Origin of the sequence: Streptococcus sp. Marseille-P7376 (assembly GCF_902460385.1) — a bacterium.
In the GTDB taxonomy this organism is placed as follows: Bacteria; Bacillota; Bacilli; order Lactobacillales; family Streptococcaceae; genus Streptococcus; species Streptococcus sinensis.
The window spans coordinates 115344-173014 of record NZ_CABPTS010000002.1; the positions used below are offsets into that span (position 1 = coordinate 115344).

The following is a 57671-nucleotide window of genomic DNA, read 5'->3' on the forward strand; positions in this document are numbered from 1 at the left end:
GGCGTCGGTGCATAAGGGGCAAAAAGCCCCTGCGGGTCATCCAGCACCGTGAAATCTGCTTCACTATCCACCCACTCTTTGATGTGCTCTTTGGGGCAGAGGGTCAAATCGATCCGATTGCCATCTTCAAAGAGCATGAGATAGAGGCGGCGATGGTCAAGTAGGTTATGCTGCTCGATGATGCGCTTGCCAAACCTTTCCAACCAAGCAAGGTCGGCCGTCAGACCATCCAAATCCTCCACAATGTAGACCACATCATAGTCTTGGAACTCGTCCTTGGGGGCATTTGGGTTTGTCCGTGAGCCGGACATGGCGACAGCGTTGACTTGTAGCACTTTTGCAGTTTGCAAAATCACGTCAAACATCTCGGGTTCAGTTCTCATAAAGTCCAATTACTCCTCCTTCTCAAAGACGACACTGGCTGTTGTGCCAAGTAGCCCTTCTTTAGAGACTTGCTGGAAATACATCTTCCTGTCATTGACTTTTTCGATGATGAAATGAGTGCCGTCGGTGTCTGTCAGCTCAACGGTCTTTATATCCTTCTGCTTGAGCGTCGCACTTTCAGCTACCGCTTCATCACTGTTATAAATAGACCAGTGCTCCTTTGTTTCCTTAAAGGTATAAGTCACCTGCCAGTCCTTGCTATACCAGCGCCCCTTAAGCCAAGTCAGATCAGCCCTAGAACTACAAGCTACCAGAAGTACCATCAAGCAAGTCAACAAAATAATAAGACTACATTTTTTCATACGAGTATGCCTCCTAATATCAAAGTTCTTGGTATCTATAATAATCCCTTACAAAATAGAACTATTATATTAAACCTGAATAAAGAATGTGTTATGCTCTTTTAACTAGCCAAAAGTCTCTTTTATATTTTTATTTTCACGATAACCAACTACTAACTGAACAGTAGCGCTAATAAAAGAAAGGGGCAAGAACACACATATCCAGCCAGTGAATAAGGGTTCCAACATATCGGACCAATATTGAAGGAAGGTGGTTAAAAATAACATCATGATATTACAGATGGAAGCAATCATGAACAAGAGGGAATTGATCATCAGAATATTTGCTAGCTTTTCTGGGAAACATCTACGATGGAGAATACTCTTTATAAAAGCAGTGATTCCACAAAGGAGGTTTAAAGGGGAAAAAGTAAAAGAGAAGTAAAATATGAAGAGCAATCCCGCATACTCCCTACCTGCTAAGGGATTATCAAACAAAAAGATGCAAGCGGTAATAACCATTAAGACAAAGGAAAAAATAAAATGAGTTCGGTTAGGCCGCTTACTGTAATAGATTAAATAAATAACAGGCCCTGCAACGACAGGAATAATGATATAAGCATAGTATAAAAGATATCCAAACATACACACTTACCTCCAATGAGTGAAAATCAGCTTGTTAAATCAGAGCGGAGTTACTTCTTCTCCTCTCACAACTCCTCAGCTTTATATAGGCTATATCCTTCATAGTAGTAACTATGGTCAACGCCCTTCATGTAGAGGTTGCGGTTATGAATGTCCGTTGTGAGGGCTTGCTTGAGGACATGCTTGATTTCTGTGTCTCGAATGGGGCTGCGCTCCATAGCTAGGAGGTAATCTTCCTTGTCCACTTGAGACCAGTCCACAACTTGCCCCAGCTCAGCCTTGAGTAGGTGGTCCAGCCAAAGCCTCATGCTCCTACCATTCCCCTCGCGAAAAGGGTGGGCAATATTTAGCTCAACGTACTTTTCGACAATCTGCTCAAAGGTCTGCTGAGGCATGCGGTCGATATTTTCCAAGGAAGCTGCCAGATACATGACAGGCGCAAAGCGAAAATTCCCTTTGGCGAGATTGACTGTCCGAATCTGGCCAGCGAAGTCATAGATTTCTTCAAATAAGAACCTATGAATAAAGGCCAGAGTCGCATAGGTGCCAGCTGCTTTATCGTCCAGAAGCTGCTCTTCAAAAAGTTTTTTAGCTCGGGTTTTGCTGATTTTTTCTTCAATCTTAGCTAGTTCAAGTGAATCCGTCAGCCCCAGTTTATTGTCAAGCGTCATGGTTGGCTCCTTTCGTCAGAAGTTGCTAGTTCGCCTCCGCCACTTCTTCTTTCACCTTCTTGGCTGGTTTGCGTTTTTTGTAGCGGCTGCGGATAGTGTTGAGGTGGTCGCGGAGGTTGACCATGTGAGTTCTTTCGGGATAAGCGTAAGCACCGATGGCGGTGAAGTCCACAAGAAAATCATAAATTTCTTGTAGCTTGAGGCGGACGGTCTTATTCTGGCTTGGAGCCTTGCCCTTGAGCTCTGTCAGTCGCTCCTTGTAAACCTTGTCAAAGGCCTTCTGAGCCGCTGCCAGACTATCAACATGGGCTTCCAGATGCAACTTAGCTAGCGCTGTCTGGTAGGCTGACTTTTTCAGCTCTTGAAGTAGATGCTTTATGCCCTCGGTCTCCTTTTCAAAGCTAGTTCCAGCTAGGCCACTGTAGTTTTTCAGGAGCTGAGACAGGGTCTCGTAGGCCTCCTTGGTCGCTGCATCCTTGACCCGTGCAAAGGCCCGAACTAAAGACTGGAGCGTAGCCAAAGCATCGTCGCGCTCACGGTCAGCCTGATCCAGACTAGCCACTAGCTTGCTGGACTTGGTCTGATGAAGCCCGCCCTGTAGCTTAGCCAAAAGTTGCTCCATCTCCGTCAACTTAGCCGTGTAAATAGCGTCCACCTTGTTTTCCTTGATAAAAGCCGCAATTTCCTCCATGCTCTCAGACATGAGCTGGAAAAATTCGTTGTTTTCTAAAGATTTAACATCCAAACTGGTAGTTCCATAAATTTTTTTCATTTTTACAATCTCCTAATTTTTTATTTTAATGTGCTTTTTACTCCATCCGATTTTCGGAAAAAGTTTTTTGCTCTTGTAAGAGCTCGTCCGAAAAACAGAAGTTCGTCTTTTACTCCAAAAACGCTCGTCCGATTTTCGGACAAACAGAATTTACCAAGAAAGGCCTCGTCCGAAAATCGGACGGACTCATTCACGCTCTGGAGAGCTTATCCGAAAATCTGGTGAGGTGTTTGATGTATGCTATGGCAGCATTCATCACAGTGCTTACTATATTTTTGCGTTAGCAAAGGTTCTAGCAGCATAATATTTATCATAAATCAAATCGCTCTTTAAAGTATTGATTAGATCTTTATTATAATCAATATCATCATTTAAAGCATGATTCATTTTAAATAAGAATGTATAAAAATCACCATAAAAAGTCCCCCTTTCCTGTTTATACACAGGAACTCGAATATCTATAGAATATTTGTGTTTATCCTCTATTCTTTTCTTTCCACATTTAACAGCTACATTATATTTCAATTTACAACTTCTATCGACTAAAACGGTAAACTTAACATCATTAGAACCAGGAGTTAATCGTTGGAAGCAAGTAACAGATTTTTGTTTGGTGTCTTCAAGCAAATTAATCAATGGAACTTCACCCATAACAGAACCAGCAAAACCTAGTGGGCTATTGCGAAATCTCTTTTCATTTCTATCGTAAACTACAATTAACATTAGATTAGGTATTTCTTTTCCAGTATTATCAAAAATTGTAATTTTTAGAAATTGTAATTTGGTATTTTGTTCAAATTCAGAAACAAATTCATCAAATGGAAGTATAATTAAACTCTTAATATCTCCAGACTTTAAAATCAGGGGATTTTGTAGAACTTTCTGTGTTTCATAAATTTCCTTAAAAGTATCTTTCTCAAGCCTAGTAAACTTAACAATATACTGGTCTACCATCGACTCTTTAGTTCCATTGTTATATGTTAGAAGCACAAATTTCTGATTTCTATCGTAAAAGCCACCATCGTATTGAATATCTTGAAAATCGTTATTGTTTTTCCTGATATTATATAATTCAATTTCTGTTACTGATTGAATAGCACTTCTTTTGTTTTCTACAGTTAGAGTATTTAATAAAAAATTTGAATATAACTGTTGTCCAGAAGCTGCTGGTTCAGGAACTCCATTTCTGTTATTTATGTTTAAAATACTATTTCCAACTATATCTATCTTTTTTGCATTGTCAAATCTATTTTTTAAACTATGTACTATAATTGGTCCCAAAATCGTAGTTACTATCAGAGCTAATACTACCCACCACCACTGTTGTGATATTGGTAAATCATTTTGCTGAACATTTTGTATTGTTATAAACATGCTTTGCTATATCCCCCTAAAACACCATCTCCCCACTCTCCTCAAGAGTAAACTTGACGTTATCCTCAATCCACTTACGGCGTGGTTCGACCTTGTCGCCCATGAGGACATTGACACGGCGTTCGGCGCGGGCCAGGTCTTCAATGGTGACACGGATGAGGGTGCGGGTTTCGGGATTCATGGTCGTCTCCCAGAGCTGGTCAGCGTTCATTTCACCAAGCCCCTTGTAGCGCTGAAGCATGGCACCCTTGCCAAACTTGCGGCGCAGGTCATCTAGCTCTCCATCGGTCCAGGCATACTCGACGACTTCGCTCTTGCCCTTGCCCTTGGACATCTTGTAGAGAGGCGGCAGGGCGATATAGACGCGGCCGGCCTCTACCAACGGGCGCATATAGCGATAGAAAAAGGTCAGCAGCAAGGTTTGGATATGGGCACCGTCGGTGTCCGCATCGGTCATGATGATGATCTTGTCATAGTTGGCGTCCTCAAGGGTAAAGTCTGTCCCAACACCAGCACCGATGGTGTAAATCATGGTGTTGATTTCTTCGTTCTTGAGAATGTCAGCCATCTTAGCCTTAGCAGTATTGATAACCTTACCGCGCAGGGGCAGGATGGCTTGGAACTTACGGTCACGGCCTTGCTTGGCAGAGCCACCGGCAGAGTCTCCCTCGACCAGATAGAGTTCGTTCTTGGCTGGGTTCTTGGACTGGGCTGGAGTCAGCTTACCAGAGAGCAAGCCCTTGTCTTTCTTATTCTTCTTGCCATTGCGGCTTTCGTCACGCGCCTTGCGGGCCGCTTCCCTAGCATCTCTAGCCTTGATAGCCTTACGGATGAGATTGGACGCCAGCTCACCATTTTCCAAGAGGAAGAAAGTCAGCTTGTCAGAGACGATAGAGTCCACGGCCGGACGAGCTAGAGGACTGCCCAGCTTGTCCTTGGTCTGGCCTTCAAACTGCAGGTGCGCCTCAGGGACCAGGATGGACAGGACAGCAGCTAGACCCTCACGGTAGTCCGAGCCTTCCAGATTCTTGTCCTTGTCCTTGAGTAGGCCGGTCTTTCTGGCATAGTCGTTCATGGCCTTGGTAATGGCAGACTTGAGCCCTGTCTCATGGGTCCCGCCGTCCTTGGTGCGGACGTTATTGACAAAGGACAAGATATTATCTGAGTAGCCGTCGTTGTACTGGAGGGCCACCTGAACTTGGAAGCCGCTCTCCTCGCCCTCGAAATAGAGGACAGGAGTCAGGGTTTCCTTGTCTTCATTGAGGTAGCTGACAAAGTCCTCAACCCCGTTCTCATAGTGAAACTCTACTTCTTCGCCAATCCGTGCATCGGTCAACGACAGGCGAACATTCTTGAGCAGGAAGGCTGATTCCTTCAGCCGCTCCGCAATGGTGTTGTACTTGAAGTCTGTCGTTGAAAAAATCGTGTCATCCGGCATGAAGGTCACTTTGGTCCCAGACTTGGACTTAGGTGCCGTGCCGATTTTCTTGAGCGTAGTGACTGGTTTTCCGCCATTTTCAAAGCGCTGCTTGTAAACAGTGCCATCGCGCGTGATTTCCACTTCCAGCCAGCTAGACAGGGCATTGACGACAGAGGAGCCTACACCGTGGAGACCGCCTGAGGTCTTATATCCGCCTTGACCGAACTTACCACCAGCGTGAAGAACGGTGAAGATGACCTCAACTGTGGGAATCCCCATAGCGTGCTTGCCGACTGGCATCCCGCGTCCGTGGTCTGCGACGGTCAGACTGCCGTCCTTGTTGATGGTGACCTCGATTCGGTCACCGAAGCCTGACAAGGCTTCATCGACTGCATTGTCTACAATCTCCCAGACCAGATGGTGGAGTCCCGCTCCGTCAGTCGATCCGATATACATCCCCGGACGTTTGCGGACCGCATCCAACCCTTCTAATACCTGAATGGCATCGTCATTATAATTGTTAATATTGATTTCCTTTTTTGCCACAAGAACCTCCTGCATGATAGTCATCCTTATTATCTTACAGGTTTTTGGCAAATTTTGCAAAGTTTTTTCTAAAAAATAGCTCTGAAAAGGCTGATAAAGCCTAGATTTCCACTCAACTAGCTGAAATTCGCCTTAGCTGACAATCGTCAGACTAGACAATTCCTTGAAAATATTCTCAGAATAGTTCTTTGTCCAAACCCCAAATCATGGTATAATGAAATCATGATGAACACGATAATTGGATTAATACTAGCATACTTACTGGGCTCCATTCCGACAGGTTTGTGGATTGGGCAGATTTTCTTTAAAAAGAACCTCCGCGAATACGGCAGTGGCAATACTGGCACGACTAATACTTTCCGTATTTTGGGAAAGACGGCCGGCACCGCAACTTTTGTGATTGACTTTTTCAAAGGTACACTGGCAACCCTGCTGCCGCTTTTCCTGCATATTGAGGGGATTTCACCACTGATTTTCGGTCTCTTGGCTGTGATTGGTCATACCTTCCCTATCTTTGCGGGCTTTAAGGGGGGCAAGGCTGTAGCGACTAGTGCGGGAGTCGTTCTAGGCTTCTCACCAGCTTTCTTCATCTATCTAATACTTGTCTTTGTGACGACCCTTTATCTGGGAAGTATGATTTCCTTAGCCAGCGTGGTCTCCGCAATCGTGGGCATCCTGTCCGCTTTGCTTTTCCCTGCTTTTGGCTTTCTTTTACCTAGCTATGATCTCCTTTTTACCTTGATTATTATCCTATTGGCAGCTATTATCATCATTCGTCACCGTGATAATATCCAGCGGATTCGAAATAAAACTGAAAACCTAATCCCTTGGGGCATCAATCTCACCAAACAAAATCCAAAAAAATGAGAGTGGGACAGAAATCGGTAATTCGTTAGAATTCGATTTCGTCGTCCCACCTCCGCACAGTTGAGTAGGGCTGTAAAAGCTGATGAAATCAGCGTAGTAGAGCCCACTCAACCACTGCGTCTTGCTCGACAATCCAAAAACAATTGAGAGGCTAGGACTTTTGTCCCAGCCTCATTTTTCTTAGTCTTTTTGAGTTTTTTTCAGGCTTGCTACGCCGAACGTTCCCAGAACCAGTCCAAAGAGGGAAATAAGGAAAGGATTTTTGCTTCCTGTTTCCGGAAGAATTTCTTGCTTACTTACTGCTCCTGTAGGACGAACCTGTGCTGGAGCTTGATAGGTCGGCTGGCTCAGGTGAGATGGAACTACTGGATTGCTAGGAGTCGTTGGGGTAGTAGGGTTACTTTGTCCAGGCTTAGAAGCGGCATCGTTTGGATTGGTGCCTTGTTTGATTTCCTCGATGTCTGTGTAGCCATCACCATCTGTATCCTTGCTAGCAGACATAGAAATCGTGCGAGAATTAGGATTGATAACTGCATAAGCCGTCAAATCAGCACTTTCCAGATAGTCTGCAAATGCTACGTCCATAGATGGTCCTTCTTCACGTGCACCACCCAGCATGGTATAACCGTCACCACCGGCTGCTAAGAAGTCGTTGGTTGTCAGGTAATAGGTCTTAGCCAGTTCAAGAGCCTCATAAGCACCTGTTTCTTTATTCTTGATTTCGATGTGAAGAATACGTTTCTCTGCTGGCAGGGTTGTGTCATAGTAAACTTTAGCACCAGAGACTTGCAGGAAACCGCCGCTTGGCTCTAACAATGGTTGGCCGTTTTCATCCAAGACAGGTTTTCCATCTTTTTCTTGCAGGATTGAGCCCAAAGATTTGGCAAACATATCTGCGATATTCTGACCTGTTACCTTGATTTGAGAAATGGTGTTACCGAAAGGCAGAACAGCAATGACATTTCCCTTAGTAATTGGCTTGTCTTTGGAAATCGTTTCTCGTAAACCACCACCGTTGGTTACAGCCAAGTCTGTTTTATTGGCAAATCCTGTTTGTCCATATTGGTAAAGGGCATCTGCTACCACGTTCCCCAGATTGGTTTCTCGAACGCGGACATTTTCACGATCACCGTTAAGCTCCACAGGGCTGTTTGCCACGACCACCTTGGCATTTTCTGCATCGTATTTTTCCTTAATCTTCTTGACCATCTCTGCTACAACTGGATCTGGAGTGGCTTTTTTAGCTGTTTCAGCTGGGATTTGCTGAGGATTTCCCAAAAGTTGGTTGGCCTTAAAGGTAACTTTACCGATATTATGTAAGTAGCTGCCAGTCTGGTTGTAGGTCACATTTTCTCCGTAAGTAGTGGACTCAACTGTATGAGAGTGACCATCAATCACGGTAACACGTTTGCCTCTGAGTTTTTCATTTGCAGACAGGGCTGCCGCTAGAGTAGAGCCGCGCCATTCAAGTGGCGTCGTAGTATCAACACCTAAGTGAGCCAGAACAACATAGTTTTTGTAAGTCTTGCCTTCTGCAGCTGCACGTGCTTCGACCTCGTCAATCACCCGATTAACCTCTGTGATTGGATCCGCGAAGGTCACACCTTGAATGTTTTTAGGGTGGGTTTTCGTAGCTGTCTCAGGAGTGGTCACCCCAATCACAACAAACTCATCACCTTCTACATTCTTATCCTTGTCCACAATGGTTGAAGCTTGGAAAACACGTGCATTGTTAGCATAAGTATTGGAGCTGAGCAGTGGGAAATTGAGAATTTCTTTGTATTTTTTGGCTTCATCCAAACCAAAGTCAAATTCATGGTTTCCGACCGCCATTGCATCATAACCAATTTCATTCAGAATCTTCGCACGTTCTTCCCCTTTTGAACTGTTTGAAATTGGCAGACCTTGGAAAGCATCACCTGCATCCACAACGAGAGTTTGAGGATTTTTCGCACGTTCTTCTTTGATGACAGCTGCAAGCTTGGCATCTCCGATAACACCTTTTTCTTCCACGATACGGCCGTGTACATCATTTGTGTGAAGAATGGTTGCCTCAAGCAAATTTGCTTCAGGAGCCGCCGCACCTGATGCGTCCTGACCATTAGCAGCTATAGCTGCATTCACACTAGCTTCATCGGCAGATTCACCACTGGTCGGTGCTACTTCAGTTTCAGCTGGCTGTTGAACAGAGTTGCTAAGATTTGACACTGTCGTAGCTGGTTGAACATCATCCGCCGCAACTTGATGGGCCAAAAAGGCAGGCGCCAAAAGGATTGTGGATAAAACAGGTAAAATAAGATGCTTCTTTTTCATCAAAAAGCTCCAATCTATGTTTTTTGTAATATTATACCGTTTTTTTGTAAAAAGTGAATCTTATTTGGTCAGATTTTAACCAAGTCCTCTCTTTTCCTCCATAATAAGAAAAAACGCCCCAAATCTGAAAGGGACGTTGCTATTCTGCAAATTTAAACTTAGGCTTGGAAGACAATTTCTCCATCGCAGATGGTATATTTGACTTGACCTTTGAGTTCTTCACCAACAAAAGGTGAGTTGGCTGCTTTAGATGCAAAGTGATCGGAGACTAAGCGGTCAGCTTTAGGATCGAAAATAGTGATGTCAGCTGGACCTTCTTCGGCCAGAAAACCAGCATTAAAATCATAGAGACTAGCTGGATTGACCGTCATTTTCTCTAACAGTTGCATGAGGCTAAGGTGCCCTGCTTCCACCAGATAGGTCAGCCCCAGAGAAAGCGAGGTTTCAAGACCAGTCATACCAGATGGTGCCTTGGTAATATCCGCCACATTTTTCTCATCAGCATGGTGAGGTGCGTGGTCCGTTGCAATAACGGAAATGACACCCGATTTGAGCCCTTCAATGACACCCATACGGTCAGATTCCAACCGCAAAGGCGGATTCATCTTAGCACTGCTGCCCTTGGTCAACAGCAGAGACTCAGTCTTGGAGAAGTGCTGAGGTGCTGCTTCTGCCGTTACCTGAGCCCCCAGTTTTTGGGCAAACTCGACAACCTTGACACTTTCTGCCTTGGATAGATGCTGAATATGGACATGGGCTTTAGCATCGTAGGCAATCATGACATCGCGAGCAATCATACTATATTCGGCCACACCTGTCGCCCCGCAAAAATTAAAATGCTCTTTGGCGATATTTTCATTGAAGCCCAGAATACCGTTGAGTCCTGGATCTTCCTCATGCAGACAAATAAAGGTCTTGTTTTTTCTGGCTTCGATCAAGGCTTCTCGAAGAACCTTTGAACTTTCCAAAGGAATCCCGTCATCTGAGAAGCCAACGGCACCAGCAGCCAAGAGAGCTTTGAAATCTGTCAAATGCTGGCCATCGAAATTCTCAGTAATGGTCGCGACCGACTTGATATGAATATTTTCACGACTAGCTGACTCTAGCACTTCCTGCAGCGTTTCAACTGTAGAAATGGTCGGATTGGTATTGGCCATCATAACGACCGTTGTAAAGCCGCCTGCTGCCGCTGCCAAAGCTCCTGTGTGAATGTCTTCCTTATGAGTCTGACCCGGCTCCCGAAAATGAACGTGAATGTCAACCAGACCGGGGGCAACGACCAAACCACTGGCATCTAGAACTTGGGCATCAGTCGCTTCCAGATTTTGGCCGATTTTGACAATTTTCTTGCCCTCCACCAGCACATCACACACTTGATCTAGACCAGACTTAGGATCCATTACACGGCCATTCTTGATTAGTAGCATTTTTTATCTCCTTTATTCGTAAAAATCGACCTGCGTGTCGAGCAGTTTATCACCATCATAAACAAATTTGGCTGAAAAGAAGGGCTTATCCTCCAACAGCCATTCAACAAAGGTATGATCACCTTCCCAAGTTGGTTTTGAAAGAACCTGATCGTAAGGCACCCATTCCAGCGTCCCTTCATTGCAATCAATCAACTCTCCTTCAAACTCCGTTACCTTGAAAACATAGGTGTACCAGTCCAAGTCGGGAGTGAATTCTGGAAAAGTAATAACACCTTTTAGGACAGGCTTGGTCTTTAGACCTGTTTCCTCTAAAATTTCGCGAGCAGCGCATTCCTGCGGGGTTTCTCCCCGCTCTAGCTTGCCACCGACACCAATCCATTTCCCAGCATGGACATCGTTGGGCTTTTTGTTGCGGTGCAACATGAGAAAATCCCGACCATTATCAATATAACAAATCGTTGCTAACTGAACCATACTACCTCCTATGCTAACCAATTGATAGGCTCCAAGCCTTTAGTAACTAAAAACTCATTGGTGCGGGAAAAGGGTTTACTGCCAAAAAAGCCACGGTAAGCAGACAGCGGACTTGGATGAGCCGACTCAATAATCAAATGTTGGGAATTACTAATCAAAGCTTTTTTCTTACGGGCGTAAGAACCCCAGAGGATAAAGACAACCGGATCTGACTTTGCATTAACGACCTTAATAATGGCATCCGTAAAAGGCTCCCAGATTAAGCCGGCATGAGCATTGGCCTGGCCAGCAGGTACTGTCAGTCCAGCATTGAGCAAGAGAACTCCTTGCTGGGCCCATGAAGTCAAATCATGTGACTCTTTCACTCCGATATCATCAGCCAGTTCTTTGAGAATATTCTGCAAAGAAGGCGGTGCTGGAATGTCATCAGGGACCGAAAAACTCAAGCCCTGCGCCTGTCTCGGTCCGTGGTAGGGATCCTGCCCTAAAATAACCACCTTAACATCCGCCAAATCCGTCGTCTGAATGGCATTAAAAACCTTGTCGCGAGGTGGGTAAATGGTTCCTGAAGCATAAACTTCGTCTAAAAAATGATTGATTTTTGCAAAATAACCTTCTGGCAGCTGCTCCTTAATCAAAGCGTGCCAAGCTGAATGCTGCATCTTCTCTCCTTTTTATTTTACATTCTATGTTTACGAGCAAGGGATGACAATAGGTCTCCTTAGACCTCATTTTTTCCAAAACTTCATGCGATTCAAATCTAGCGGATACTGAGTCAAACCCACAGCAGATAAAATCAGAATCTGCGGCAAAAACTGAATCAGATAACGGGTCTTCCCTCCCTCAAAAATTTGCAAAAAGAGTAAACCTCCAAAGACTGCCAAAATTAAGAAATTCAAAGAGTCGTCTGGTCGGTATTTCCAAAGGGCAAAGACAAGCCCTAAAGCCATAATAATCCAAACCACCTGCTTAAGTAGCGAATAATAACGATAACTATCCTTATCTGAATTTAGGAAAAAATCACGGATAAACTGGGTAAATGCATTATCTTTTGTGCTTTCATAAAGCGGTGAAATATAGGGCGTTTTTTCATGTTCAACACTCCGATAGAGCCAGCCCAAGTTGCCTTCGGCAACCGTCAAAGATTGCTTATAATACAGATGTTGAAGAAAGGTTAACGGAGTGTATTCCTTCAGGCGACGCTTGATTTCCTTAATGACATTTTCGGTAGCAAACATTCCATTATTGTAGTCATCTCGCTTATCAGGATCAACATATTGCAACAGCCCTTCCTTCATATCCTCCTGATCGTGACCAATATTGGTTAAACCCAGATTGATGAAAAGTAGCGGTCCTTTGGCCAGTCCTTTCCCTTGGATAATCGGCACTTCTGTCTGATGAGCTAGGCCATAATGAAGCGGAAGATAGCTAGCAGAAAAACCAAGGCCGAATACCGTCGCAGTCAAGAAAAACTTTTTCCAGTTTTTCCTCAAAAACAGGACTCCAAAAACAGCAATCATCAGAATCATCACTGTCGGACGAATCAGAAAGGCAAGACTGGTCAGAATTCCTAGCAAGAAGCTGCTGCCAATGATTTGTCTGGTTTTTTCCTGATTTTTGAGTAAACCAAGAGCCAGAAAAATCTGTAAACTAATTAAAGGCAGAGGGGGAATATCAGTATACATGGACATGTAATAAGGTGAAAATCCGACCAGAGCCACATAGAGGGTAAATGTCACATCTGCTACAGTCTGAGAAAAATATCTCTGACAGCCTTTGTAGAGAATCCAAGCCGCAATATTGACATAAAAAAGATTGAGTCCCTGCATAATCCAGAGAGCTGCTTCTCCAAAAAGGTTGAAGAAAAAACGCTCATAGAGAAAGAGGGGCAGATTATTGGGATTGCGCGTCAGATAGCTGGAAATAGATGACTCCTTCAGGTACTTGAAAGCCCCTGTGAAAACTACCGCTGCATCCCGCCTAATCAAAAGCTCAGCCGATAAGAGCATGATGAGCTGAAAAAGAAGAGCTGCAAACGCTATGGCAAGCTTATGCCGCATTAGAAAATGATAAGACTTTTTGAGCTGAAGCCGATAGCGATCCGCTAGAAAGGCCAAGATGCCAAACAAAATCAGAGCCAGACTATTCAAATAAGCCAAATAGACACCGAAACCAATAGCTGTAAACAACCAATGAATGCTCAATACCAGCATAATTTTTTGCAGGATCGAAAAAGTGACATGATAAATCTTAGACATAGCTTCATTATAACAAAATCAAGGTTTTTTTGCTATTTTAAAAAGTGAACGACATCAAAAATCACCCCTAAAAAGGAGACAGGGACATCCTCATCCCGCCTCCTCGTACCTTCTTAATTTTGCCAATTTTCTTGATCGTCTTTGAACTTCTTCAATAAAGCCAATCCTTCTGCATTGATGTAGCCTTCTTGTTCGGCCAAGTGGATAAGCTCTGTATAGTTTGACAAGGTAACTAACTTCACGCCTGCATCCGCAAAGTTCTTATCCGCCTTGGGCAATTCATAGGTGAAGATTGCTGCAGCACCAATCACATCTGCCCCTTCACGCTTGGCTGCTGCAATAGCATCCAAGACAGACCCACCAGTGGAAATCAAATCTTCAATCACAACCATCTTTTGACCAGGAGCGACACGCCCTTCAATCTGATTACCCGCCCCGTGATCTTTTGGTTTGCTGCGGATATAAGCAAAAGGTAGATTCATCTTGTCGGCGATGATAGCCCCGTGAGGAATGCCTGCTGTTGCCGTACCCGCAATCACTTCCACATCAGGAAATTCCGCACGGATTTTTTCGACAAAGCCATTTTCAATCAAAGTCCGAGTTTCTGGGTAGGCCAAAGTCACTCGGTTATCCGTATAAATCGGTGATTTAATCCCAGAAGCCCAAGTAAAAGGCTCCTCTGGTTTCAAGTAAACCGCTTTGATTTTCAACAAGTCGCGTGCAATATCGTTGGCTAAAGTCATTTTGTACTCCTTATAAATCTGTTTTTTAAGCTATTCGTTTCGTTTGAAGGTTTCATTTGAAAGTCTTATTTTTGCTTAGCTGTTCCACTGTCTCTTAATTTCATGATAGGCATCCCAAGGATTTTCAGCCTGAATAATCGGCCGACCAACCACAATATAATTGCTGCCAATCTGATGAGCTTCCTGCGGCGTCATGACCCGTTTTTGGTCACCGATTTCAGCACCTGCTGGCCGGATACCCGGCGTCACACAAAGAAAATCGTCCGCCGTAGCTTCCTTGATCAGCTCAACTTCCAAGGCTGAACAAACAACCCCATCCAGCCCAGCTTCCTTGGCCTTGCGGGCATAATTGACAACGGATTCTTGCACGGTTGTTTGGATATTTTGGCAGTCGCGCATGTCTTCTTCGCTAGTTGAAGTCAACTGGGTTACCGCTACCAGCTTCGCATTGTCACCGAGAACTTTTTTGGCCTCCCGCATCATCTCAACGCCGCCAGCTGCATGAACTGTCACCATATCAATGCCGAATGTTCCCAAAACAGACATAGCTGAACGCACGGTATTAGGAATGTCGTGCAATTTCAAATCGAGGAAAATGCTATGTCCCAAACCTTTCAGATAATGCACAATTTCTGGACCAATGGCATAAAAGAATTCCATGCCGATTTTGACGTACAGTTTTTCATCTTCAGGAAAATGCTCCAGGAAGTTTTTGACATCATCAAAGGATGGAAAGTCTAGGGCGATAATGGGACGTTCTTCACGCATGAGGTAGGTTCTCCTTATTATTTACTAAAAATAGCAATGATTTAAAATCATAGAAAAAACCTTGCCCGAGAGCAAGGTTACACGAAAATTAGGCAGAATCTGCCATTTTAAACGTATGAGCCTTAGAGCCTCTCTGGACTTCTTTAAAGGTTTTATCCTAATCATTCTATAATTTACTGGGTAGTTTGTCAAGAGAAAATAGAGCTTAAAGTAAATTTTCTCTGACTTCTTTTCTCAAGCTTTCTAAGCTATCGATACCGTATTTATCCATGACCTGCGGCAACTTTTCTATGATGTTGGGGCAGGCATATGGATCGGTAAAATTCGCCGTTCCGACACCGATAGCTGATGCACCGGCGATAAACATCTCCAGCGCCGCCTCTGCCGAGTCAACTCCGCCCATGCCAATGATTGGCAGTTTGGTGAACTGAGCAACCTGACGAATCAACTTGAGCGCAACAGGAAAGACAGCTGGGCCAGACATACCACCCGTTCCATTGGCAATGATGGGCCGCTTCGTTTTTAAATCAAAACGCATTCCCACCAAGGTATTGATCATGGTCAGTCCGCTCGCGCCCGCATCTTCTGCCGCTTTGGCCACTTGGGTAATATCTGCTACGCTGGGGGTCAATTTGACATAGACTGGGACTTGGGAGGCAGCAACTGCTGCTTTTACTGCCTCATAGGCTAGCTCAGGAACTTGCCCGATTAAAAGCCCCGCATTGCCGTGGTCTACATTGGGGCAGGAAATATTGAGCTCAATCGCCTTGACATTGGGGGCTTGGGAGATTTTTCCAGATACATAAGCATATTCTTCATTGGAAAAACCGGCCACATTGGCAATAATCGGCAAGTCTGGATAGTGCTGAGCCAGCCAAGGAAGTTTTTCAGCCAAAACTGCATCTACACCTGGATTTTGGAGGCCGATAGCATTGAGCATACCAGCTGGCGTCTCAGCCACACGGGGCGTTGGATTGCCAAAGCGAGGATTTTGTGTCGTCGCTTTGATCATAATCGAGCCAAGCAAGTCCAAGTCATAATATTTGGCATATTCCTGACCAAAACCAAAACAGCCTGAAGCTGGGATGATTGGATTTTTCAGCTCTAGACCTGGCAGAGAAATTTTTAAACGATTTTCAGTCATTTCTTTATCCTCCTAAAGCACGATGCTTCCAGTCTCAAAAACTGGTCCGTCTTCGCAGACCCGCTTATTAACTGCTTCATCCTGACCTGCTACATGAACGACGCAGGCATAGCAGGCGCCCATGCCACAAGCCATCCGAGACTCCATTGATAGATAGGCATGGGGATGATCGTGAAATTTCCGATCCACATACTGAAGCATACCTGGCGCCCCACAAGAATAGACCGCAGCAAAATCCTCAGTCAGCTCGTCGACAATGGTTGATACATAGCCCTTTTGACCGTAAGTCCCATCATCTGTAGTGATGAACAGCTGACTACACTCACGAAATTCTTCTTCCAGAATAACCGCAGATTGATTGGCAAAGCCTAATACTGCAGTGACTTGAACCCCCTTAGCATGGAGTTCTTTCGCCGTTTGTAAGAGAGGAGGCACACCGATACCACCACCGATAATCAAGACCTTATCGCCCTTTTCTACAGGAGACAAATCAAAGCCATTCCCCTGAGGCCCCATGACATCAAGATAGCTGCCGACAGGGAGCTGAGAGAAGATTGCCGTACCGCCACCTTCAACTCGGTAAATGATCCGGCAGATTTGCTGCTCTCGATCAATCTCCGATATTGAAATGGGCCGTCGTAGCAGCTTACTATCATCTGGCACTCGGATGTGCAGGAATTGCCCGACCTGCATCTGGCTCACCATCTGGCCTCTCAGACGCATCGAAAAAATCTGAGGCGCAATTTCTACTTGATCCAGCAGCTCCATTTGCTCCAGCATAATCTTGCCAAATCTCTCTTTACAGCTTTCGCTAACCATGATACCCTCTTTCTCCTTATATGATAAAAACCTCGCCGCAGCAAGGTTTTACAAAAGAAAGGCATTTGAGCCTTCTGTTCTTTTTCCGTTTCCTTGCAGTCTCTCTGGACTTCCTTAAAGGTTGAATTTAAAATATTTTACAACTTAAACCGTGTTTTGTCAATGCTAATATGATAAAATAGACCTATGAGAATTCAACAATTACACTACATTATCAAAATCGTCGAGACAGGCAGCATGAATGAGGCTGCCAAGCAACTTTTTATTACCCAGCCTAGTCTATCCAACGCCGTGCGGGATCTAGAAAATGAAATGGGCATTGACATCTTCATTCGCAATCCCAAGGGCATTACCCTGACCAAGGACGGCATGGAGTTTCTTTCTTATGCCCGCCAAGTGGTAGAGCAGACCCAGCTTCTGGAGGAACGCTATAAGAACCCCGTCGCCAATCGCGAACTTTTCAGCGTTTCTTCCCAACACTATGCCTTTGTGGTCAACGCCTTTGTGTCACTCCTCAAAAAAAGCGACATGGAAAAATACGAGCTCTTCCTACGGGAGACTCGGACTTGGGAAATCATTGACGATGTGAAAAACTTCCGCAGCGAAATCGGTGTGCTCTTCCTCAACAGCTATAACCGCGATGTCTTGTCCAAAATGCTGGACGACAGCCATCTGATCGCGACCCATCTCTTCACAGCGCAGCCCCATATCTTTGTCAGCAAGTCCAACCCGCTGGCCAAGAAGAAGCTGGTACAACTGTCCGACTTAGAGGATTTCCCTTATCTCAGTTATGACCAAGGTACGCACAATTCCTTCTACTTTTCAGAAGAAATCCTTTCGCAGGAGCACCACAAAAAGTCTATCGTGGTCAGCGACCGCGCAACACTCTTTAACCTCTTGATTGGTCTGGATGGCTACACCATCGCCACCGGTATTCTCAACAGCAACCTTAACGGCGACAATATCGTCTCTATCCCACTGGACATCGATGACCCAATCGAGCTGGTCTACATCCAGCACGAAAAAGCCAGCCTGTCCAAGATGGGAGAGCGCTTTATCGAGTACCTGATTGAGGAAGTACAGTTTGATAAATAAAGTAAAACACCTAGAAGCAGGCAGCTTACTGCAGGCTCTAGGTGTTTTTTCTATTTTTGAGACTTGGTTTCCCTATAAAGATATCTGATTAACTCTTGATTCTTTGTGTCATAATAATCAAAATATTTCTGATATAAAGAGACATCTATATCAGAATATGCTGTAGTGACCAGCTCCTTCAAACCTTTCACTAATTCATCCAATTCCTCTTGCTCTACTGAGATTCCAGCCAGTCCATGAGCAACTTTATTTCTTTGAGAATTTACATCCTGAACTTTAGAAATTGAAGTTTCAAATTCAGAATATTCATCATAATGGTTGAGAATTTTAATCATATCAAAGATATTAATTCTCTTAATTTTTTTAATTACTTTTAAATCCGGATGCCTTCTCTCAATTACAGATTTCAAGATAAACTCCGCAAAGGATTTTGCCTTGACAAGCACATCAGTCACTTGACCTCTACGGTTTAGAATATCAATCATCAGATAATAGTTTAACACTTTTTGAAACTCGTCTGTGTCATTATATTTCAATTTAGCATCAGCTGCAAGCTCTTCAAGAACTCTCTGTTTTTGAAAAACACTAATCATGTTTTCTAATATATGTTTTGAATTTTCTTGATCTTGTCTATTAGAAATGATATCGGAATTTGCCTTTAATATATCTAACGCCGCTTTGTATTCATACTTCAAAATGAAATCTTTATAGGTCCGTTGTAGTAAATTATTTTTAAACTTCTCTCCTTTTTCAATCCCCAACTGACGATTGTCTTTATAATCTGAGGCTTGTTTTTCCAAAAAATATTTAAAGGTAGCAGTTTCAAACCAGGGAGCTCCTTGGTTTGATTGATTTGTCTTCTCACTTCTTGGAGAATTCACCCGAGCAAGCCTTGTGTCATAATCCTTGACAAAATTGATAGCATACATAGCAGCTTGACACTGAGGAGTGCCACTCGTCACATTTAAAACATAATTCCCTTGTGACATATCTTCTCTGTTAAGAATTTCTTCCACGAATTTATACATTGTATCAAATTCGTGAATCCCTTCTTTTACATGTTCATTCTGTATCACTGGAGCTTCTTTTCCATCGTAAACAGCTTGAACAGCTGCTTCAAAGTTTTCCTGTTTTACCTTCATCTCGTCACTATATATCACAATAATTTTGTCAGGTAATTCATTTTTTATAATAAAAAGAGCAGCACCGTCTGATATCCTTAGCTTATAGTCATCATTTTCATAGTTTTTTACTGAAGCTACAGTCAAGTCCTGTCCGAAGTTGGGTCTAAATCTTTTTTGAGGACCATCTACATTATCTTGTTTTGTATCCACAAATTCAACACCAATCGGGTCATACTGACTGATAAATGTAATCAACGTCTTCATCTTGTTACTCCTCCATAATCGTAAAACAGGTTTTGCCCATTTCATAGAAATTCTCTGCATTATTAATTAATTCTATTTCACCATCAACGGTTAAAAAAGGCGCCTTTGTCAATTTTAGAGCCCCTCGTCCAGACATTTTCTCATGTCGTTGTTGAACTTCGCCATCCGCCTGCCTAAAAACTGTTTTGGTCCAAGCACCACTTCCACCACCTAGATAGAGGGGATAGGGTTCATTGTTCTGAATTAAATGATTAGGAAATTTCTTTAGAAAGAAATCTTCGTAGCCTTCATAGGCTTCATCTTCTGTCACTCCAAAGTAAAATTTTTGTGCATATTCTCCAAGAGAAGCAACGAGCTCGCCGGCTCTTCCACCTTTAAAACCTGAAGCGGTAATGATTTCAAATTCCATCTTAGTTCCAGGTCTCAGAGCTTCACGATAGATACTTAGTGAATGCGGCTTTGTATCTTTATCTGGACTAAAATCCCACTTTTGAACAAGAATTAAATCATCATTTGTCAAAGGCTGACTATCTGAGACACGAATTTCATTAAAAATATCATCAAAAGGTTTTATTTTTTCATGTCTCTGTCGTCTAGTTGGTCCCCAAGGAATCGCTTTCTTATTTTCAACGATTTTGCCTTTTTTATTTTCCTGCTTAAAATTCGTTGAGTGCCAATGCGTATTCATCAAAATAGTGCGAATAGCACCTTTAAGAGAGCTGCCCGGGATATAAGGGTTACCGTAACAATCTCTCATAAATTGATGAACGCCATTGATTTCTCCTGGGTCTGTCGTTTCCTGATTTCGGATTGCATCATCTCCTTTAGGCTTTTCAAGTCCTGTTGCTTGAAGTCTATAACCTCCAAAATCACGTTTTGTTATGCCATGCTCAGCTAGAAAATCACTTATTCGATTGGTTTTATTATCAGAGTTAATTAAGAACTTTTGAAATTTTTCATCGATACCTTGTTTGATAAATTCGTCATAAAGCAGAGTCATATCTGGAAAGTAATATTCGTCCCCTTCAAGGATATACTCACGAGCGGTATGAAGCAGACCACTCCCGATATGCACTGGCGCTAAAGTCCACAGGGTCAACTTAAATTTCCTATATTTTGTTTTCATTTGGATTCCTCCAATATATAAAATAAAGGTTTAGCATAATGCCAGACTGGATGAGGAAACTCATTACTTGGCCTGACATCACAGATTTGACCATTATACGTTTTGGAAAAGGTTGAACCTGCCTTAAAAGTGTAAAGATTCTGCTTACGATAATTAGACTCTATTTTCTCACTAAATGCAAAGCCACTTCCCTTTTTCAGTAAGTAACGCCCCTCATTCATTGCTATTTCCAAATCACTATCTACCGGCAAGGAAGTTGTCAAAGTCATGACTTTGCCTGTATGGTTAACAGTTAATTTTTCCAAAAAATCCAGTGGCTGGGCAACAGTTTTATCCAGAGTAAAACCACCGTAACCACTGCTGCGCTTCCCTCCGATCCCACTGAACTGTAGACTTTCCAACAAACGATCCAACAAATCAGATTGATTGGCTATAAAATACAGACTGCTTTTATCAAAGTGAACTGAAGCAACTTGATAAAGATTTCCATCTTGGAAGGGCTGGTTTTTTGTGTTAACTGATTTTGTAGCCAGATATTCACCGATGATACTATTTCCAGATAGAAAACGGTCAAAATCCCCCAGCTTAATAAAAGCTAATTTTTTTGCTTTTTTTGCTTCTTCCCGCTGTTTGATAATATCTTCACTTCGGTTTACTTTATCTAATAATGGATAGCCGATTGGCTTAGGGAGATAAGGGGCTTCCATATAGGGGAAAGCATCAGTCAGCACAAAATCCTCTTGTCGAGATAAATTCTCAAACTCATCTAAGACCCCCGCCTTGATAGCTTCAAGCACTAAGGCAGAGTAAAGACGGGCTGCCGTGAAAGTCATGACCGAATCATCCAAATGACCTTCACCAAAATGAGCAGACTTAAAATCTAATTTATAGAGTTGATAGGCCATAGCAGATCTCCTTACTTAATTTCTGAATCTGGGGTCTCTGCACTTCCTCCACCATCGGACTCATCCTTAGTAAATGGTTTCAGGGCTTTTTTAATCCTATTCTCATTAAATTTACCAAAGACAGTCTTAACCTCAAAGTCTTTAAAACACACTTTACCATAGCCACGACTGCCAGAACCTCCTAAGTAATCCCATTCTAACAATTCAAAACCAGCTTTGAGAATTTCCATATCCTTTTCGACCTCAGTGAGTTCTTTCTCCTGAATAGAATAGATAATCTCAAAAGCAAATTGACTTTCACGGATCGCTCTCTCAACTTGTCGAGGAGTTGCTTCAGCAGTAATACGATTGATCGTATTTTCAAACTTAACTTCTGTGTAAGTAGATACTCTTTTACCTAGCTCTTCTTTGTTGTTTAGAAAGGCATCTCGAAAAACTAAGCGACCAATTTTACATTTTTTTGCATTCCCGAAGAGACGGCTGATTTCCAAGCTATCTTCGCTTAATTCAGCAGTTGTATTGTTATTGTAGTCTGTCCGATAAAGCAAGCTGCGCATTTTCCCCTTTAAAGTAGATCCAGGAATGAAGGGAAGATTCGTAAGGGGATCTTTGATAATAGGATTATTGGTAGCACCAATAGCTGCAAAGGCATTACTGGTTCCAATGTGAAGTCCGCTTTTCAGCTCAATAATTCCTGAAATTTTTACTTTTGAATAAGTCATTGATCTCTTCCTCCGTTGAATTTAAAATATGCAATCAAAGCTTCCATATACCGACAGAAGCGCTGCAAACTAGGTATATTTTGAATTTCTGTCAACGCTTCTAATAAACCTGCTTTTTTAACAAAATCTTCTACAGCTGGTTCTCTTCCAGATTGGTAAACAAACTGAATCCTCAAATAGGAAATTTTTTCTCTTAACTCTTCAATATCATTTTTGGTTTTACTTTCGTCAAAAAGATTACTGGTCAAAGCAGCTAAATTACGAATTTGTGTACTGGTTAATTTGAATTTCATCTTGCCCTTACTTGGTCCTTTTTCGTATTTCCCTGAATTATCCAACTTACGAATAACCTTCTCAGCCTTATCGACATAATCATCCGTCAAAATAGGCGGCTCAAGCTTGAAACATTTTTGTTCATTACTTTGATTACCATATCTATCTTGATTATGATTGTTTTGAAATTTCTTTCCACCGTTATTTCGGTTATTTTTATTTTTTTCGTACGGTGCCATCTTTTTATACCTTTCTAATCTCATATAGATAGTAGATGAGAGCTAACTCTGCTTCTCTCTGTGTTTTACTGCTACTCTTATACCAATTCCAAAAAGCATTTTTGAATTCTCTGAAATGTTCCTTCTCATCTTTGCTGGCTTCATCTTCCATTCGCGCCAGTAGGTAGGCTAAGCGGGCAACATTCATCCTTCTATCATCAGAAGAACCGTGTGACTTATACATTTCTTTATCATTGAGTTGCAAAAGTTCAACCAAGCGATAGAGAAAATTGATCCCCCTATCCTTCTGACTAGAGAAATATTTCCGAATATCCTTCAATTTCCCTTTGTAAATCTCATTAATAAAGTCATCAAACTTGAAAGTGTACCGTTCATTGAAAAGAGAAATACTATCTTTACCATTGTCCTTGGCGGCCTCTTCAAGTTGTCCAGCATCCAAAGCCATCAGATGAATCGGAGTTTTGTCTGGATAAAGCCCAACACCTGCAGATAAGGTCAGCTTCCCATTTGTAAAAGCAATAAATTTCTGCCTAATATCAACCGCAAAATCTATAACATCCTGCCAGCTGCCAATCGCAAATACATCATCACCACCTGCATAGATAATCGTCAAATTCTTATCCTTTGCAAATTGGTTAATGTGAAACTTAAAGAAAAGACTCATCTGCTGAGAAAATACAGCAGAGCGAGCAAGAGTATTATAGCTTCCACCTTCCTGCTTAGAAAATCCAGCCATAAAAGCTGCACCTAGATTGTCTACATCCAAACGCAAAACGGCCAGCCGCTTAATTCCCTTAGCTACTCCCTCAGTTCCTTCGATTTCTTTTTGAGATAGACCTGCATAGTCTTCAATATTTGCTGCCTGACGGTCTCCTATAAAGACGTGAATAGCAGCATTATTCGTAGAAAATTTATTTTTCACATATAAACGACCAGAGGTGGAAATATCATCTTCATCAACAGCCAGCAATACAGCTTCAGGGCCAATCGGCAGTCCTTCTTCTCCCTCTACAATTTGAAAATAATAATAGTCTTCCTTTTCAGTATCGTCAAAAGTATGAATTTTAGCAGCAAAACCTCTAAGCTCACGACAAATAGGACAGAGATTTTGCACATCCTCACCACCTATCCGCAGCATCTCAATCTCCCCAACTGCATGGCAAATTTCACACTCCCGTTCAGACTGTTTACCACCCTTATTGAGCTCTCGCAGGGTAGTTGCATCGTAGCGAGAGATTTTCTTTTCAGAAATTATCCGACTAGTTTCTTGGTAAATCTCGCGATAGTGTTGTAGATAGCTAGCAACCGAGCCACAACGGTATTTCATAATCTGCTCTGCGGCAAATGGTGCCCAACCAAAAGCAACATAAAGACCTGTCTGAAAATGCTTCAGTAGAAAACTGTTAAATTCTATTTCAAATTGCTCCAAAGCTGCCACTGTAGCTTCTGTATTGGGTAGAACGAAATAGGCATGGCCTCCACCGACATAAAGGGCATTGGCACGTGATAGCGCCAACTTCTCCAAGAGACTATCCACAATATTTTCACTCATAAATTCCAGATAAAGACTGCGAGCCTTGAGTTGCTTAGAAGCCCCTTTGCTGGCAATATTGTAGATAAAGTCCTGAATGCCAGACAAATCAAAACTAGCTAGTAAGAAAGCTGGCTCTCTATAAAATTTGGATTCATCATCTAGTAGAGTATATTGGTCTTGACTTTTCAAATAATCAAAAATCGCAGTAGCAAAAGCAACTGTTAATCGACTATGCTCTGCTAGAGAAAGATCTCCCAGCTCCTTGTCACCAGAAAGTAGAGGTACTTTCGAAAACAACCTCCGCCAAAGATTGAAAAAGAATGGCAAGCTTTCTTCCTCTAAGGGAAGTTGTTGCAGTTTTTCAGTCAAAATATTCAGTAGTTCCTTATAGCAGTCTTGACTAATATCAACTGCTTCGTGGCTGGCAATATTGAGTTCACTATCATCTGTCAGAACTTCAAATTTCTGATAACGAGAACCCTTGTCCTCTTTGAAAGCATTAAAAATATCTGCTTGAGGGTAGAAAAGTTTATCTGACATAACCTTTCTATCATCTGGTAAACCACTTGCAATACGATCTGCTAAGCTAACGATCTTTCCTGCTCTGCTATCTTCATACAAATCCAGCTGAGGAAGTTGTTCCTTTAACCATGCTTTTCCTAAGTCTATATCATCAGACTGGCCAAGTGAGCGACTGACAATACGGTCAAGATTCTGAAACAAGGCGCAGTAAATCAAATCAATCTTTTCTTTCTTCAATTCTCATCCCTCCCATTCCTAGGCTACACTTTGTGCCGACGCCGGCATATTCACCAAATTTTAGGAGCATCTGGGCATAAGCTTTGAGCGTGGATACTCCCTTTATCTGAATCGTTACCCTGCCTTCAAAGGCGGGGTATTTTCGTCCATGAATTGGAAAATAATGACTTTTTAGATGATAGCTGGTGATTTGGCTATGGTCTGCTAAAAACTGCAGGGTCTCCTCTTCGATTTCCGCTCTTCCTTCCACCAGTCGACTGTATTTTTGCATCAAACTTTGAAAGATCAGGCGCGTGTCTGGAAATAGCACAAACTGCCCCTGACGCTTAAAGGTCGTTGGCGTATAAAAATGGACGCGTATCAGGTGGGAAGCATCATCATCTTGGTAAATATCCAGCAAGGTCTGCTGGGACAAGGAGTGGATTTCCACCTTTTTGACAAGGATTTCCTCAGCATAGCTCTCTAGCTTGATGGTTTCCAAGTTTAATAAGGGAGCTAGCATTTGCTGTTCCGCCTCTTCTGAAAGCAAATTGACAACCCACACCGACTCATCGCGCGTGGAGGTCAGGTTCATCGAGTAGGGATTGGTCTCCTGCTCATGGAGAAAGGTCGCAAAGTCTGGCGAAATCTGCGCCATCAAAAAGCCCTGAAGCTTACTGACCAATTCTTCATCTTTTAGTCTTGTCTTTGATAAATGTAACTCTACTTTCTTCACACGCTCTCCTCTCTATACTGCAAAAGCGCCCGAAAAAGGCAAAAGTATGTTTCACCGATTTCATGGCGCCCTTTAGAACGATTATTATTTACTGAGCTTATTATATCAAGCTTTGAAAGCGTTGTCAATATTTTTAAAGCGTTTAAAAAAGCTTAAGCAGCCAACATCCTTCTTTCTTGGCAAAGCAAGAAGCTGAGAGAAAGTAAAAAAGCCCCCATCTACTCTGTCCCCTCTCGAGGATTAGGGGGGTTCTAACTGCAAGTAATCCTACTTCAACAACAAGTGAAATGAGTTTCCGTACCCTCGCGAGGATTATGGGGGTTCTAACAGTCGGCAGCAAACCAAAAATATTTACTTAATTAGTTTCCGTCCCCTCTCGAGGATTTGGGGGATTCTAACTGGGGTCGTCCTCAAAATGACGCTACAGATTATGAGTTTCCGTCCCCTCTCGAGGATTATGGGGGTTCTAACGAATACGGTGTAACAATGGCAAAAATATACTAAAGGTTTCCGTACCCTCGCGAGGATTAGGGGGATTCTAACACATTTTACCGGCTATCAACCGAAGAAGTGAGCAAGGTTTCCGTCCCCTCTCGAGGATTTTTGGGGGTCTAATTAGGTGTAATCATATTTTAGGAGGGTGTAAAAAATGAGTTTCCGTCCCCTCGCGAGGATTTTTTGGGGGGCTAACTGGTTTGATAACCATTCTGTTTAGCATGGTAGCAAAACGTTTCCGTACCCTCGCGAGGATTGGGGGGTTCTAACGCATGAGCCAACAACATCGTAAATGGATCGAACTTGGTTTCCGTCCCCTCGCGAGGATTTGGGGGGGTCTACCAAAGTTTACGAAGTCAGCGAACAAGAAGTTGAGGTTTCCGTACCCTCTCGAGGATTAGGGGGAATCTAACGGTAGTGGTTCTTCTAGTATGTGTCTTCTTGGCGTTGTTTCCGTCCCCTCTCGAGGATTTTGGGGGTTCTAACGGCGGCTTGGTATATTACAATGAAAAAGATTTTTTGTTTCCGTCCCCTCTCGAGGATGTGGGGGGGCTAACCTTTGTCGTTGATACCCTAACATAGATAGCCACTTTGTTTCCGTACCCTCGCGAGGATTGAGGGGGGTCTAACTCTGGTGGCGTCAAATCTTTTGGCTGGGTGCAGCTAAGTTTCCGTCCCCTCGCGAGGATTATGGGGGGCTAACAGAACAGCAAAAAAGAAAAAGAGGTGGACATTAGTTTCCGTACCCTCTCGAGGATTTTGGGGGTTCTAACAATATTGCTATTATTGGCAAGCCATTGAGCTTATTCCGTTTCCGTCCCCTCGCGAGGATTCTGGGGGTTCTAACTCGTCAAATTCTAGAACGTAAATCGTGGATTATTGAGTTTCCGTCCCCTCTCGAGGATTTTGGGGGTTCTAACAAAATTAGTGTAAATCCGCATCATTCACGTGATTTGTTTCCGTCCCCTCTCGAGGATTATGGGGGGGCTAACGACAAGGCTGGGGACTATTTCATCGAACTACTACTAGTTTCCGTCCCCTCTCGAGGATTAGGGGGGTCTAACTGAAGCTGATCATAAGAAAGTAACTGCTCATTTAGTTTCCGTCCCCTCTCGAGGATTAGGGGGGGCTAACAGAGACGAATAATGACATCATCAGAGAAAAGGAATGCGTTTCCGTACCCTCGCGAGGATTTTGGGGGTTCTAACTTAGATAGCTAGCAAACGCTAGTAGTAGTTTGAAAAAGTTTCCGTCCCCTCTCGAGGATTTTTGGGGGGCTAACTGGTTTGATAACCATTCTGTTTAGCATGGTAGCAAAACGTTTCCGTACCCTCGCGAGGATTAGGGGGGGCTAACCAAACACAAAACATCAACGATATGGCGTATTACTATCAGTTTCCGTACCCTCGCGAGGATTAGGGGGGGTCTAACGGACGAATCGACGGAAGAAAAAAGAGCGGAGTTAATGTTTCCGTCCCCTCTCGAGGATTATGGGGGTTCTAACTTAAAGGTTTGAAGTTTACTTTTCTTCATGAATTAGTTTCCGTCCCCTCGCGAGGATTAGGGGGGTCTAACATATACCTTCTCTTATGGGACTTACTGGGATGATACGTTTCCGTCCCCTCGCGAGGTATATGGAAGAGTCTAGCTCAAGTTCTTTAATTCGATGACAACCTATAAAACTTATGTTTCCGTACCCTCTCGAGGTTTAGGAGGTTCTAACAGGGGTATTTACCGTTTTTTGCTAGCGGATCTATAGGTTTCCGTACCCTCTCGAGGTTTAGGGGGGTCTAACAAAACAATCAGATCTCAAAGGAAATACTCAAGGTTTCCGTCCCCTCGCGAGGATTGTGGGGGTTCTAACAAAAAACTTATTCTGAAAATGGAGTTTCTCGTTGGGTTTCCGTCCCCTCGCGAGGATTGGGGGGGTTCTAACGACTTCGAGAAAGTTGTTAACAACATTGGCTGGCTGTTTCCGTCCCCTCGCGAGGATTGGGGGGGTTCTAACACACACTGCAGATGACTTCTGTCATTTATGCGGAACAGTTTCCGTCCCCTCGCGAGGATTGGGGGGGTTCTAACAAGAATATCATCAAGTCTATCGTGGAGAATCTTAAGTTTCCGTCCCCTCGCGAGGATTGGGGGGGTTCTAACCTAAAAACTGAATACCCGTCTATTCTAAAAGAAATGTTTCCGTCCCCTCGCGAGGATTGTGGGGGTTCTAACCTGAAAAAGATGTTCCTAATCCACAAGGTATGTATGTTTCCGTCCCCTCGCGAGGATTGGGGGGGTTCTAACAGCATATCTTGTATAAAGCCTCAGAAGACCCCTACCACATCTAGTACCCCTTAGAAACTAGCTAAAACCTAACTCCATTATACCATGTCTAGCCCAGAAATAACAGCTTAAAAGAACAAAATATCCTCTAGCAACTCCGCGCCATCATAGAGAGTGGGACAGAAATCGGTAATTCGTTAGAATTCGATTTCGTCGTCCCACCTCCGCACAGTTGAGTAGGGCTGTAAAAGCTGATGAAATCAGCGTAGTAGAGCCCACTCAACCACTGCGTCTTGCTCGACAATCCAAAGACAATTGAGAGGCTAGGACTTTTGTCCCAACCTCCTCTTCCTTATGCCCCAGATAGATAATGATATTATCCCCTTCTTCTGCCTGATAAAAAGCTCTCAGCTCTCTCACCAGGCAGTCAAAGTCCAGCTTCTCAAGGGCCAGCTCAAAGCAGGAGCGCTGAACCCTCACGCCATAGCCTTCCAAAAGCTTGGCCAGCTTCAAGCGCCGCTTATTGCTGACAATATCGTAAATAACCAGACAAAACTTCGTTTTCTTTCTGGCAAACTCTTTTTCATCATCATTAAGATTAAAGAAGACCATCTTTCCCTCCTCCAGTATAGCTAGACACATACTCAGCTGGATCCAAGGCTTCAAAGCTTCGGATCAAGGATTTGATTTGCTGATCCGCCGCATATAGAAAAGTGTAGCGATTCTTATCCAGCTCGACATAGTGATGAATCTCCAAGATCCTCTCCCTCATAGCCCGAGAAAAAATCTCGATTCCTTCAGGTGTCAAAAATATACCGTCTTCCTTCTCAATGAAATGCTCTTCAAGAATTTCCTGACGGTTGACCAGCCCCAGCACCGTATCATCTACGATTGCCAGCCGCCCTTCGATTCCCATAATTTCCGCGATGCTTCTCGCTTGCTCGAGATGTACCATCCCATCACTAAAGCGTTTGAAATCCTCCTGATCCAGCAGGTCATTTTCATTAAAAGCTTGTAGCAGATTGAGCTGATTTCCGATCTTAGCGGCAGCGATTTTCCGAGCGATGCCCAAGCAAAAGTCCGAGTCGAAAGAAGCCCGAGCCTGACTGCGCTGCTTTTCAAAATCCTCCTTCCTAAAGGAATCAAAGGAAAATAGAAACTCTCCCTTGCTTGAAAAATAGAAAACGAAAATGTCTCTATTGGCCAAGGCTTTCAGTAACTGAGTAGACAGTTGAGCATTGCCAAAGACCAAGATATTGTCAATCAGATTGAAGGAAATTTCCTTCAAAAGGATGTGCTCCTCATTTCGTACAAGCACACGCTGCTCCCTCACCGACAAGCTACAAGACGAATGTTGAATATATAAATCAGCCATAAAACCCTAAATATCTCTCACAAATAAACTTTCCCATTGAAAAACTCTTTTAGTCTCCCTGTCTCAACTGCGCAAACACTTCCCCAATCTTGCCTTCGATGACGAGGTCAGCTTGCTTATCCTGAGGAATACTGGTCTTGTTGATGACGACCAGATGCTTGCCAGCAAAGTACTGGATGAGACTAGCTGCGGGATAGACCACCAAGGAAGTCCCTCCGATGATCAACAGATCAGCTTGATGAATTGCCTGCGCGGCTTGCTGAAAAGTCTCCATATCCAAGGGCTCTTCATAGAGGGTCACATCAGGCTTGATCATGCCGCCGCAGTCAGGGCAGTAAGGCACTGTTCCAGGCAGAGCAAGAAAAGCCTCCAAATCATAAAAGCGCTGACAGCCTAAACAGAAATTTCTATCCGTACTTCCGTGCAACTTGAGGACAATTTTTGAGCCAGCCATTTCGTGCAGACTGTCAATATTTTGCGTCACCACAGCTTTGAGCTTACCTGTCTCCTCCAGATAAGCCAGATAGGCATGAGCCACATTGGGCTTGGCATCCGTATAGAGCAGGTATTTCTTGTAAAAGTCGAAAAACTCCTGCGGATAGCGCTCAAACATGGTATGCGAAACCAGCTGCTCTGCCGTAAAATGCCGCCCCAGCTTGACACTGTAAATCCCATCTGAACTGCGAAAGTCAGGGATATTAGACTCGGTCGAGACACCCGCCCCACCGAAAAAGACGATATTCTGACTTTGGTCAATCATGCCTTGCAACTGCTGTATTTTATCCATTTTCCTCTCCTGTCAATAAAGCTCTAACCAAGCGGTTTGCCTCATCAAAATAAAAATGTTCCCGATCGTAGACAATCCCTGTAAAGCGCGCCAAATCCACCAAAATCTCCATAAAATGCTGAGACGAAAAGCCAGTTGTTCGATACAATTCCGTCTCATCAAAAGGCTTAATCAAATGAGCCAGCGGATTTCGGACTGACTTTTCCAACTCCCGCAGCTGTCTGACCTCTTCTTTGACAGACTCTGGCAGATCTAAGCACAGAATCAGCTCTGTCAGACTGGATGAGTTGACCGTGCTTTCTGCATGAAAATCCTGCAAGACAGCATATTCTGACTCTCGCATACGTTCAAACTTCCAGCGGTCATAGCTGGCCTCACGGGAATTATGAATAAAATGCTCAATATCAGGAATTTCTAGCTTGATCAAGCGCATGAAAATCCGATAAATCGCTGGACTGACCGCTCGAATGAAGTCAATAATCTGCTCATTGCGCAGCTTGGCTTCCAAATCGTAGAGATAGTTGGCCAGCTGTTCATCAGCCAAATTGGTATGACAAAAAAGCTGAAAACCACTTTGCATCTGCAAAGCAGTCTTCAACTCATCATCCATGGCTGGCAGAATATTGAGCTCTCTGCGCTCTGCCAGAATATGCAACAATTTTGTCAAAAGGGATGAACCGTTTATCAACTGTTGCGCCAGCTTATAGGCATAAGCATAGTCATAACGGGAAATCGCAAAGAGAATTTCCTCTTTTAAATCTAGATTCATGCTTAATCAATCAAGGTTTCCAAACCAACCTTCATCATATCAGTGAAGGTATTTTGACGTTCCTCAGCCGTCGTATCCTCGTCTGGATTGACCAAACTATCAGAAATAGTCATGATGGCAAGCGCATCTACTTGGTGCTGAGCAGCCAGATAGTAAAGGGCTGCAGCTTCCATTTCGACCGCTTTCACACCCCATTTACCCAGCTCGATATTTTTTTCAAAATAGTTCGAATAGAAGACGTCTGATGACAAAACATTTCCGACATGGGTGGTCATGCCCAAGTCTTTGGCGATATGATAAGCCTTGTCCAGCAAGTCAAAGCTGGCAATTTGCGGAAAATCATATTGAGGCCAGTCATTGCGGATAATGTTTGAGTTGGTCGCAGCCGCTTGAGCTAAAACCAATTCACGAACGTGAACATCCGCATTCAGAGAACCAGCCGTTCCCACACGAATTAGCTTTTTCACACCGTAGTCCACAATCAGCTCACGCGCATAGATGGAAATAGACGGCATTCCCATGCCTGTTCCCATGACAGAAACCCGCTGACCCTTATAGGTACCAGTGTAGCCAAACATGTTCCGAACTTCATTGAAGCAGACTGGATCTTCTAGGAAATTCTCCGCAATAAATTTAGCCCGCAGCGGATCGCCTGGCAAAAGGATTTTATCAGCAATCTCGCCTTGTTTAGCAGCAATATGGATAGACATAAATTTTTCATTTAAGGGTCTAAAAAGCAAAGTAAAATTAGGAAGTTAGAAACAGTCAGATACAGACTGAAACACTCTTCTTTAGTTTTTACGAGCAGAAGCCCTAGACCCTATTCCTTTCTAATTTTTAAATCAAACCATCAGTTGGTTCTATTTATTAATAATAACATTTAATAAGCAAAAATGCTTCATATTTTTTAATAACGGCTATAGAAATTATTGTTTTCTCAACATTCTTTTTAGGAAAAACAAATCATTGGCCTGAGCCATCCGTTCTACCAAATAGTAAGCTAAATAGGCCGTTGCTAGTAGATAGGGCAATGAATTCAAAGCCTGACCTGTAAATACAAAAACCAGTCCAGTTGCAGATAAAGGAGCTCTCAAGGTGACAGATAAAAAACAAACCGAGCCTAGAAGCATAATCGCACTATTCCCATCAATTCCCAGTACCATCGTCAGAAGGAAGCCTCCAGTCATTCCCAAAGCAAAAGAAGGTGTTAAGGTCCCGCCATAAGCACCTACCCAGAGAGTAAAAAGAACAAAAAGAGCTTTTAGGAAGAATAAGAGGAGACCCATCTCCACAGTCGTTCCATTAAGAACTTCTTGGGCCATCATACGGCCATTCCCAAGCAAATGCGGAAAATAACTTGCCACAAGTGCAATGAAGAGGAAAGTCAAAGGAAGACTAAAAAGAATTCGGCGGTCCTTTATTCGATGAAGGGTCGCTTTCTTGGTCAACCAAGCAAATAATAGGGCTAGTGGCGCTATGCTGAGGACGATCATTGGCAGAAAGCACACTAGATCTATTGACCATGAAACGGTCGGTGTCCGATAGAGAGGAGGGGTAGAAACAACCAAACGAGCAATGTAAGCTGACACATAAGTCATAAGGCTAACTAAAACAAAGCGTTTTATCGAAAAAGCCAAGCCCAAGGTTTCAAAAACAAAGAAAACACTTGTCAAGGGAACCTGATAGACAGCTGCCAGACCAGCACCCGCTCCACTAGCAATTAGAAAAATCCGATCTCTGATTTTTAAATCAAAGAAATTAGCAAGTGGCGTTGCTAATAAGGCTCCGATTTCACGTGGCGCACCCTCTTTCCCAATGGGCGCTCCTCCACCAACGGCAACTATTTGCCAGACAGAGTGAAGCAACTGTTTGCTAAAACGACATTTCGAACGAACCACTGTGTCGGCTTCTTTCATCTGTCCCTTGATTGAAAGAATAGTATCTTTTCTCTGTAAACGAAACCAGATGAGGGCTGAGCTAAGACCAATCAAAAGTAAGGCTATTGTCATCCTAACAGGAGAAACCCCATCAGTCAGAAAACTAACATCATGCTCTGAATGTCCAAATGCTAACTTCTCAACAATTTCCAAAAGATAATGAAGAAAAATACCCGCTAAACCCGAAACTAGCCCTAGCAAAAAAATTGCTAGGACTAATCTTATGTTATAAGGGAATCGTTGAAGAAATCGAACCGATTTTCTCAAGGTAATTACAATTCAGCAAGTGTTTCTTTAAGCAGTCGTTTAAAATCACCTTTGACACGTTCTGTTACTTCAACCACTTCCTCATGATTAAGCTCTTCTTGGAACCCAGCAGCAAAGTTTGTAATGCATGAAATCCCAAGGACTTTCAAACCAGAATGTGCTGCTACAATAACTTCAGGAACAGTAGACATGCCGACTGCATCTGCTCCGAGCGTCTTATAAGCACGGATTTCTGCAGGCGTTTCGTAAGTTGGACCGGTAACACCAATATAGACACCGTCATCAAGCTTAATGCCAAGCTTATCAGCGACTTGATGAACAGTTGCACGATATTCTGGAGTGTAAGATTTAGACATATCAGGGAAACGTGGACCAAATTCATCCAAGTTTTCACCAATCAAAGGATTTTGACCAGTCATATTGATATGGTCAGTGATCGCCATAAGCGTACCAGGACCATAGCCGATACCGCCGGCAGCATTAGTAACAAGCACACCTTCACAACCCAAGACTTTCATGACACGCACTGGGAAAGTAACAACTTCTAATGGATTTCCTTCATAGAAGTGGAAGCGTCCTTGGAGCGCCAAGACTTTACGTCCTGCCAAGTCTCCATAGACTAATTTACCAGCGTGGCCAACAACAGTTGAGCGGCCCCAGTTTGGAATATCCGCATAGTCAAGACTAACGGCATTTTCGATCTCTTCAGCCAATTCTCCCAAACCAGATCCCAAGATCAGACCAAATTCAGGCTCTGTCATCCCTTTTTCTTTTAAGAAGGCTGCTGTTGCTTTGATTTTTTCTGATAAGCTTGTCATAAAACATTTTCCTCACTCTCTTATTATGCTTATACCAATTTGTCCAAGAAGCTTTCACCAATCATAGCCTTGTCGACACCGAAGTTGTCAGCAACGGTTGCTGAAATATCCGCAAAATGTCCGACAGGAATATGACCGTGACCCTTGAGGGATTTACCAAAGATCAAAAGCGGAATATATTCGCGCGTATGGTCTGTTCCGGCGTAAGTCGGATCATTTCCGTGGTCAGCGGTAATCATGAGCAAATCATCCTCACGCATGTTTTCAATGATTTCTGGCAAGCGAGCGTCAAACTCCTGCAGACAATCACGATAGCCATGCGGATCACGACGGTGGCCATAAAGAGCATCGAAGTCTACCAAGTTGGTAAATGAGAAGCCGTACTTGAAGTCCTCAGACTGGATAGCCTTAACCAAATTGTCTACGCCATGATTATTGGACTGGTTGTGTCCCATGTCGTGGTTGATACCTGCACCGTTGAAGATGTCATTAATCTTACCAACTGAATAAGTATCAATACCAGCTTCATTGAGCTTGTCCAAAACAGTTGGCTCAAATGGAGAAACTGCATAGTCATGGCGATTAGCTGTACGAGTGAAGTTGCCAGGCTCACCTACATAAGGGCGAGCAATGATGCGGCCTAGAAGCGCTGGCCGATCCAAAGTGATAGAGCGAGCGTATTCGCAGATACGATAAAGCTCGTCCAAAGGAATAATCTCCTCATGAGCTGCGATTTGAAGCACTGGATCTGCAGAAGTATAGATAATCAATTCGCCAGTTTCCATCTGACGAGGCCCGAAGTCGTCAATAACTGCCGTGCCAGAATAAGGTTTGTTAGCCTCACGAATAACTTTGCGCCCAGAAAATTCTTCAATCTTAGTCAAGATTTCCTCTGGGAAGCCATTCCAGAAAGTATCAAAAGGCTCAGTAATGTTCAGACCCATGATTTCCCAGTGGCCTGTCATCGTGTCTTTACCTAAAGAAACTTCTTCTAATTTAGTATAGTAACCACTTGGATTTTCCTCAGCTGGTACTGTTTTCAGCGCTTGCTCACGCTCGATATTACCCAAGCCCAGCTTAGCCATATTTGGCACATCTAGGCCGACTGCTTTGGAAATGTGTCCCAGAGTATCGGAAGCTCCATCTGGCACCCCTGCATTGACAAAGTTATTGGCATCTGGCGCAGCACCAATACCAACTGAGTCCATGACTACCAAGTGAATACGATTAAATTTTGACATATAAACCTCTTTTCTAGTTGTCTGTTTCTAAAACCTTTACGCCACTTTGTCCTGCGACGATGACCTTGTTGACCATTTGATTGAAAAGTCCATGCTCAACAACGCCCACGATGTGGTCTAATTCTCGACCAAATTCGATTGGATTTTCGATCACCCCCAAATCCAAATCGATAATGAAATTCTGCATATCCGTTATAAAATGTTGGCCATTTTTTTCACGGAAACTTGGCTTGTAGCCTGCCTCAGCAAAGCGACGGAAAACTTGCTCCGCACCATATTGCACTACTTCAACCGGCAGCTTGAAGGCACCTAGTTTTTGAACCAGCTTGCTTTCATCAACCACCCAGATGTAGTCCTTGGTAGGTGTCGCAACAACTTTCTCCATCAGCAGGGCTCCGCCACCGCCTTTGATCCCGTTAAACTGAGAATCCACTTCATCAGCTCCATCAACGGTCACATCAACCTGATCCACTTCATCAATGGATTTCAGCGGAATGCCCAAGCCTTCTGCTTGCTTAGTGGTCACGCTAGAAGTCGTGACTGCAGTAATCCGCAGCCCCTCTTCTTTGATGCGACGACCAATTTCTTCAACAAAATAATAGGTAGTCGAACCTGTTCCCAGACCGACCACCATCCCATCTTCGACAAATTCAGCAGCCTTGATGCCTGCTAGTTTCTTTAGAGTTTCCATAGCACCTCCTCAAATCAACTATTTTAATTATATCATGATTCTTCGGAATATGAAAATGTTTTCAGTTTTTAAAGGGGGTTACTCTTTGGGATTCATTCTTTTCATTAAAACGACTTAAAATCTTGCTCCCACTCCTTTTTTGCGTTACAATTAGAATAATTGATTCACTATTTATAGAAAATGCAGGAAATAAAAGATGATAACCAGAGAATTTGATACCATTGCTGCGATTTCGACACCTCTTGGAGAAGGAGCTATCGGCATCGTCAGACTAAGCGGAACAGATAGCTTTGCTATTGCCCAAAAAATCTTTAAAGGCAAAAATCTAAGCAAAGTGGACAGCCACACGCTCAACTATGGTCATATTGTTGATCCAGAAAAACAGGAAATCCTAGACGAGGTTATGGTCGGCGCCATGCGCTCGCCCAAGACCTTCACGCGCGAGGATATTATCGAAATCAACACCCACGGCGGAATTGCTGTCACCAATGAAATCCTGCAACTTGCCATCCGAGAAGGAGCTAGAATGGCAGAGCCAGGGGAATTCACCAAACGGGCCTTTCTCAATGGACGCATGGACCTGACTCAGGCTGAAGCTGTCATGGACATCATCCGAGCCAAGACTGATAAAGCCATGAATAATGCTGTCAAACAACTGGACGGCTCTCTCTCCGACCTTATCAATAGCACCCGCCAGGAAATCATCAACACATTGGCACAGGTTGAGGTCAATATCGACTATCCTGAGTACGACGATGTAGAAGAGATGACAACCCAACTCATGAGAGAAAAAACAGCTGAGTTCGAAGCATTGCTGAGCAGCCTTCTCAAAACTGCCCGCCGAGGAAAAATTCTCCGCGAAGGCATTTCTACAGCTATCATCGGTCGGCCAAATGTCGGTAAATCCAGCCTGCTCAATAATCTGCTTCAAGAGGACAAAGCTATTGTAACCGACATCGAGGGAACAACTCGTGATGTGATTGAGGAGTATGTCAATATCAACGGCGTACCGCTCAAGCTTATTGATACGGCAGGTATTCGCGAGACAGATGATCTGGTAGAGCAGATTGGTGTTGAACGCTCTAGAAAAGCACTGCAGGAAGCTGATCTAGTCCTCCTAGTTCTCAATGCTAGTGAACCCCTGACCGAGCAAGACCGCCAGTTGCTTGAAATCAGTAAAGACAGCAACCGCATTGTCCTACTTAACAAAACTGACCTCGAAGAAAAGATTGAGCTGGACCAACTACCTGCTGATGCTATCAAGATTTCTGTCCTCCACAATCAAAATATTGATAAAATAGAGGACCGTATTAATCAACTCTTCTTTGAGAATGCTGGCATTGTCGAGCAAGATGCTACCTACTTATCCAATGCCCGCCACATTTCCCTCATCGAAAAAGCTGTCGAAAGCCTACAAGCCGTCAACGAGGGGTTGGAATTGGGCATGCCAGTGGATCTTCTCCAAGTTGATTTGACTCGTACCTGGGAAATCCTAGGCGAAATCACAGGTGATGCCGCACCAGACGAACTCATCACCCAGCTCTTCAGCCAGTTTTGTTTAGGGAAATAATATGGGCATCACAGAATTTATCAAAGCAAAAAATCTAGGCGAATATCTAGAAAGTCGAAAGAATGAGCAAGTCAGAGATACCATCCAAAAACGCAGCTGGATGGAGGCCTTCCTAAACAAAGCCCGCACCACAAAAATAAATCCTGAAAATTACGAAAAAGCGAAGAAAAAGAAGCACGGTTCTTGATAGATAGAACCGTGTTTGTTTGTCTATTCAATCTAGCTGAGAATTCGCCTGATCATGAATCGTGGTACTCTCCTTGTCCCAAACTATTTTTCTGTTTGGGCACATCTTCATCGGACTTGAGTCAGCACTCCGTCTTGCATTTCATAGACCTTGTCAACCTCGTCCAGTAGGCGGGTATCATGGGTAATCATGACCACGCTCTTATTGAATTTCTGTGTTACTTCTTTGAGCAGATGAACCACGCGCTTAGCTCGCTCCGTATCCAGACTAGCTGTCGGCTCATCATCCAAGATAATATCTGGGCTATTGTAAAGCGCTCTGGCGATAGCAGCTCTCTGCCGTTCTCCGCCGGACAATTCTTTGGGATACTGCTTAAGCGTGTCTTTTAGATCTAGTAGCTCAATCAGACTGTCCAGATTTGTTCTTTCCTTTTTAGATAAGCGGTCAATCAGCTGAAACTGGTCTTCGATTTTCAGAAAAGGTATGAGATTGGAGGCCTGCAAAATAAAGCCGAAATCATTGAAACGCAGGGCTGCCCGTTCCTTTTCCTTGAGCTGGGAGGTATCTTTCCCATGCAGGAGAATCTGTCCTTTTGAAGGCGTTTGTAAATGGCCCAGCAAGGTCAGAAAGGTTGTTTTCCCCGATCCTGACGGCCCAATAATAGCTACAAACTGCCCTGCTTCCAGTTGGAAATCAGTTGGCTTCAGGGCTTGAACCAGCGTATGCCCCTGACCATATTCTTTCGTAACCCCTTTTAGTTCTATGATTGACATTTACTCACCTCCGATCGCTGTGATAGGGTCAATTTTCAGAACCCGATGAATAGACAAGAGCCCACCAGCTAGCGACATGAAAACAATCAGAACAATCAATCCAGCATAAGCTCGCCAGTCACTGTAAAAAGGAATAGAAGCCGGCAAGACTAGCTGGGTTCCCAAAAGAGCCAAAACAGCTAAGCTGATTCCCAGAGTGGACAGGATGAAAATCTGCCAAAAAATAGAAGCAATAATCTTCCCACTTGCAATTCCTTGGGCGCGCATAATACCGTAAAGGTGCGTCTTCTGGATGGTAATGATGTACATAAAAATCCCCAATACTAAAAAGGTAATCAGAACCATTGCCCCAATCATAAAGGAAAAAGTCAGTACCTGAGGCTGATAACCAGGGATATTTTCTATAAAATCACTCATAGAGAGCTGACTAAGTCCAGCTTCTTCAATCTTCTGACCATCCTTGACCACAAGTGCGCTGATATTCTTAACCTGACTAGAGCCGTACTTTAATTCCCTGAAATCTTCCAACGTCATGAAGAGAACTGGCTGAGTTAAGAAGCTGTTATTCTCTGTGAAACCAACAACCTGATAAAGACGCTCACTGCCATTGAGCTGAAGCTGGTCGCCTAGTTTTACACCCTTTTGCTGCAGGCGCTTATCCGCAATAACTTCATAAGCAGTCTCAGCAGGACGTCCCTCAATAATGTCAGGCGCTAGAAAACTATCCCAAGAGAGACCAAAAATTTGAGCGTTGAGTTTATCCGTCCCATCTTCATAATTGGCCACTGCCGCCGTCTGTCCCAAAGCAGCGATTGAGTCCCTTTGAAGCAGGTTACTATACTCCTCTTCCTTGAGAATCGAAGCTACCAGATTCTTATTGGCGTACTCCGACAAGACGATCGACTCAGCCTGCCATTGGTCCAAAGCCAAGCGATTGAGTCTAGCCAAGCCGACAGAAAGACTGGATAAAAAGAAAACCATATAGGTAATGAGAAAGACCACAGCAACCACTAAACGATAGCGTCCGCGGCTGTAGACAATCTCTTTAAAAGCTAAAAACAAAGCTGTCCTCCTTTGAGATATTTAAGACCATTATATCATAAAGAAGCAAGCTAGAAAAACATATGAGACTAATAGTGACTAGATTCAGGCGAAAATCACTCATTCACTAAGTCAGAAACATTCCGTGAAAGAAAATCGTAAAATAAAAAGAAACAAGCACGGACTTCAGTTCATCTACCGAAGCTTGCCTTGTTTCTTTTCTCTAGGTTTCGACCGCTATCTGACCCGCTCCTTCTCTTATCCAGAGCAGATTGAAAATCGGCTTATTGCTTGCTAAAGGTCAGAGTATCTGGATCATCATCCAGTTCATCCACAATCAGCTGATTGCCATTTTGACGATAGCTTTTGACATCGTCACCGACAATCAATCTTTGACTAGCCGTATCTACCTGTACCTGCTTGATTTCCTTACTGCCTTCGACCTCAGTCTCAGTCCAAGCGCCAGTCCTACCATTGATTTCTAGGACATGTTGGTCACCATCATGGTCGGTTGCTTGGTAGCGCCCGTCTATATTGCTGGTCTGACCTGCATTGGATGAAGCCTGCGATGTTTGGCTTTGGGTATTTTGTGATGAGTTGGTATTTCCTCCCTGATTAGTATTGCCTGAACAAGCAGTCAATAGAACTGCGACTGTTAATGATAAGATTCCAGTAAAGGCTTTTTTTGAAATAGTCATATCGCTTTCTCCATTTTCTACATTTGTAGTTCACATGTATATTCTACGCTTGTCTGTTTCGTTTGTCAATCATATAGCATTTTTTATTTAGAAATCAAAAATTCCCCAGCCCTATTGGACTGGAGATGTAGAATCTATTGCTTCTTCTAGAGAATTAACGCCAGTCATCTTCGATAGCCGAGCCTCACGCCTAATCACCAAATATCAACGTCGACTGCTGCAGGTAAGAATTGGGGTACTTTCGAAGCAAACCTTTTACATCTTCTACCAAAGCCTCCTGCTCCACCTGACCTGCTTGGTATCGCTCTAAAAGTAGCATAAATTCTTCTTTTTCAGCTGGGCTAGCTTTTCTCTTAAAATAGCCCCAAACATGCTGAAAGGCGTTGCAGACCTGACCGCGGTTTTCAGGCAGGGCTACCGCCTGAACAATCAAGTCTTGTACATGTGTTGCTTCCACCAAGTCTCTTTTCAGATATTGGCGGATTTCAAGATAGATCTTGCTGGAATGACTGAGCACTAGATACTTATTTCTAGCCCAAAGAGTCTGACATTGGGAGATTTGGTTTACATTTTCCATGATTACTTTTCCTTCTAATCTTCACTTTCGAATTCTTCCAGAACCATCTACAACATTGCTTGTTCCCAGTCATAAAGTTAGCAAGACAAAAAGCCATTTTATGAGACCAGTACCAAGCCCGTTTAGCTTTCTTCTGTTGTACAGTTACTTAAATCTTGAGAGTACAAAAACAGACAAGCTAAACGCGATTTAGACCGCTTTGTTGTACAGTTACTTAAATCTTGAGAGTACAAAAACTTCCGGCAAACAAACCACAAGTCCCTAAAGGTTGTACAGTTACTTAAATCTTGAGAGTACAAAAACTATTTATTAATATCACCACTACATCAAACAGTTGTACAGTTACTTAAATCTTGAGAGTACAAAAACGTCACAGAACCGGATTCAAAGTTTGCGGTTGTTGTACAGTTACTTAAATCTTGAGAGTACAAAAACAGATTGTACGCCGGAGTTCTACAAGGCAATGTTGTACAGTTACTTAAATCTTGAGAGTACAAAAACCGTTATTAAATGCTCTAATTGAAAACTTGCGTTGTACAGTTACTTAAATCTTGAGAGTACAAAAACACAGTCGGCTATCACGCCGGCATAGGTCTCGTTGTACAGTTACTTAAATCTTGAGAGTACAAAAACCCACAGAATATCCAGAACATCGATATCTGGTTGTACAGTTACTTAAATCTTGAGAGTACAAAAACTTCTAGATGTAGATTTTGGGAATTAGAAATGTTGTACAGTTACTTAAATCTTGAGAGTACAAAAACCCATCTGCTTCAAAGAGCGCAAGATTCGCTGTTGTACAGTTACTTAAATCTTGAGAGTACAAAAACCTCAAATTTAAAAATTTTGCTTTTTGTACTCACATACTGATTATAGATTCTCCCAAAAAGCTTGTCAAGTCTAACTTTTTAAAAAGCTCATTAACAATGGATTGGCCATCTGCACTTTAAAATCAATAATTTTATCATATTGGTATAAGTTATTCATAATTTTTAAAGTAACCATATCATAAATCGAAAGGCTCATATGTTCCACATCAGAACTAAATAAATAAGGAGAAATTTTTTGCAAGGAAATTAAAAATTCTTCTTCATTGGGAATCTCGTTGGAGGGATAACGCTGTACAAAACTTTCATACATAAACCGAAATTCATAGTAATGCTCTATAAAACCAGAAATAATATTGACAAATTCCATATTTTCTCTGTTGATATAAAGGTAGCCTTCATTTGAAGGAAAAGAGATTACATAAATATTAGGAAATTTTTCTGTCATCATTTGGAGGTGCTCACAACACTTTACAAAAGATTGATAAGTCAGATAATCATCCATACTTCTCAAAAGCAGAATTATTTTCTGATTAGTTTTTAAAAGTGTTTCTTGCAGCATTGCCAAGAATATTAAAAACTTGGTTTCATTTTCGACAAATTCAAAGGAAATATTTTTATCTCCCATTCCAAAATATGGAAGAAAATTTTTTAAAATCAGTTGTTCTACATTCAGATAGACACTTTCAGTATGATAATCAATATCGCCAATTTGAAAATTGAGTTGCTTATTTACCATAGCCGATATTTGATCTAGTTTATCATTAATAAAATCAATTTGTTCTATCACTTCTAGGTTATCCAGTTTAGACTTTAAAAAATCAAATGCAACTGTTCCCTTTTTGTAATCCATCTGCTCAATCAAATCCTGAATATTTGAAATTGAAACAATCTTATACTCACTTCTTTTTATGATCATCTCTTCTGTACAAATTTCTGGCTCGCTTTGCTCAAATAGTGTTAAGTCCTCTGTGTTGTATTTTTTACCACCAAAATACCAGACTAATAATTGCCAAATATAATACTTCAACTGTTGGTCTTCACCAACAACCTGCGTAAATTTTCCAAAATTAATGGATAGGTTTTCCTTATAAGGGTGCTTAAAATATAGTTTCATATGACTACCAACTTATTATCACTGACTACTTCTTCTTGCTTGGTCTTACCACCAATAATCAGAACCATTTCAGAAAACTGTTTTTCCGTCACAGCCAGCAATCGAACATTTCCACTAGGTAAATTACTTTGTTTTAATTTCTTGTGGAATTTACCAGCAAAGCTACGATTAGGGCAAGTTCGATAATATACAGAAAACTGGAGCATTTCAAAACCATTTGCAATTAATTCTTTACGAAAATTACGGTAGGTTCGCTTTTCCTGATTAGTTTCCATAGGAAGATCAAAAAAACAAATCAATCTCATCGCTTCATACCTCATCTTATTTACTCCATTCCAAACTTGAGATGATCGGACAGTACAATTTTGTTGTATCTTTGTCCGCAATACATTTGATAAATCCCTTCACATATTTATCCATCGCTCCAGTCACAGTGCAATTTTCCTTGCCATAACGAATCTTTGCATTTAATAAATCCGTTAAAGCTAATCGGAATTCATATTTCAAATAGTCTTCTTCTCTTAAATGATGATAAACCCATACATCAATAATCTGCCTGAAAGGTTCCATCAGATCGTCTACTAGGTTAAATTGATTGTATTCATTTTTATGAAAGATTCCAATCAAGGGATTTAATCCATAACCAGCCACAATCCTTGCCATTTGAGCTCTCATAATCGCATAACCATAATTTAAACCTGCATTGATAACATCTGCTTCCTGTTGGGTTACGCGCACAAATTTTTTACCAAATAATTCATTGAAATAAACTTTAGCCGCATGACCTTCTCGATTTGTTTTATCGCCTAACTCAATATGGTCTTTATAGTCAGCCAATAATTGAATACAAGCTAAATCCTTCTCAAACATGGCTAACACATCCTGCTGATTATTAATCTTGAAATAAGTAACAATTTGCCACAGCTTGTCCTTTTGCTCCTGCGTCCAAAGCAATTGTTCTTGTAGCCTCTTATAAGCTCTGAAATGCCCATTTTGAGAATGATAGATACCGGTTGGCAGATGCTCGTTGTCACAAACGACTAAAGCTATATTGTATTTACTTAGAGCACTCAGTAAACGAAGCGTAACAACTGTATCTCCTCCTTCTGCCACTATGATAGAAATATCACTCAAAGGAATGGTATATTCTTCTCCCATTTTCTTGATTAAGAGATTATCTAGTTTTAACCTCATTTTTTCACTTTGACATACATGTACAATTCTCCAAGTCATCAATTTCCCCTTTACAACACGAAAACACCCCGCCAAGAGACAGGGTGTTGATTTCGGCATGAAGCCTTATCTTTGTAGCTTCTGCAAGATTTAAGTAACTGTGTAAGGCGTCCCTTACAATTACTATTATAATATATTGCAGAGCTATTTGCAACTCTTTTTAAAGATTATTTTCAAATTCGAGTTTTGGAGCATCACCCTCTTTTTTGATGAAACGTTTATTCCCTAAAACATCTGTTTGAACTTTGTAGATGGAGAGGTTTTCTTTTCCTACCCCTTTTAAACAGCGACCATTAGATGTTGTAATAAATACTTTAATCTTTTCCTTACCTTCAAAATTTCCTTTATCATAAGGTTTTAATTCAACATAGTGCTTTTGATTTGGCATTGTTCTAGATAAAAATCTAAAAATTTGTTGTTCATGACTCTTTGTATCCTTAATTAAAAGCAAATCATTTTTATATAAGGTAAATTTGAATTCTGATTGTTCGTTTACTCCTTCTTTTTCTTTGATTTCGTAATATTTTTCTGGAGTTATAGAATAGTTCCCAGTTCCCTTTTTAAACTGCAAATCAGCATATTTTAATCCTAATAATTCATATTTTTTAGTATCTGGATTAAAATAGACATCTGTACGCCATGGATTTAATTGACGAAGAATAACTTTATTTTTGCTATTATGAGGAGTTATATTAATAAATGATTCTGGAATATTTTTATCATAGTATTTCAGACTCTTGATTTCCGGACCTTTTCCTTTTTTACTATATTTTCGAAGAGGACCATTTTCCTGTCTATATTTCTCAAAGGGATTGCAAGCAACTTCTTTTCCTTTTTCATTTATCTCCTTATCAGGATAAGTTTTTAAAATCTCCTCAATGACTTTTTCAAAGGTTATTGGATCCTTATGGTACATCAGGAATTTACTTTTATCCTTTTTATAAAGCTTTATGAAAGCGTCATAGCCCGTTTGAGTATATATGTCCTTAATCTTACCCAATACATAGGTTTCCTCCGACTTATCTTTACCCAACTTTGCTTTTCTTGTGGAATAAATTGTTGCATCAGAAATCTTACGATTATATTTTGAATCCACTTGATAGGAAAATAAAATACGATCTTCGAATTTTTTACTGCTTACCGTATCAACAAAATGATCATAAGGAGCTCTAAATACCAATTCTTTGTACTCATCGTCAGTCAATGAAATAATCTCCCCTGTTTCAGAATCCACAAATTGGTTTTCCTTGTACGAAATTAGAGGATTACCCTGCTTTTTCCAAAGTCTTAATTGGCTGGAAGCCGCGATAATTAATGCATCGACTGCATGATGGTGATAAGTTTCACGTGATTTGTCAATCCGCCACTTTCTCCTAAGTTGAGAAGTAAATTGTCCGCGCACCACTGAAATCTTGGTATCAAAATCGTTTAATTTATAAAAATCCTGAAGAGCATTTAAAACTACTCGAGAAGAATAGCGAGTATCAACTAGGTTGCGCTCAATAAATTTTTGTTTGACTTCAATTTTGTTAATGTCTTCCTCATTCAGCAAGTAATCTTTCTTTTTATTACTGAGTGCCCTGGCTCCTCTCACATAAGCTTTAAATTCTCGATAAGACCATGCATCATCCATACTATCCAGAGCTTGGAATGGTGTGCGCTGTCCTTTCTCTTGATTGGCTGTTGCTAAAACTAGTACCTTATTTGCTAAACTATCATCAAATGAAAGAGATAGTGGCAAAATATGATCAATCTCATATTTATATTGATTGTGAATTAAATCGCTGATTGGAATATTTTTTCCAGTATATAAACATTTTTCTCCCTGCTGATGCCAGAGTCGAATCTTTGTCGCCAATTCCTTATGCCCGTGAAAGACATTATCTGGTAGTTCTTTTTTTCCATTATATTGATGAGCTGCTTTTTCCATTGCAGCATTTTTCTCATCTTCATTGGCTTTTTGACGCTTCACATAGTCTTTCTTTGCATCCTCTTCATTAGTTTCCCGCGCCATTTCAATAACGATATTATCAAAGACACCATATTTTTTTGTAGCAAAATTTATGATTTTAATTGCTTGTCTGACTGACTTAGCAACTACTGGATTGTAAATTTCTTCGGTCAATTCCTTCTCATCAATATACTTGGTTCGTTTTGATATTGCCTTTGTTTTTTGTTTGCCTAATCGTGTAAGAATTGTCATTTGCTCTTCAGATATTTCATACAGCTCTGGAATCAATTCCGTCATCAATTTGATTGAAAAATTATGCCAGCCTTTTCCAAACAAGGAACTATTAGACTTTCTAAATGAAACTAATTCAGCAATCTGATCTTGCTCAAATTCTCTTTTGATAAATGATACTTTAATCGCTTCTTCGATTCCTTCACGTTCCGTATTGAGTGTGAGGATATGAGCCAACTCATCTAAAACTTCTCTAGATAGTTTCTCAACATCGACCGTTTCCAATGTTTGCATTTTTCGATAAATATCAAAAGTATGCATTTCTGGTTTTTCACTTTTATCAATCCGATATCCCTTTATGTCCTCTACAGATCCGTCGACCAATTTTGCTATATACTTCAACAAAGTAGCAGCACCTAAAGTTTTAGCTCCTTTTGCATACTCAATAATTTGTCTCTTCTGCTCCTCACTAAGCTTCTTAGTTTCTGTTGGAACAGTCAGATTGTTCAAATCATTGAGTAAATTAAATTCCTGTGCCGTGTAAGAAGCTTTAGCAGCTCTGTATTCCTCTGGATAAAAAGTACATTTTCCAATCAAAATACCAAAAATATTATCCAAAGTTGTTCCATCTGTTCTGAAGCGTCCATAATCCGTACGAGACTTTTCATTCCCTGGTCCATGGTAATACTTACGTTTTCCAGTTAAAATCGTTAAATAAGTCTGGATAAATTCATTTGTGATATCTTGATTATAGTCTTGCTGCTTTGTCAAGATTCGCTCTGCTTCTTTTTTATAAGCTGAGGTAGAAAACACATTAAGCAGACGGTGTTTTTCCCCATTTTCTTCAATAGTAAAATCACCTCGAACCTGTCCGTATTTCTCAAAACGTTCCAGCTGAATCTGTCCCGGTGTTTTATCTGCGAGCAGCTTTCTATTTTCTTCAACAGCCTTGCCATACTCTGAGGAAGAAGACTCACCATCTTCATTAGCATCGTCAAGATAACTAATCCCTCTCCTTTTGACAATATTTTTCAAAGCAATGAATAATTCTTCATTAGTTAATTTCTCATTTAATCCCTTAATGCGCAGTTCATATGGATTTAAATTGATGGATACTTTTGAAAAATCTGTTATAAGACCCGTATCACTAAACAAGTCAGCTAGGCGAACTTTTCGATGCTTTTTTCTGCGTCCTAGTCTCCGTCCTTGGCGAAAACCTCGTCTCTCTACATTGCTGTCAGCAGTAGCCGCTGGGAAAATCCGTGAACTAGCATGAATAATTTCACCAGTTTTTTTGTCTAAGATTCCGACACCGACGGAAGCCACACCGATATCTAATCCTAAAATTTTTCCGTTCATAACTCCACCTCATTAAACATTATATTAATATCATTGTAAACTTAAAAACTCAAAAATTCAATAGATTAATGAGGAGTTTTGTTACTTTTTACTAAAAAACGCTACAACATTTGCTATAGCGCTCATTTTCCATTCTTCTATATCTCTATATCTGCAGCTATAAAGACTGATATTACTCTCGTTACTCGGTAATGACGGCAGGCCATCTGACTCCTTTCGACTGAAGACTTGCACTAACACCAGAAGAAAATGAGCTTGTTGTAGCTGTTCTAGACTGATTTGATGAACACCCACTTGTCTACGCTCCTCTTCAATTTTTTCGCAAAAAGTGAGGCATTAAGGGTTCCGCGACCAACTGTATACAGCTCGGTTTCATCATCTATCTAGTTTTCGATATGTCAACCTGTTTTGAGCTTTTAGAAGTATACACCCATCAGTTAGAACAACAAAAAGAAAAAATCATAATCGAGTGAGAAAATTTTTTGAAACTTTTGGGGCAGATTGGGGGCGTAGATACTAAAAACCCTTGAAAATCCAGTGTTTTCAAGGGTTATTTAAATATAACATATGTCCCCTGCCGGAATCGAACCAGCAACTACTCCTTAGGAGGGAGTTGTTATATCCATTGAACTAAGGGGACTAGAGAAAAACTCTGCCAAGTGACAGAGTCATTTCTAAGATTAGCGACGGATTTCTTTGATACGCGCTGCTTTACCTTGCAATGCACGAAGGTAGTACAATTTAGCACGACGAACTTTACCGTAACGAACGACTTCAATCTTATCAACACGTGGTGTGTGGATTGGGAAAGTACGTTCAACACCTACACCGTTAGAAATCTTACGAACTGTGTAGTTTTCTGAGATGCCAGCACCTTTACGAGAGATAACCACACCTTCAAAGATCTGGATACGTTCGCGAGTTCCTTCGACAACTTTCGCGTGAACGCGGACAGTGTCACCAGGGCGAAATGCAGGGATATCAGTACGAAGTTGACCTTCAGTCAAGCTTTGGATTAATGGATTCATTTTTCTACTCCTATCTTACTAATCTTAAGGTTCTGGACCGCAGCGGATTAGCCGTTTTTTTGTGCTTCCATTAGGCACAAAGTATATTATATCAAAATTTTAAAAAATGTAAAGATTTTTAGATGAAAATTCCTAAAAGAATCGCCAAAAATCCTAAAAGGTAGGTCAGCATCAGATAGAGGCTAAATTTCTTCTTATCTGAAAACAGCTCTGCTAATTCAGCATTAAAGGTGGAAAGAGTTGTTAAACCGCCACAGAAACCTGTTGCCAAAATGCTATACAGTTGCTTATCTTGGATATGATTATAAAAATATCCAATCAAAAAAGCTCCCAGTACATTAGCCATCAAGGTGCCTGCTGGCAGAGCAGCTCTGCTATTGACCTTAGAAAAAAAGTAACGGACAAGAGCTCCTAGACCGCAAGCAACGAGCAAAAACCAAATCATGCGGCCACCTTCCTTCCAGCCCATAAAGCAATGCAAAGGCTGCCGCCGATACTCAAGGATAAATACACGAATAATTCTGGATAACGGCCTAAATCCAGCAATTTGAGTGAGTCTAAAAGAAGACCCGAAAAAGTCGTCAAGCCGCCACAAAATCCTGTCGACAAAGCTAGGAGCAAACGTTTGGTAACCTGCTTGCTTGTTAAATAACCTTTAATCAAATAGATTAGTAGGAAGGTTCCTAAATAGTTGACTAAAAGCGTGGCCAGTGGAAAATGCCCTGTAAATGTAATCAATAAAGAAGCCTGATATCGAAGCCAACCGCCTAGCATGGCTGCCAAGAAAATAGCCAGAGAGTTTTTTATTTCTTTCATCTGATTTGCTGCTTCTGAAAGGTACGAGAATGTTTCAGAATATCTGAAAAGGTCGCAACGATAGCTGCTTGATAGTCCTTATTTTCCACTTTATCCGCAACCCTAGAAATAATCACTTCTTCGCGCTTATTATCCAAAACAGCCTTTCCAGTCGATTTTTTAAAATCCACTACTTGTCCAACTAGATTCATGCGCTTTTCCAGCAAGGCAACTAGGGCATCGTCCACTCGGTCAATTTCCTGTCTAATTTCTTCTAAATTCATCAGCTTCCTCCTTGTGTTCTATCTATCATATCAAAAATTAGGAAAATGTTCTAGCATTACTCCAAATAAACAGCAAGGTCAAATAATTGAAAATCCCTATTATCTCACTTGATTTTGCCTCCCATACGCAATCTAAAACAGGCTCACAGAACTTAGATTAAAGGGAACTTCGCAGAAGCGAGTTCTTATCCACAACCTAAAAATACCCGTTAGGCTTATCTCAAGGAAAACCGACTACTATCGGTTCTTATCTACAGATTAAAAAGGTTCCCCGAACCTTTTTAACCAACTGAGCCTTCCATACTCATGTTGATGAGTTGGTTGAGTTCGACGGCGTATTCCATTGGAAGTTCTTTGGTAATGGGTTCCATAAATCCGTTGATAATCATAGCTGTGGCTTCTTCTTCACTGATGCCTCGGCTCATCAGGTAGTAGAGCTGGTCCTTAGACACTTTGGAAACCTTGGCTTCATGCTCTAGCGCGACATTTGAATTATGGATTTCATTAAAAGGAATGGTGTCAGAGCTGGACTCGCCGTCCATGAGAATGGTATCACACTCGATATGAGATTTGGAGCCGGCACTATTCTTGCCAAATCGAACTTGACCACGATAGTCCGTCTTGCCGCCATCCTTGGCCACCGATTTGGAAATCAAGGTACTGGATGTCTTAGGAGCATTGTGAAAGACCTTGCAGCCCGCATCCAAATGCTGACCGTAGTTTGCAAAAGACATGGAAAGGACAGAAGTCCTTGCATTTCGACCATTGAGAATACTGCAAGGATATTTCATATTGACCTTACTGCCTAAGTTCCCATCAATCCACTCTAAGGTACCGCCTTCATCAACAATCCCCCGCTCCGTTACGAGATTATAGACATTGTCCGACCAGTTTTGAATGGTTGTATAACGGAAAAAAGCGTCCTTTTTGACAATGATTTCGACTGTCGCAGCATGCAGACTGTTGGTCGTATAAGTCGGTGCTGTGCAACCCTCGATATACTGGATAGATGCCCCCTCCTCAATAATCATGAGTGAACGCTCAAATTGACCAGCATTTTCACCATTAATCCGGAAATAAGTCTGAACAGGAATTTGGCACTGGACATTCTTGGGCACATAGATAAAGGTGCCGCCCGACCAAACAGCTCCATTTAAAGCAGCAAACTTATGTTCTGCATTTGAAACCACTGTCCCGAAATATTGCTTGACCAAGTCTGGATATTCCTGAACAGCTGTATCCGTATCGGTGAAGATAATGCCCTGTTTGGCAAACTCCTCCTTCATATTGTGGTAAACCACTTCCGACTCATACTGGGCCACTGCACCAGATAGGAACTCCCTTTCAGCCTGAGGAATACCTAAACGTTCAAAAGTTTTCTTAATCTCATCTGGCACTTCATCCCAGCTGCGAGCTCTCTCTCCGGTCAGCTTTTGATAATAGATAATGTCATCAAAACGAATACCTGCCAAATCCGGGCCAAAGTCGGGCATAGGCAGCTTATGAAAGAGTTCCAAGGAGTGCAGACGATAGTCCAGCATCCACTGAGGTTCATTCTTGATTTCTGAGATTTCTCGAACTACTTCTTCGGTCAGACCTTTACCAGTTGAAAAGAGCGGCTTAACATCATCATGAAAGCCAAAGGCATAGTCGCGTTCTTTCATAGAGGGTCCTCCTTTGTACTATGGATAGCGCTTACCTATATTATACTCCTAATCATGAGAATTGTCAGAAAATAAGAGTTGTGCAAAACAAAAACGGCCGTAGCCGTTTCCCATATTTATCATTTTAAACTTTATTAACCAACTCTTCCGCAAAAGCTTCTAGATGCTCAATATCTTCGTCCTCAGCTGACAAATCCACTTTGACACTTTCCGCACCTTTTTCAGCACCTGTGCCAGCAAAAACTGCATCAAAATCATCTACAGCTTTACAGAATTCATCATAGAAAGTATCTCCAGAACCAACTACTCCATAGACCTTACCCGACAAATCTAGTCCAGACAAGTCTTCATAGAAGTCCATCATCTCATCAGGCAGCTCGCCGTCACCATAAGTATAGGTCGCTACAATCGTAATATCTGCTTCCAAGAAATCTTCTGCATCGACAGTGGTACACTCATCCACTTCAACTTCTACATCCAGTTCTCTTAGCTTATCCGCCACAATATCGGCAATTTCTTCGGTGTTTCCAGTCATGCTGGCAAATACAATTTTCGCTAAGGTCATAGTTTCCTCCAAATTATAATCTTCATTCATTATAACACATCTTTTTTATTTTAAAAATAAAAACTCTTATGCTATAATAAATAGAGAAAGTCTACGAGGTTAGCTATGAATACCTACAACAAAATTTTGAAAAAAATCAAGGAATACGATAAAATCGTCATCCATCGTCATGTTAGACCCGATCCAGACGCTATTGGCAGTCAGGTCGGCCTGCAAAAACTCCTCCAGCTCAACTTCCCAGAAAAATCTATCAAAGTAGCTGGTTACGACGAGCCAACCCTTACTTGGCTGGCCAAGATGGATCAAGTGACAGATGCTGACTATGAACAGGCCCTTGTAATCGTTTGTGATACGGCTAACACGCCCCGTATTGATGATCAACGCTACAATAAGGGGGACTTCTTGATTAAAATTGACCATCACCCCAACGATGATGCTTACGGAGATCTTCGTCTGGTCGATACAGCTTCCAGCAGCGCCAGTGAGATCATCGCTCTTTTCGCCTTTGAAAACCGTTTAGAGGTAAATGACTACATAGCCAAGCTCCTCTATGCTGGAATTATCGGCGACACAGGACGTTTCCTTTATCCGACCACCAGCTCCCGCACATTTGAAGTAGCTGCAAAACTCCGCCAATATCCCTTTAATTTTTCCGAACTCTCCCGTAAAATGGATTCCATCACTTATCGAGTTGCTAAACTACAAGGCTATGTTTATGACAATCTGGAAATTGATGAAAATGGTGCTGCGCGGATTATCCTATCACAGCAACTACTACAAGACAATCACCTGACAGATGCAGATACCTCAGCTATCGTAGCTGCCCCTGGACGCATCGAGGATGTCCGGATGTGGGCAATCTTTGTCGAGCAATCGGACGGACATTACCGTGTTCGCATGCGCAGTAAGTTCACCCCAATCAATGAAATTGCTAAGCAACACCACGGCGGTGGCCACCCACTTGCCAGCGGCGCCAAGGCCTTTTCAAAAGACGAAGTAGAATTGATTTACCAAAAATTAAAGGAAACTGCAAAAAAGTAAGAAAATCATCCAAAAGGCTTGTCAAATGGAGCATAATTTGATAAACTATCAAAGTAACGAATCTATGGCTCGCAAAGAGACCATGGCAGAAAGGATTTTTTAAAAATGAGAAAAGACATTCACCCAGAATACCGCCCAGTTGTATTCATGGACACTACTACTGGCTACAAGTTCCTTAGCGGTTCAACTAAGCGTTCTAACGAAACTGTTGAATTCGAAGGCGAAACTTACCCATTGATCCGTGTCGAAATTTCATCAGACTCACACCCATTCTACACTGGACGTCAAAAGTTCACTCAAGCAGATGGACGTGTAGATCGTTTCAACAAAAAATACGGTCTCAAATAAGAACCGTATTGACATTACAAAGAATGTTGATACAAAGCCATTTTCGAGAAATCGGGATGGCTTTTTTTGCGGTTTGATTTTTGCTAGCTAAGACTGATTTCCCTCACTGCCACCCGCTATGGTTGACAAAAATCCTAAAAAAGCTTAGAACCTTTACAAACGGTTCTAAGCCTCTTTTTCTTATAGATAATCAACTGTGGAATCAGTTCGCTGAAGCACCCGACGTTTTTAATCTACGTAATTTCCACCTGTAAAGCCGTAATACTCTTCTAAGGATAGGCCAGACTCCGCTATTTCCTTGGCTTCTTTCCCAACATAGCGCAAATGCCAACTTTCTGGCATATAGCCTGTAGAAGATTCCTTCCCGACTTGATAACGCACGACAAAGCCATATTTATGGGCGTTGTCCAAGAGCCACTGGCTTGCTCCAGCTTCTTGTACTAGATTTCCACTGCTATCAATCAAATCAAAGGCCAGGCCTGACTGGTGCTCACTGTAACCAGGTCTTGCTGAATATCGGTCTGCCGCTGCTTGACCATCTTGATTGACATAGCTTTGATAGAGACCGACTTGTGTCTCATAACTACGAAAACCACTGTACTGATCACTGATGGCGTAGCCCTGAGCCCGCATGGCAGCAATTAATTTTAATAATTCTGATTTTGCTGTGGCATCTTCCCCAGGATTATAGTTGGGAGACAAAGGATAATGTTTATTAACAATAACAATTTCATCATACTTCCCTTTTATACTATAGTAACTTCCATTGTAAGAAACACCTTTGTCTATGGTCTTAACTTGACCAGAATGAGCCTTTTCTGCCTCAATCTCTCCTGATTTATCTGTACTATTAGAGCTAATTTGAGATTCATTAGAAGACTCACTCACTTTAGTAGAGAGCTCTTTACTAGTTTCACCGCTGCCTTCAGTTTTTTTATGAGAAGAACAAGCTCCTAGAGTCAGTATCGTCAAACTGAGTAACATTAATTTTGTATATTTGCTCATCATCTTCTACTCCTCTGATACTTGTATATCATAAATAACAAAGCTATTTCCTACTGGCTTGAGGTAGTAAACCTTGTTCTTACGATTGACGCTGTTTGGTGTGTTATCAATATAATACACTGTAAAATCTTCATAGGTCGTGACAATATAGGAACCCTTTTCTTCTCTGACTTCTCGAATTTCAAGAGCTCCCGGCTTGTAGTAATCGATCTTCGCCTTCTGGACTCCACCACCGGTAGTCCAGTTAACCATTTCTTTATAGGCAGCACTAGAGGTATCAAAATATTTAGAGAAATAGTTAGAGCGACTGGAAACTGAGTCAAACACTGCGCTCCGATAATCACTAAGAAAAATAGAAATCTGAGCTTTTTTCTCTTCCTGTTTCCGTTTTTCCTCTTCTTTAGCTTTTTGACTTGCTTCCACTTCCTTGATACGTTTTACAACATCGTTAGATACTGTAAGAACAACTTCAATTCTATCATCTTTTGCTACTACTTTTTCCTTATTTGTAGTGAAGCTGACATCATTAATAGAAAAATTAGCATAAACTTCTAATTCCTGATCAGGGATGACCTGAACTTCAGGAGATAGACTGTCGCCAGCTTCCTTGCCATTGACGATAATCTTATATCCTGTCGCTGTTGAAGTTTCCTTCGGCATAGTGATATTGAGCTGTTTCTTTTCAGATTTGAGGCTGAGATCCAGCTGATTGTCCTTAGCCTTGTCCAAATCTAGCTTTATCTTGGTTTCAACATTGCCAATCTCCGTTTTTCCTTTGAGAAGAAAGTCCTGCTCGGTAAAATGGAAATCACCTATTTCAATCTGGATATCTTTTTTCAAGCTGATTGTTTCTTTATCGCCGGGTTTGATAGTCGCCCCATCAAGATTCGTCGTAATACGGACCTTAACTGGATAGGCAAGCATTCGATACTCTTGAAAGATTCCAAACTTCTTGCTTGTTTTAGCAACACCGAGGATTTGATTGTCATTTTCATCAGTAAAACTGGATTCACCATTGGATTTTTCAATATTGCTCAACTCAGTCTCGATATTAATATCTTTCCGGTTCAGATAGGAGATAAGGTTTTTGGCTTCCGCCCGAGTCCATCTATCACTATCTGTGGAGAGCAGACTAGCTACTTGGTCATAATTCTTATTCTTAATTGCCATGGCAAATTTATCCGTCATCGCTTTAACCCCAGTAACCGAGCTGAGATAGAAGAAAGAACCTATCAGGGAAATCAAGATTAGTAAGCCCAAGCTGGATAAGACCACTTTTTTCTTAAAAATCTGCTTTTTGTCCTTTTTAATATCCAGCTGGCTTGGATTATTTTTTTCAGTCAATTTTGAATGAATTGGAATTGACGAAAAACCTTGACTTTGAGCCATCTGAAACTCTTCTGGACTAGGCTGGCGCTTAAAAGCCTCGTGAAAGGCTGTCAGCCAGATTTCCTGAGGGGTAGCTACCTGCTCAGAAGTCTGCTTGAGAGTAGACTCCTGAGCTGGCTCAAATGCTGCCTGTTCATCAACTTTCTCCTTGCCAGGAATGTCTTCTGGAGTTATTTCACTATTTGTTGGCTGTTCACTGCTTTTCTGTGAGCGGCCAGCAATGGATTGAATGCTTTTCAAATCAAAGTCTACCGCTTTAGCAGCCATAAATTCCTCAGGGCTAGGTTTGCGACCAATAACCCCTTCAAAAAGTTCCACCCATTTTTCTTTTGTTGCCATTATATTCTCCCTTGTTTAGTCTCTTTTATAGTCCGCTAAGCATTACCATAGAAATTAAGCCACAGATAAAGACAATCACTCCATTTACCACAATAGCTAGCAGGTATTTGTAGAATGGATCTAAATTAGAATTGTTCTTAGAGAAAATAAGAGCAAAGGTGGCGCCGATACCTACTAAAAGAATAGCAGCAGCATTCAGTAAGATACCCAAAGCCAGCGCTTCTAAAAGATTCATCAATACCGCTAGTGTGATGATTGGTAAAACAATTGCATAAAGACGGCCATACCAGTCAAAAGCTTTGTTAAAGGTAAAGCTATCATCTCTGTAAATCAAGCGTTTCACGACAAAACCGCCTAGGATAATGGAGAAAATAGAAAAAGCTGCTGATAAAACGGACAGGAAGAAATGCTTGAAATCAAACGACGCACTGCCAGCTAGATGAAAGGGTACAGCTGAGTATACATAGCTCGCTGTACGGAAAATAGAAAGATAGAGCGAGGTTCCGCTGAGAAAACTCAGCAATCCCAAGGCGATGTAGCCATTGCTGGATTTTGTTTCCACTTCAGAAGTCGGTGATTTCCAAGCTGAAAGCAGCCAAACCCAGAAAGCTTTCATCGTTTGCGAAAACTGATTTTGCTGCAACTGAGCATACTGGGCTTGCTGACCAAACGGCTCTTGAGATCCATTTTGAAATGCTTGCTGCTGTTGATAGGCTTGCTGATTATATTGTTGTTGACCAAACTGTTGCCCCTGACCATTAAACTGCTGTTGGACTGGGTTGGGCTGGTTATGGTACTGCTGTGGATGGCCTTGAGGCTGAGCAAACGGCTGCTGAACTTGCTGAGGGTTAACATAAGTCTGCTCAGCATACTGCGCTTCTTGCTTAGGCATTGCTTGGTTAAATGCTGGCGAGCTAAAAGGTTGCTCAGCAGCAGTTTGCGAGACTACTGGCTCTGATGCCGGAGCAGAAGCATTTACCTGAGGACGGCCCTGTTCAGCTTCAACTGTCGGATTCGTCTGAGATACTGTAAATTCGGGAGTTTGAACTGATTCAGATGACACCTGAAATTCCCCTGCTACTAAAGCTTGGGCAATTTCTTCTTCAGTCGCTGAACGACCATTAATAGCTTCAAAATAATCTAACCAATCTTCTTTTTGCATAAAAAACCTCGCTATAATTTTTATATAACTATTATTATATAAAAAGACTGCTTAAATTTCAATGTCCCTTGTCTTCTTCCGTGTTTATCCTTTGTCAATTTGTCA

The 57671-nt window shown here is 42.0% G+C and carries 56 protein-coding genes, 1 tRNA gene and 2 CRISPR repeat arrays (1 of these 59 only partly in view); of the genes, 7 read left to right on the plus strand and 50 right to left on the minus strand.

Annotated features, from left to right (window positions below; translation table 11 throughout):
* From FZ952_RS02165 to parE, 7 genes are all read right to left on the minus strand, one after another.
* Nucleotides 1-383 carry the start of an aminoglycoside 6-adenylyltransferase gene (locus FZ952_RS02165; RefSeq protein WP_148880412.1) on the minus strand. The gene continues 451 nt to the left of window position 1, outside the view, so the window shows 383 of its 834 coding nt (coding positions 1-383); its start codon is at nucleotides 381-383; the stop codon falls past the left edge of the window.
* A gap of 9 nt (nucleotides 384-392) precedes the next feature.
* Nucleotides 393-746 carry a DUF4962 domain-containing protein gene (locus FZ952_RS02170; RefSeq protein ID WP_231853854.1) on the minus strand — a complete coding sequence of 118 codons (354 nt, stop codon included), beginning with the start codon at nucleotides 744-746 and terminating at the stop codon, nucleotides 393-395.
* A 105-nt stretch (nucleotides 747-851) separates the two neighbouring features.
* Nucleotides 852-1370: a hypothetical protein gene (locus tag FZ952_RS02175; protein ID WP_148880413.1), complete on the minus strand. Its 519-nt coding sequence runs from the start codon at nucleotides 1368-1370 to the stop codon at nucleotides 852-854.
* A 65-nt stretch (nucleotides 1371-1435) separates the two neighbouring features.
* Entirely contained in the window at nucleotides 1436-2041 is a 606-nt protein-coding gene (gene fic, locus FZ952_RS02180; RefSeq protein WP_148880414.1) for a protein adenylyltransferase Fic, read from the minus strand.
* 25 nt (nucleotides 2042-2066) lie between these two features.
* The gene (locus FZ952_RS02185) at nucleotides 2067-2813 is read right to left on the minus strand and encodes a DUF6261 family protein (protein ID WP_148880415.1); all 747 of its coding nucleotides are present in this window, start codon (nucleotides 2811-2813) and stop codon (nucleotides 2067-2069) included.
* Between the two features lie 267 nt (nucleotides 2814-3080).
* A complete protein-coding gene (locus tag FZ952_RS02190) occupies nucleotides 3081-4187 on the minus strand; it encodes a hypothetical protein (RefSeq protein ID WP_148880416.1) in 1107 nt (368 codons plus the stop codon).
* A gap of 16 nt (nucleotides 4188-4203) precedes the next feature.
* Nucleotides 4204-6153, minus strand: coding sequence for a DNA topoisomerase IV subunit B (parE, locus tag FZ952_RS02195; protein ID WP_148880417.1), 1950 nt, complete (start codon nucleotides 6151-6153; stop codon nucleotides 4204-4206).
* Between the two features lie 222 nt (nucleotides 6154-6375).
* On the opposite strand from parE, the gene plsY reads away from it, so the two are divergent.
* Nucleotides 6376-7020 (plus strand): glycerol-3-phosphate 1-O-acyltransferase PlsY, encoded by a 645-nt coding sequence (gene plsY, locus FZ952_RS02200; protein WP_037617553.1) that lies wholly within the window; start codon nucleotides 6376-6378, stop codon nucleotides 7018-7020.
* 180 nt (nucleotides 7021-7200) lie between these two features.
* Here the strand turns inward: plsY and nt5e are convergent, their stop codons facing one another.
* The 9 genes from nt5e to FZ952_RS02250 form a co-directional block, all read right to left on the minus strand.
* On the minus strand, nucleotides 7201-9333 hold the full coding sequence (gene nt5e / locus FZ952_RS02210) for a cell surface ecto-5'-nucleotidase Nt5e (RefSeq protein ID WP_148880418.1): 2133 nt from the start codon (nucleotides 9331-9333) through the stop codon (nucleotides 7201-7203).
* 158 nt (nucleotides 9334-9491) lie between these two features.
* Nucleotides 9492-10760, minus strand: coding sequence for a dihydroorotase (locus FZ952_RS02215; RefSeq protein ID WP_148880419.1), 1269 nt, complete (start codon nucleotides 10758-10760; stop codon nucleotides 9492-9494).
* Nucleotides 10761-10772: 12 nt separating this feature from the next.
* Nucleotides 10773-11237 (minus strand): NUDIX hydrolase, encoded by a 465-nt coding sequence (locus tag FZ952_RS02220; protein WP_148880420.1) that lies wholly within the window; start codon nucleotides 11235-11237, stop codon nucleotides 10773-10775.
* 8 nt (nucleotides 11238-11245) lie between these two features.
* The gene (locus FZ952_RS02225; protein WP_148880421.1) at nucleotides 11246-11899 is read right to left on the minus strand and encodes a uracil-DNA glycosylase; all 654 of its coding nucleotides are present in this window, start codon (nucleotides 11897-11899) and stop codon (nucleotides 11246-11248) included.
* 66 nt (nucleotides 11900-11965) lie between these two features.
* The gene (locus FZ952_RS02230; protein ID WP_148880422.1) at nucleotides 11966-13495 is read right to left on the minus strand and encodes a glycosyltransferase family 39 protein; all 1530 of its coding nucleotides are present in this window, start codon (nucleotides 13493-13495) and stop codon (nucleotides 11966-11968) included.
* 113 nt (nucleotides 13496-13608) lie between these two features.
* Nucleotides 13609-14238, minus strand: a complete 630-nt coding sequence (pyrE, locus tag FZ952_RS02235; RefSeq protein ID WP_125373497.1) for an orotate phosphoribosyltransferase — start codon at nucleotides 14236-14238, stop codon at nucleotides 13609-13611.
* 75 nt (nucleotides 14239-14313) lie between these two features.
* On the minus strand, nucleotides 14314-15006 hold the full coding sequence (pyrF, locus tag FZ952_RS02240) for an orotidine-5'-phosphate decarboxylase (RefSeq protein ID WP_037618089.1): 693 nt from the start codon (nucleotides 15004-15006) through the stop codon (nucleotides 14314-14316).
* Nucleotides 15007-15211: 205 nt separating this feature from the next.
* A complete protein-coding gene (locus tag FZ952_RS02245; protein WP_148880423.1) occupies nucleotides 15212-16150 on the minus strand; it encodes a dihydroorotate dehydrogenase in 939 nt (312 codons plus the stop codon).
* A gap of 12 nt (nucleotides 16151-16162) precedes the next feature.
* A complete protein-coding gene (locus FZ952_RS02250; RefSeq protein ID WP_148880424.1) occupies nucleotides 16163-16969 on the minus strand; it encodes a dihydroorotate dehydrogenase electron transfer subunit in 807 nt (268 codons plus the stop codon).
* 186 nt (nucleotides 16970-17155) lie between these two features.
* Between FZ952_RS02250 and FZ952_RS02255 the strand changes: the two genes are divergently transcribed.
* Nucleotides 17156-18064 carry a LysR family transcriptional regulator gene (locus tag FZ952_RS02255; RefSeq protein WP_062198484.1) on the plus strand — a complete coding sequence of 303 codons (909 nt, stop codon included), beginning with the start codon at nucleotides 17156-17158 and terminating at the stop codon, nucleotides 18062-18064.
* A gap of 50 nt (nucleotides 18065-18114) precedes the next feature.
* Here FZ952_RS02255 and csm6 read toward each other — a convergent pair whose 3' ends face one another.
* The 16 genes from csm6 to rpiA form a co-directional block, all read right to left on the minus strand.
* Nucleotides 18115-19452 (minus strand): type III-A CRISPR-associated CARF protein Csm6, encoded by a 1338-nt coding sequence (csm6, locus tag FZ952_RS02260; RefSeq protein WP_148880425.1) that lies wholly within the window; start codon nucleotides 19450-19452, stop codon nucleotides 18115-18117.
* A gap of 4 nt (nucleotides 19453-19456) precedes the next feature.
* The gene (csm5, locus tag FZ952_RS02265; RefSeq protein WP_148880426.1) at nucleotides 19457-20578 is read right to left on the minus strand and encodes a type III-A CRISPR-associated RAMP protein Csm5; all 1122 of its coding nucleotides are present in this window, start codon (nucleotides 20576-20578) and stop codon (nucleotides 19457-19459) included.
* Nucleotides 20575-21483, minus strand: a complete 909-nt coding sequence (csm4, locus tag FZ952_RS02270) for a type III-A CRISPR-associated RAMP protein Csm4 (protein WP_148880427.1) — start codon at nucleotides 21481-21483, stop codon at nucleotides 20575-20577. Before csm4 ends, csm5 begins: the two co-directional genes overlap by 4 nt.
* A gap of 11 nt (nucleotides 21484-21494) precedes the next feature.
* Complete coding sequence (gene csm3 / locus FZ952_RS02275) at nucleotides 21495-22205, minus strand: type III-A CRISPR-associated RAMP protein Csm3 (protein ID WP_148880428.1); 711 nt, start codon at nucleotides 22203-22205, stop codon at nucleotides 21495-21497.
* Entirely contained in the window at nucleotides 22202-22591 is a 390-nt protein-coding gene (gene csm2 / locus FZ952_RS02280; RefSeq protein WP_187423851.1) for a type III-A CRISPR-associated protein Csm2, read from the minus strand. The genes csm3 and csm2 overlap by 4 nt, the downstream gene beginning before the upstream one ends.
* Nucleotides 22592-22721: 130 nt before the next feature.
* Nucleotides 22722-25010, minus strand: coding sequence for a type III-A CRISPR-associated protein Cas10/Csm1 (cas10, locus tag FZ952_RS02285; RefSeq protein WP_148880430.1), 2289 nt, complete (start codon nucleotides 25008-25010; stop codon nucleotides 22722-22724).
* Entirely contained in the window at nucleotides 24991-25725 is a 735-nt protein-coding gene (cas6, locus tag FZ952_RS02290; protein WP_148880431.1) for a CRISPR-associated endoribonuclease Cas6, read from the minus strand. Before cas6 ends, cas10 begins: the two co-directional genes overlap by 20 nt.
* A 2322-nt stretch (nucleotides 25726-28047) precedes the next feature.
* Nucleotides 28048-28518: direct repeats of the CRISPR family, unit length 37 nt; unit sequence GTTTCCGTCCCCTCGCGAGGATTGGGGGGGTTCTAAC.
* A 258-nt stretch (nucleotides 28519-28776) separates the two neighbouring features.
* Nucleotides 28777-29109, minus strand: a complete 333-nt coding sequence (gene cas2 / locus FZ952_RS02295; RefSeq protein ID WP_262366317.1) for a CRISPR-associated endonuclease Cas2 — start codon at nucleotides 29107-29109, stop codon at nucleotides 28777-28779.
* Complete coding sequence (gene cas1, locus FZ952_RS02300) at nucleotides 29096-29872, minus strand: CRISPR-associated endonuclease Cas1 (protein ID WP_148880432.1); 777 nt, start codon at nucleotides 29870-29872, stop codon at nucleotides 29096-29098. The genes cas2 (FZ952_RS02295) and cas1 (FZ952_RS02300) overlap by 14 nt, the downstream gene beginning before the upstream one ends.
* Before the next feature lie 49 nt (nucleotides 29873-29921).
* Nucleotides 29922-30659, minus strand: a complete 738-nt coding sequence (locus FZ952_RS02305; protein ID WP_148880433.1) for an NAD-dependent protein deacylase — start codon at nucleotides 30657-30659, stop codon at nucleotides 29922-29924.
* Nucleotides 30652-31428 carry a hypothetical protein gene (locus FZ952_RS02310; protein ID WP_148880434.1) on the minus strand — a complete coding sequence of 259 codons (777 nt, stop codon included), beginning with the start codon at nucleotides 31426-31428 and terminating at the stop codon, nucleotides 30652-30654. The genes FZ952_RS02305 and FZ952_RS02310 overlap by 8 nt, the downstream gene beginning before the upstream one ends.
* Before the next feature lie 2 nt (nucleotides 31429-31430).
* Nucleotides 31431-32138, minus strand: a complete 708-nt coding sequence (gene deoD / locus FZ952_RS02315) for a purine-nucleoside phosphorylase (protein ID WP_148880435.1) — start codon at nucleotides 32136-32138, stop codon at nucleotides 31431-31433.
* A gap of 216 nt (nucleotides 32139-32354) precedes the next feature.
* Entirely contained in the window at nucleotides 32355-33644 is a 1290-nt protein-coding gene (locus FZ952_RS02320; protein ID WP_148880436.1) for a chloride channel protein, read from the minus strand.
* Nucleotides 33638-34450, minus strand: a complete 813-nt coding sequence (locus tag FZ952_RS02325) for a purine-nucleoside phosphorylase (protein WP_148880437.1) — start codon at nucleotides 34448-34450, stop codon at nucleotides 33638-33640. The genes FZ952_RS02320 and FZ952_RS02325 overlap by 7 nt, the downstream gene beginning before the upstream one ends.
* Nucleotides 34451-34479: 29 nt before the next feature.
* Nucleotides 34480-35691 (minus strand): phosphopentomutase, encoded by a 1212-nt coding sequence (locus FZ952_RS02330; protein ID WP_148880438.1) that lies wholly within the window; start codon nucleotides 35689-35691, stop codon nucleotides 34480-34482.
* 13 nt (nucleotides 35692-35704) lie between these two features.
* The gene (gene rpiA, locus FZ952_RS02335) at nucleotides 35705-36382 is read right to left on the minus strand and encodes a ribose-5-phosphate isomerase RpiA (RefSeq protein WP_148880439.1); all 678 of its coding nucleotides are present in this window, start codon (nucleotides 36380-36382) and stop codon (nucleotides 35705-35707) included.
* Between the two features lie 196 nt (nucleotides 36383-36578).
* Between rpiA and mnmE the strand changes: the two genes are divergently transcribed.
* On the plus strand, nucleotides 36579-37952 hold the full coding sequence (gene mnmE, locus FZ952_RS02340; protein WP_148880440.1) for a tRNA uridine-5-carboxymethylaminomethyl(34) synthesis GTPase MnmE: 1374 nt from the start codon (nucleotides 36579-36581) through the stop codon (nucleotides 37950-37952).
* Between the two features lies 1 nt (nucleotide 37953).
* Complete coding sequence (locus tag FZ952_RS02345; RefSeq protein ID WP_062198502.1) at nucleotides 37954-38139, plus strand: hypothetical protein; 186 nt, start codon at nucleotides 37954-37956, stop codon at nucleotides 38137-38139.
* A 107-nt stretch (nucleotides 38140-38246) separates the two neighbouring features.
* Here the strand turns inward: FZ952_RS02345 and FZ952_RS02350 are convergent, their stop codons facing one another.
* Entirely contained in the window at nucleotides 38247-38912 is a 666-nt protein-coding gene (locus FZ952_RS02350; protein WP_148880441.1) for an ABC transporter ATP-binding protein, read from the minus strand.
* Nucleotides 38913-39974 carry an ABC transporter permease gene (locus FZ952_RS02355; protein ID WP_187423846.1) on the minus strand — a complete coding sequence of 354 codons (1062 nt, stop codon included), beginning with the start codon at nucleotides 39972-39974 and terminating at the stop codon, nucleotides 38913-38915. It abuts the gene before it with no gap.
* 124 nt (nucleotides 39975-40098) lie between these two features.
* On the opposite strand from FZ952_RS02355, the gene FZ952_RS11630 reads away from it, so the two are divergent.
* Entirely contained in the window at nucleotides 40099-40251 is a 153-nt protein-coding gene (locus FZ952_RS11630) for a hypothetical protein (RefSeq protein ID WP_156956315.1), read from the plus strand.
* On the opposite strand, the gene FZ952_RS02360 is transcribed toward FZ952_RS11630, so the two are convergent.
* The 13 genes from FZ952_RS02360 to FZ952_RS02420 all read right to left on the minus strand — a co-directional run bounded on the left by FZ952_RS02360 (nucleotide 40238) and on the right by FZ952_RS02420 (nucleotide 52282).
* Nucleotides 40238-40651 carry an SP_0198 family lipoprotein gene (locus FZ952_RS02360; RefSeq protein ID WP_062198508.1) on the minus strand — a complete coding sequence of 138 codons (414 nt, stop codon included), beginning with the start codon at nucleotides 40649-40651 and terminating at the stop codon, nucleotides 40238-40240. The genes FZ952_RS11630 and FZ952_RS02360 overlap by 14 nt on opposite strands.
* Nucleotides 40652-40841: 190 nt before the next feature.
* Nucleotides 40842-41228, minus strand: a complete 387-nt coding sequence (locus FZ952_RS02365) for a YbgA family protein (RefSeq protein WP_148880442.1) — start codon at nucleotides 41226-41228, stop codon at nucleotides 40842-40844.
* A gap of 135 nt (nucleotides 41229-41363) precedes the next feature.
* Nucleotides 41364-42058: direct repeats of the CRISPR family, unit length 36 nt; unit sequence GTTGTACAGTTACTTAAATCTTGAGAGTACAAAAAC.
* A 70-nt stretch (nucleotides 42059-42128) separates the two neighbouring features.
* Entirely contained in the window at nucleotides 42129-43172 is a 1044-nt protein-coding gene (csn2-St, locus tag FZ952_RS02370; protein WP_148880443.1) for a CRISPR-associated protein Csn2-St, read from the minus strand.
* Nucleotides 43169-43492 carry a CRISPR-associated endonuclease Cas2 gene (gene cas2, locus FZ952_RS02375; RefSeq protein WP_148880444.1) on the minus strand — a complete coding sequence of 108 codons (324 nt, stop codon included), beginning with the start codon at nucleotides 43490-43492 and terminating at the stop codon, nucleotides 43169-43171. The genes csn2-St and cas2 (FZ952_RS02375) overlap by 4 nt, the downstream gene beginning before the upstream one ends.
* Nucleotide 43493: 1 nt before the next feature.
* Nucleotides 43494-44405, minus strand: a complete 912-nt coding sequence (gene cas1 / locus FZ952_RS02380) for a type II CRISPR-associated endonuclease Cas1 (protein ID WP_148880445.1) — start codon at nucleotides 44403-44405, stop codon at nucleotides 43494-43496.
* A 160-nt stretch (nucleotides 44406-44565) separates the two neighbouring features.
* On the minus strand, nucleotides 44566-47946 hold the full coding sequence (gene cas9 / locus FZ952_RS02385) for a type II CRISPR RNA-guided endonuclease Cas9 (RefSeq protein ID WP_148880446.1): 3381 nt from the start codon (nucleotides 47944-47946) through the stop codon (nucleotides 44566-44568).
* A 568-nt stretch (nucleotides 47947-48514) separates the two neighbouring features.
* A tRNA-Arg gene (locus FZ952_RS02390) sits at nucleotides 48515-48586 on the minus strand.
* Between the two features lie 40 nt (nucleotides 48587-48626).
* Nucleotides 48627-48974, minus strand: a complete 348-nt coding sequence (gene rplS, locus FZ952_RS02395; RefSeq protein ID WP_037618036.1) for a 50S ribosomal protein L19 — start codon at nucleotides 48972-48974, stop codon at nucleotides 48627-48629.
* A 118-nt stretch (nucleotides 48975-49092) separates the two neighbouring features.
* Entirely contained in the window at nucleotides 49093-49419 is a 327-nt protein-coding gene (gene crcB / locus FZ952_RS02400) for a fluoride efflux transporter CrcB (protein ID WP_187423847.1), read from the minus strand.
* On the minus strand, nucleotides 49416-49790 hold the full coding sequence (crcB, locus tag FZ952_RS02405; RefSeq protein ID WP_148880448.1) for a fluoride efflux transporter CrcB: 375 nt from the start codon (nucleotides 49788-49790) through the stop codon (nucleotides 49416-49418). Before crcB (FZ952_RS02405) ends, crcB (FZ952_RS02400) begins: the two co-directional genes overlap by 4 nt.
* On the minus strand, nucleotides 49787-50053 hold the full coding sequence (locus FZ952_RS02410) for a chorismate mutase (RefSeq protein WP_062198521.1): 267 nt from the start codon (nucleotides 50051-50053) through the stop codon (nucleotides 49787-49789). Before FZ952_RS02410 ends, crcB (FZ952_RS02405) begins: the two co-directional genes overlap by 4 nt.
* Before the next feature lie 281 nt (nucleotides 50054-50334).
* Nucleotides 50335-51717, minus strand: coding sequence for a Fe-S cluster assembly protein SufB (gene sufB / locus FZ952_RS02415; protein ID WP_148880449.1), 1383 nt, complete (start codon nucleotides 51715-51717; stop codon nucleotides 50335-50337).
* 124 nt (nucleotides 51718-51841) lie between these two features.
* Entirely contained in the window at nucleotides 51842-52282 is a 441-nt protein-coding gene (locus FZ952_RS02420; RefSeq protein ID WP_148880450.1) for a flavodoxin, read from the minus strand.
* Nucleotides 52283-52387: 105 nt separating this feature from the next.
* On the opposite strand from FZ952_RS02420, the gene FZ952_RS02425 reads away from it, so the two are divergent.
* Complete coding sequence (locus FZ952_RS02425; protein ID WP_062198525.1) at nucleotides 52388-53323, plus strand: DHH family phosphoesterase; 936 nt, start codon at nucleotides 52388-52390, stop codon at nucleotides 53321-53323.
* Between the two features lie 105 nt (nucleotides 53324-53428).
* Nucleotides 53429-53671 (plus strand): type B 50S ribosomal protein L31, encoded by a 243-nt coding sequence (locus FZ952_RS02430; protein ID WP_005590635.1) that lies wholly within the window; start codon nucleotides 53429-53431, stop codon nucleotides 53669-53671.
* A 228-nt stretch (nucleotides 53672-53899) separates the two neighbouring features.
* Here FZ952_RS02430 and ldcB read toward each other — a convergent pair whose 3' ends face one another.
* Genes ldcB through FZ952_RS02445 form a run of 3 tightly spaced genes read right to left on the minus strand, consistent with a single transcriptional unit; the run spans nucleotide 53900 to nucleotide 57566 of the window.
* A complete protein-coding gene (ldcB, locus tag FZ952_RS02435; RefSeq protein WP_148880451.1) occupies nucleotides 53900-54679 on the minus strand; it encodes an LD-carboxypeptidase LdcB/DacB in 780 nt (259 codons plus the stop codon).
* 3 nt (nucleotides 54680-54682) lie between these two features.
* The gene (locus FZ952_RS02440; protein ID WP_148880452.1) at nucleotides 54683-56404 is read right to left on the minus strand and encodes a TcaA second domain-containing protein; all 1722 of its coding nucleotides are present in this window, start codon (nucleotides 56402-56404) and stop codon (nucleotides 54683-54685) included.
* Between the two features lie 25 nt (nucleotides 56405-56429).
* On the minus strand, nucleotides 56430-57566 hold the full coding sequence (locus FZ952_RS02445; RefSeq protein WP_148880453.1) for a DUF6574 domain-containing protein: 1137 nt from the start codon (nucleotides 57564-57566) through the stop codon (nucleotides 56430-56432).
* Between the last annotated feature and the right edge of the window lie 105 nt (nucleotides 57567-57671).

Excerpts from the sequence above, each read along its gene's own strand:
- pyrF (WP_037618089.1), bottom strand. The coding sequence starts at position 15,006 with ATGCGTGAAGAACGTCCCATTATCGCCCTAGACTTTCCATCCTTTGAT.
- FZ952_RS02230 (WP_148880422.1), bottom strand. The coding sequence starts at position 13,495 with ATGTCTAAGATTTATCATGTCACTTTTTCGATCCTGCAAAAAATTATG.
- cas1 (WP_148880445.1), bottom strand. The coding sequence starts at position 44,405 with ATGACTTGGAGAATTGTACATGTATGTCAAAGTGAAAAAATGAGGTTA.
- rplS (WP_037618036.1), bottom strand. The coding sequence starts at position 48,974 with ATGAATCCATTAATCCAAAGCTTGACTGAAGGTCAACTTCGTACTGAT.
- cas1 (WP_148880432.1), bottom strand. The coding sequence starts at position 29,872 with ATGGCTGATTTATATATTCAACATTCGTCTTGTAGCTTGTCGGTGAGG.
- csn2-St (WP_148880443.1), bottom strand. The coding sequence starts at position 43,172 with ATGAAACTATATTTTAAGCACCCTTATAAGGAAAACCTATCCATTAAT.
- FZ952_RS02215 (WP_148880419.1), bottom strand. The coding sequence starts at position 10,760 with ATGCTACTAATCAAGAATGGCCGTGTAATGGATCCTAAGTCTGGTCTA.
- FZ952_RS02255 (WP_062198484.1), top strand. The coding sequence starts at position 17,156 with ATGAGAATTCAACAATTACACTACATTATCAAAATCGTCGAGACAGGC.
- nt5e (WP_148880418.1), bottom strand. The coding sequence starts at position 9,333 with ATGAAAAAGAAGCATCTTATTTTACCTGTTTTATCCACAATCCTTTTG.
- cas2 (WP_148880444.1), bottom strand. The coding sequence starts at position 43,492 with ATGAGGTATGAAGCGATGAGATTGATTTGTTTTTTTGATCTTCCTATG.
- csm5 (WP_148880426.1), bottom strand. The coding sequence starts at position 20,578 with ATGAAAACAAAATATAGGAAATTTAAGTTGACCCTGTGGACTTTAGCG.
- FZ952_RS02365 (WP_148880442.1), bottom strand. The coding sequence starts at position 41,228 with ATGGAAAATGTAAACCAAATCTCCCAATGTCAGACTCTTTGGGCTAGA.
- FZ952_RS02185 (WP_148880415.1), bottom strand. The coding sequence starts at position 2,813 with ATGAAAAAAATTTATGGAACTACCAGTTTGGATGTTAAATCTTTAGAA.
- rpiA (WP_148880439.1), bottom strand. The coding sequence starts at position 36,382 with ATGGAAACTCTAAAGAAACTAGCAGGCATCAAGGCTGCTGAATTTGTC.
- FZ952_RS02225 (WP_148880421.1), bottom strand. The coding sequence starts at position 11,899 with ATGCAGCATTCAGCTTGGCACGCTTTGATTAAGGAGCAGCTGCCAGAA.
- pyrE (WP_125373497.1), bottom strand. The coding sequence starts at position 14,238 with ATGACTTTAGCCAACGATATTGCACGCGACTTGTTGAAAATCAAAGCG.
- crcB (WP_187423847.1), bottom strand. The coding sequence starts at position 49,419 with ATGATTTGGTTTTTGCTCGTTGCTTGCGGTCTAGGAGCTCTTGTCCGT.
- csm3 (WP_148880428.1), bottom strand. The coding sequence starts at position 22,205 with ATGACTTATTCAAAAGTAAAAATTTCAGGAATTATTGAGCTGAAAAGC.
- FZ952_RS02445 (WP_148880453.1), bottom strand. The coding sequence starts at position 57,566 with ATGCAAAAAGAAGATTGGTTAGATTATTTTGAAGCTATTAATGGTCGT.
- plsY (WP_037617553.1), top strand. The coding sequence starts at position 6,376 with ATGATGAACACGATAATTGGATTAATACTAGCATACTTACTGGGCTCC.
- csm6 (WP_148880425.1), bottom strand. The coding sequence starts at position 19,452 with ATGAAGACGTTGATTACATTTATCAGTCAGTATGACCCGATTGGTGTT.
- FZ952_RS02220 (WP_148880420.1), bottom strand. The coding sequence starts at position 11,237 with ATGGTTCAGTTAGCAACGATTTGTTATATTGATAATGGTCGGGATTTT.
- FZ952_RS02345 (WP_062198502.1), top strand. The coding sequence starts at position 37,954 with ATGGGCATCACAGAATTTATCAAAGCAAAAAATCTAGGCGAATATCTA.
- sufB (WP_148880449.1), bottom strand. The coding sequence starts at position 51,717 with ATGAAAGAACGCGACTATGCCTTTGGCTTTCATGATGATGTTAAGCCG.
- csm4 (WP_148880427.1), bottom strand. The coding sequence starts at position 21,483 with ATGGCCTATCAACTCTATAAATTAGATTTTAAGTCTGCTCATTTTGGT.
- FZ952_RS02330 (WP_148880438.1), bottom strand. The coding sequence starts at position 35,691 with ATGTCAAAATTTAATCGTATTCACTTGGTAGTCATGGACTCAGTTGGT.
- FZ952_RS02350 (WP_148880441.1), bottom strand. The coding sequence starts at position 38,912 with ATGTCAATCATAGAACTAAAAGGGGTTACGAAAGAATATGGTCAGGGG.
- FZ952_RS02190 (WP_148880416.1), bottom strand. The coding sequence starts at position 4,187 with ATGTTTATAACAATACAAAATGTTCAGCAAAATGATTTACCAATATCA.
- FZ952_RS02170 (WP_231853854.1), bottom strand. The coding sequence starts at position 746 with ATGAAAAAATGTAGTCTTATTATTTTGTTGACTTGCTTGATGGTACTT.
- cas9 (WP_148880446.1), bottom strand. The coding sequence starts at position 47,946 with ATGAACGGAAAAATTTTAGGATTAGATATCGGTGTGGCTTCCGTCGGT.
- crcB (WP_148880448.1), bottom strand. The coding sequence starts at position 49,790 with ATGAAAGAAATAAAAAACTCTCTGGCTATTTTCTTGGCAGCCATGCTA.
- FZ952_RS02425 (WP_062198525.1), top strand. The coding sequence starts at position 52,388 with ATGAATACCTACAACAAAATTTTGAAAAAAATCAAGGAATACGATAAA.
- FZ952_RS02420 (WP_148880450.1), bottom strand. The coding sequence starts at position 52,282 with ATGACCTTAGCGAAAATTGTATTTGCCAGCATGACTGGAAACACCGAA.
- FZ952_RS02430 (WP_005590635.1), top strand. The coding sequence starts at position 53,429 with ATGAGAAAAGACATTCACCCAGAATACCGCCCAGTTGTATTCATGGAC.
- FZ952_RS02245 (WP_148880423.1), bottom strand. The coding sequence starts at position 16,150 with ATGACTGAAAATCGTTTAAAAATTTCTCTGCCAGGTCTAGAGCTGAAA.
- deoD (WP_148880435.1), bottom strand. The coding sequence starts at position 32,138 with ATGTCTATCCATATTGCTGCTAAACAAGGCGAGATTGCTGATAAAATC.
- fic (WP_148880414.1), bottom strand. The coding sequence starts at position 2,041 with ATGACGCTTGACAATAAACTGGGGCTGACGGATTCACTTGAACTAGCT.
- FZ952_RS02360 (WP_062198508.1), bottom strand. The coding sequence starts at position 40,651 with ATGACTATTTCAAAAAAAGCCTTTACTGGAATCTTATCATTAACAGTC.
- ldcB (WP_148880451.1), bottom strand. The coding sequence starts at position 54,679 with ATGATGAGCAAATATACAAAATTAATGTTACTCAGTTTGACGATACTG.
- FZ952_RS02325 (WP_148880437.1), bottom strand. The coding sequence starts at position 34,450 with ATGACAAGCTTATCAGAAAAAATCAAAGCAACAGCAGCCTTCTTAAAA.
- FZ952_RS02305 (WP_148880433.1), bottom strand. The coding sequence starts at position 30,659 with ATGGATAAAATACAGCAGTTGCAAGGCATGATTGACCAAAGTCAGAAT.
- FZ952_RS02410 (WP_062198521.1), bottom strand. The coding sequence starts at position 50,053 with ATGAATTTAGAAGAAATTAGACAGGAAATTGACCGAGTGGACGATGCC.
- mnmE (WP_148880440.1), top strand. The coding sequence starts at position 36,579 with ATGATAACCAGAGAATTTGATACCATTGCTGCGATTTCGACACCTCTT.
- FZ952_RS02310 (WP_148880434.1), bottom strand. The coding sequence starts at position 31,428 with ATGAATCTAGATTTAAAAGAGGAAATTCTCTTTGCGATTTCCCGTTAT.
- FZ952_RS02175 (WP_148880413.1), bottom strand. The coding sequence starts at position 1,370 with ATGTTTGGATATCTTTTATACTATGCTTATATCATTATTCCTGTCGTT.
- FZ952_RS02440 (WP_148880452.1), bottom strand. The coding sequence starts at position 56,404 with ATGGCAACAAAAGAAAAATGGGTGGAACTTTTTGAAGGGGTTATTGGT.
- cas2 (WP_262366317.1), bottom strand. The coding sequence starts at position 29,109 with ATGGTCTTCTTTAATCTTAATGATGATGAAAAAGAGTTTGCCAGAAAG.
- FZ952_RS02250 (WP_148880424.1), bottom strand. The coding sequence starts at position 16,969 with ATGGTTAGCGAAAGCTGTAAAGAGAGATTTGGCAAGATTATGCTGGAG.